This is a genomic window from Enterobacter cloacae complex sp. IR53030 (assembly GCF_049238365.1).
In the GTDB taxonomy this organism is placed as follows: Bacteria; Pseudomonadota; Gammaproteobacteria; order Enterobacterales; family Enterobacteriaceae; genus Enterobacter; species Enterobacter kobei.
In genome coordinates, this window is the sequence record NZ_JBMKHA010000026.1 from 1 (window position 1) to 57,671 (window position 57,671).

Sequence of the window (57,671 nt, forward strand, 5' to 3'; positions counted from 1 at the left end):
TTGGGGTGAAAAAAAAGCAGATCCATCTGCTTTAGTACACTTTATACACGTTTAAGTTAACTGTATATAAATACTTGCTGGCCTTTTTTTTGTTATAATAAACTCAGGCTTCAGCTGAATCTGTAAAATTACTGTTAATGAAACGGTATTTTAGGTTAATTTGGATGCTGTTACAGGAAGTGCGGATTTTTCCTAAATTTGTAAAAAACCTAAGAATTATCTTAATAAATCTGGTACTTAATTATTATTTTACGTAAAAAGTCTTTGTGGTTTAATGGTTATGTAAGGATTTTTTGATACCCTTATACCCGATGGACCTAAGGTCACTGACAACGATGTTCATGTAGAATCTTCGTTTCTGTAATCCCTTTTGTCCTTGTCCCAAATGATTGATTATTATAATAAAGGCTGATCGAATGCTATCTCGCAACTCACTAATACATGGTTTACGCCGAGACCAGTTAATCGGAGTTCTGACTATTTCAGAGTTTCCGGTAGTTATGGTAGAAAGCCACTTCATTCAGTCTGAGGTTATGGGAATAAAACCCGTAATTTTTAATATTGATGAGCTTCTTGTTTCTATATCCCCAATTTCCTCTCTTAAGTTCGATTGGGAGTGGGCCCCAGTTGATACAATACTCATTGAAGTTATCATTCCACCTGTAGAGTCAGACCTTGTAAGTGCAGAAAATGACTTCCTCCGTGATTCTGGTATTGGCCATATCCAGTGCGAGCCTGGCGGAGCATCAATACGACGTACAGTTACCTTCGTTGGTGGAATAACCGCTGATAACTTACTGTATCAGTTGAGGCTTATGTGCGTAAGCGCGTTAAAACTTTTAGGAGAGGAACTGGGGGATGAAGTCTAAGATTAGATATGTTTTATCTGGTTTTGTTGTGTTATGTGCATTTGCTGGAGTTTATAAAATCCTAAACAATGTTCCGGTTAAACCTGACCTTTTGGACTTCACTGGAAACACATTTAAAAAGACATCACTCTTCCTGCCATGTGATAAAAGCTCGCCTTCTTTAAACATTAAAATTGCTGATAACGAGAAAATCGTGATCAACGGCATCGCTTCAAAAGTAACTTTTGTTGAAAAGGCTGACCCCGTCAAAAGCCCTGGTTTTTGTGATGATCTTGATCTAAACAATTCTCGCCTTGTACATACGGCATCTTACAGCCTGGTGATTTCTGAAACCAAAACAGGATTTACACTATCAAATTTCAAGCATCTTGCCGATGATGAATCATTAGGCGGTATGTGGTTTTATCAAAAGTGACTTTTTATATGGCAACTTCAGACTTCGCTCTTAAAAACCATAATGTTAAAGCATTTGGTCAGGATGCAGCCCTTGTCATTGAGATGAACAATGAAGATGTTAGCTCATCAAAACCTTCACCTTTTTCAAATGAGATTGATAATTATTATCTTACATTGCACGTCGCTCCAAGGAACGCAAAAAAAGATTATGACTGGGGCTCAAACCGTTCTGTACTTCTAAAATTGTCGACGAATGAAGTTATGCAGATGGCATCTGTATTTCTTAGAATCATGCATACTTTAAAGATTGATAAGAGGAAAACCTCACATCATGGCCACGTCGTATACAAAAATATAAGCGTTACCCCAAACGAGAGGGGCGGTTTGTTGTTATCCGCAGGGATAGTTCCAGTCGATAAAGATGGCTTAAAACCCTTCATGCACATGGTCCCCGTCTCACAAATGGATTGCGTTAAAATTGGCCTCTACATACTTGGATATCTTGCTCAAAAAACGCCCTGGGTAAGCTCCGAGTCTATAATTACCGCGCTTCGCTTATCTGAAGCCAAGAATTCAAAATAGCGCATTAACATACGGAATATACGGAAAAATACAGGTTTTTTTAAATGTTATACGAACGGATATTTCTGTTTTTCATCGTAAAGTGAGTTTAATTTTGCTCAGAAAAACAGGTATTCGTCATGAGAAAATCAGGTTTAGGTTTAGCCCTGTTGTTTTCTTTAATTGCTCCGATTAAAGCGGTCTATGCTGAAGCGATTATGATTTCAGGAAAGCTACAGGCTGATTTGCCAGCCGTATCCTTTGACCCGGGGCCGGGCGACTTTGTTGCATACGTTAATTCTAACACTATCACTGCCTCAGGTGCAGGCACAGCCTGTAATGTAACGGTTGATGATCGAGCGACTTCCTCTGTTGATAACCTCGTTTGTTTTTTTGAGTGGTTACCCAATACCTTGGGATTAACTTCTAACGGCTTCACTCTTTCAGGCGTTCCCAACACCACCGGTGATTTAAAACTACCTTACAAGATTTCTTACTTCTCTGGTTCTGAACGGAAAAAAGTTGAAATAGTAAAAGGTGAATATTCAATCAAAAGTGTGGCACCGGTAAAACCAACTATCACCGGTCTTAAATCATCCCTGAACGGATTAGTCTATGACGGCTTTTCTTTCAAATCGTATTTAAAGGATGAAGCGATCAAAGATATCGCTGTTTCTGTTGAACCCCGCAATTATATTCAATACATCTCAATAGGTTCAGGCTCCGCCTGTGAAGTACCTATTGGCGGAACTTCCTGTACCATTGAAGTTGGAAGCATTAAGGCCAGTGATACAGATGAACTTTTGGGTTCACGTGATATCACAATTACAGCAAACTCTAAGAATAATTATTTCGCACCTCCTGAATCCAAAAAGCTTGTTGTTAACTGGGATTATCGGCCTCCTGTAGTAGACCATACACTTTGGAATTTTACCGATGAGGCTAAAACAATCAAAGTAGGTGGCCAGGACATCTATACCGGAGCCAAAACCGTTGCTGTGGCCGTTAAGGTACCCCAGCAAGAAACAGAAGGTGAATGGTGGCTCCCAACAGCTATGTCGCTCACTATGACTCCGGATGGCGTGTTTAAGCCGACGACTAAAGTGACTTTAGATGATGGCACTGAGATTGATTTCAAACAGTCCTGGGCAACCCCTTTACGTAGAACTTTACAGCCGGTAAGTGGACCTCAAAAAGTCGGTGATGAGTACCTCTATATCTTTGACTTAACGGATCTTATAAACGGGTCCTACGCAGCGACTTTTACAGTAGAAAATACGAGCAAAAACTCTTCTACGTACACTGAGCCTGAAAGCAAACTGATGCTGTCTGATAACCCAACGCTTATGGTTCTCAAAGATGGGCAGGTATTAACTAAACGAGCACCCGTATACTTCCTGAACGAGATTATCGTTGCAGCTTTCCAGGGGCAGGCTGGGGTTGCTGACATAAAATCAGTAACAATAGACAACAAAGTAGTTTCGTTAACACCTACAAATTATAAAGGTATTTACTACCTGCCGGTTGGAGACGATTTAGCAGTTAATTCGGATCACGAGATTACTGTGGTGGCTGAAAACCTTTATGGAAAAAACGTAAATTTCAGTACCGTGTTCACTTATCAACCTACTGGATTCACTCTTAAGAATCTGGAAAAAAACGTAACTCTTTACTCGCGCGTACGTCAGTATACGGACCTGCTTAGTCAAACAGCTGGTGATAAATGCACTCTGTTTACCACAGAGGAAAATGCGAATGCTTACCTCGCCTGGTATGGGGAAAAATCAGATGTTACAGCATGCTACCCTCAGTGGAACAATGTCCCTGATGGGTTGGAGTTCTATTTTAAAGGACGTACCCCGGGTCTAACTGGATTCTTTAATAAAACAGGTGAGAATCTGCTCGACTATCAAGTCTATATGATTAACGGGAAGGGCTCTAAAGCGGTTTCCGCAAGGAATCGCCGTACTCTGACCACACAATTACCATACAACCCGATCATCTCTTACAAAAAGAATAAAGTCATAGCAGGCATCAATCCGAACACTGCTCTGGCTTATACGACCGGGGGGGAGGCCGCTCGAATATTAGCGAAGGTGGTACCAGCTGACGTTACGATGATCGTCTCTCAAAACGGCTCTGAGGCTGTCAAAACGTCATTTAAAAATCGTTCCTCAAACAACGATGCAACGACCTTTGTACAAAGGGTCAAGGTTGCTGCTGCACCATTGTGGACAAAGAACGTCTTTGACATAGCTGTAGAATACTCAAAGGATCCAGAATTAAGAACTACAGACACCCTCAACGTATATACGGTGCCTGATTTCAATATTCGAGCATCGATGGAAGTGGATGACAAAAAAACAGCCACATCTCTTGAAGTGCCCTTAAAGGTAACAGTGGGGCGTTATAACAACTCCACACGTAAAAGTGCATTTGACCGTAAAACAATGGGAGAATGGGACGTCACGATATACTCTCAAAAAAGTGTATACGGCAAAGATCCAGAAACAGGCCGTTATAAAACTACATACGAAAGAACTGCGCTGACTGAAGCATTGCCGGTCAATGATGCGGGCATTGTCGAAACCAAGATTAAAATTGAAAATATGGATCTGGGTAATATGCGTCTGGTTGGTGTGGCTAAGGTCAGATCGCCATTCTCTGATTTTGAAATGAAACGTGAGACCAGTGCTGTAGGCATTCGAATCTATAAAGGTGAGGAACTGGAGGGTAACCTGTCGAAAAGCCTTATTATCGGAAGGATCCCACTTAGTACTCTGGTAAGCTTCAAATCTGCCAGTACGGCTAACTCTGATGCACTCGCCCCCACCGAATGGCAGCAGTCCTCTGATAATGGTCAAACCTGGACCATGCTTTCCGACATGACCGGAAAGAGAAGTGTAAGTATCAAAAAGACAGAAGTAGGAAAGTGGCTTTATAGGGCAAAAATGACTAATAAATTCACATCCAAGATTTCCTACACAGATGCCTTAACGGTAGTTACCTACAAGCAGCCTAAGCTCAGTATAGATGTTACAGACATTCTTCAGGGCTCAGATATACCTGTAACCCTGCTTGATAACGATGAACCTATACCAGCAGGCACCGCTGAGGTTCTCTGGTCAGAGGATAAAGTCAACTGGGTGCAGGGAGATACAACTTACACTGTGGCTTCAGCTGATACCCTACCGTCTACGATTTATGCCCGGATGCGTTACCTTGATTCCGATGAACTGGCAGAGGAGTCTTCATGGAAGGAAACGTCTGCTCGGTTGGCAGCCGCAAAACCCAAGCGCCTTTCTGTCTCGGTAACGGGGGTTTCAAAGGTAGAGGTTGGTCAAAAAGTTACTTTGGAAGGTAAGTTCACGAACCCTAACAGTAAGTACCAGAATGGTAATAACGTAGTTGAAGAATGGAAAACACCGGATGGCCAGACATTTAAGGGCTCTTCACTGTCTGTTACCCTTACTGAGCAAATGTTGGATAAACAGGGATATGCTGCTTTTGAATACAGTGCATGGTTAGCGGACAATAAGGAGAATACGGTTTCTACCCGTAGAGTTTCTGTCAAATCGTGGGTTTATAAATTTCCCGAGATGAAAATAAGCTCCAAACTTAAATACGACATGGCACCGACCACCCTACGCGTTGCGTTGAGCGGTATTAAGGATGGAGACTATCCTGGTGTTACTTATTCCCGTGAATGGATCTACGACAAAGAGAATCTGGTAATCACTAAAGATGAAGGTGACACCAAAGAATTTACAATTGAAAATCCTGGCAAATATACATTGATGGTTGTTTTCAAAGATAACCGAAACAATGAACAGCGTATCGAAAATACCTTTGTTGTCGATGAACAAACGCCAATGAACGTTGAGATGACACCCAAGTTCTCTAACAAATATATGAGAGCTCCACTCGATGTAACCTTAAGGTCAAACATCAAGCTATCTCATTCGGCGGACTCGATAGATACGGTCACATACAAGGTGAACGGTGAAGTAATACCCAGCGGCAAAAATTATTGGGCTCAACTGATCTCGGGTTTAAAAGAAAAGAAATACGAGATTACAATTGATGTTGTTAGTAAACTTGGACAGAGAGGTTCAGCATCTGTTGAGTTTGATGTCGTTAAAAACGCAGTGCCTAATTGTACATTGAGCTACACGGAAACCAACCTAAGCTGGAGCTTTACCAATAAATGTGATGATACTGATGGAAAAATGGTTAGATATGAATGGTTCATCAACGGCGAATTAAGGAACGTTTTCGGTAGTACGGCTACACTTTCTAAAAACCTTAACCGTGGTAAGCAGGACATAAAAGTAATTGCTTATGATGATAGTGGAGACTTTGCAACACAGCACGTGACAGTTTTCGGACCGGCTGAAGAGGCAAGTAAGTCTGAAAACACTGTATCAATACCAAGCAGTGAGTAGTTAATTTTTAAATATAAAGCCGGGACATTATGTCCCGGCTTTTTTATACCCAATAATTGGACCTTTGAAAAATTAATGTCGGAAAGTAACTTTGCTCCAAAGGCATCTTTCATGGCCGCTAACAAAGCTGCGTATACATGCTGAGGAATTAACATTCTTATAGGTGAATATTAGGTTAGTTTGCAGACTTCCGAGCGTTGAAAAACATGGATAATAGTTACTTGGATAGAGGTGCATCTGCCTAGTAAAAATATTCTTCAGTGCCAGTGAGAAAAATATGAGCGACTACATACCTAAAAAGAGAGGGCTGCTTATACTGGATTGGTATGTCCCCCTTAATATTTTATTGCTGATTCTCGTTATGTGTGTCTTTTTCACCCGTTATACATTTGGATACGGTTTATTGAATGGGTGCCTGCCTGCTGATTTTTATATGATTGATCATTCGGATAAAAGTATTAAAACTGGTGAACTCATAGCATTTAACATGCCGAAATCGGTACGTTTTATCCCAGAAAATGAACGAGTCATAAAAATTGTTGCCGGTGTGGGCGGTGACAAACTTAAAGTAACAATGGATGGGGTTTATAACGGGGACAAATTTTTTGAAGCTAATGCACGTCGTATTTCGAAGAAATACAATATTCCGTCCATTTTGATTGAAAAAGAATTGATAATTCCTGAAGGCGAAGTTTTCCTAATTGGGCAAACCGATCACTCATGGGATTCCCGTTTTTGGGGAACAGTAAAGCTGAATTCAGTAATTGGGAAAACATATGCGATCTTTTAATGTAAATAAAAAATATTTACCAATACTTCCTGGACTTGCGTTATGTGCAGTTTTAAGTAATACAAATGCAAGCACTGAGTATCAACATGATGCTGACCTAATCGCTCAGCAAGCAAAAGGGCTTGGGGCACAGGCTAAAGGTGCACAGCAGCCAGATGGGGCTCTTAGCCTTGATGCTACGCTAAAATCACCAGATGTGCAGAAGTACATAGCGCAAGCTGAAGCACTCCAAAAAAACCAGGACCTGAGCAAGCAAATAAACCGTGGTTACGTCCCCGGTATGAATGCGGATAGTGTTCAAGCAGTTATAGACCATACCCAGGCTATCAGGGCCCAAAGTAATAACTCTGAAGCTGTCAACGATATAATTAGAAGACGTGATGAAATTCAAGAAAACGCCAGCCTTAATGAAGCGGCTCTGAAAGCTGCGGAAAATAAGCCGGAAGTCATGCGAGGACAATCTAAAAATATCGAAAAATTGTTTGGTTCCTCGGGCATCACAGCTGCTGACTTCGAAAGAAAAATGGATAGCACACGTGAAGAAGCACTATCAACTGAAAATGGAATAACGATCTTTGCTTCATTTAGCTTGCCGGATTATGTACTGGAAGACCTTCTACGTACGGCCTCAGAGCATAAAGCTCGTGTAGTTTTCAATGGTCTAAAGAAAGGAACTACTCGGCTACCAGAGACACAGGCAGCAATAAACCAAATGATTGTCAAAGGAAAATTTGAATCTCCTTTGATTACAATTGATCCTGATAGCTTCAGTCAGTATCAAGTAACTCAAGTACCGACAATTATTTCTAGGGAGCAAGCTCGTTTTGCAAAAATGGTAGGCTCCTTCAACGTTGAGTTTTTTCAGCGAGAACTTGCTAAAAAACCCGATCAGGATATTTTCCCGGTTGCTGGTACCACTTATCCCGTTGAAGAAAAGAGCATCATTAAAGAACTGGAAGAACGTGCACAAAAATATGACTGGGAAGGTGCAAAAAAAAGGGCCGTTTCTGACACATGGAAAAATCAATGGATGGTCGACCTCCCTCCTGCCCAGGAACACAAAGAATTTTTAATTGACCCTACAGTGAGGGTCACTCAGGACGTAAAAGATAAGCAGGGCCGTGTAATAGCTTCCGCCGGTGAGTTGATTAATCCACTTTCGAGATTTCCTCAAAACCTGACGATGATAATTTTCGATCCACTCAATCCGGGCCAGCTGGTATGGGCTGAGCAGCAGTATCGACAACGTCTGGGTAGTGGAAAAGTAATGCCAATGTTTACCCGTATCCAAAAAGATAATGGATGGGATCACCTAAATGATTTACGTGAAAAATTTAACGGTAAGGTGTTTAAAGTTAACGAACAGATCATCTCACGCTTTCAGATTAAAAACACACCTGCGCTTATAACTACTGACCAAGATAAATTCCGGATCACCCTGTTTAGCGAGGCAGAAGTCCGTGGTATCGGAGCCCCAAATCTTTCAGAGGAAAAATAAGATGAAACTCGGATTTATTATAGGCGCTCTCTTTGCAACATGGCTGACGCTAAATTATCCGGACCAGATGAGAAGTTATTTTACCAAAGCCGTCGACTATATCGAAAGTGTTGCAACATTTATTACATCCAAGTGAGCATGATGGTGAAAAAATTCAAAAAGTTACTTTTAGAGTTCATTGTAGCAGTTATGCTTTCGCTTTCTATACCGGGTATGGCTATGGCAGCAGATGCTGGAGTCCCTGGGGCTATGTGTCAGTCAGCTGGAGTGTGGCAGGGCTTGATTAAGAATATCTGTTGGAGCTGCATTTTTCCCATGAGGATAATGGGCATAGGGGCAGCTCCAGAAGGTGCTGCTCCTTCACGTCCGGGTTGCTACTGCACAGATCAGAACGGCGTACCGGAAATAGGTTGGCAATTGAGCTTCTTTCAGCCGGTGAAGATTGTTGAAGTTGTAAAGAGCCCCTGGTGCAGCCCCTTTCTTGAAGGCACGATGCTTCAAAAATCGCAGTTTGATATTGGTAAAAGCAACACAAATCAGCCAATGACAGCAACTGAAGCCGGATTTTACGATGTTCATCTTTGGGAGTTCCCAATCATGACAATGCTCAAATTACTGATTATTGGCGAGTGCACTGCTGAACCCTATATAGATGCCAGCCTGACCTATATAAGCGAAGTGGACCCTATGTGGGAAAGTGATCTGCTTACACTCGTCCTGAATCCAGAGGCAGTAGTTTTTGCAAACCCAATTGCCTCAATGGTGTGCGCTGCTGACTGTGTAGCAGTAACAGCAGGAAAGGATAATCTCGCTGCATACTTTTGTGCCGGATGCGATGGCAACCTTTATCCATTAACCGGCCACATTTACGCAAATGATGACGCTGTAAGGACGAGTTCACTGATAACCCAGCGTCTTCTGACTAAACTACATCGCCAGGGAATGCTGATGCGAACGATGGGAGCAGACGCAATGTGTGAGAAAACGTGGGAATACTTTACACCTCGTTCCCAGTATCGGCTTTCAATGCTTTTCCCAACTCCTGAGGCGAAAGGGCCGGATTGCTGTCATCGTCTTGGTGATTCGGTACATGACTGGTCAACCCTTAAAGGTGGGCGCAAAAAAATAGGCAATGATAATTATGTCTATATGTTGTGGCGTTACAATGACTGTTGCGTCAGATATATACCAGGCGCTTGATTTCTAAGGGTAAAAATAATGAAACTTAGAAAAACGATAGCTTCAACTATTATTGCATCAATGATTGCCAATACTATGAGTTGGGCTTTTTATATCTCTCTCATAAATATGGTAATGACTCCTCGTATTTATGCGGCAGACGCTATATTTGACCAGCTCGAAAGTAACTTTAATCTTGCTAATCCTAACGCAAATCGCAATGCGACAACCAGTGCTCAGGACATTGTTGAGAAGTACAAGAATGCGGATTCAGGCGAGAATGTCAGTGGGAAGATCACCGAGAAATACGTGGGTAAAGCCGAATCCGCTAATCTTAATCTCGGAAAGTATGGGGCAGGGAACTCAAATGAAAGTGTCATGAAAAATGCCGCATCCGATGGAAAGTCCATTGGTAGCGCCGTACAACTGCCGAGTATGTCTGGAGGGACAATCAATTCAAACTATACCAAGGAAGGGGCAAAGCTGCTCTCTCGGGATGCTAATGGCAACATTGGTATAAGCAGTAATCCCAATACTACTCCTGGAACCAAAACAAATACCGGAGAGATTTTCAGCTCAGAGCAAAAGCACAGCGATATTAAGTTCAATGCCGCAGATCGTTATGGGGATGAGGATGGCTTTGTAAACGATATAAAGAATCGGAAAAGCCAGTTATTTGATGCTCAAAGTTATGATGGCGTTGCCTACCGCACCCTCGTAAATGCTAACAAGGACAACCCGGCATCATCTATAAAGCCTAACGATCCCATGTTTACTGCGGGGAGAAATGAGATAACAAATGCTGTTGCTGGTACTGGAAACTGGCTTCAGAACTGTAATGTTGAGACCTCTAAAAAAACAGTAACCACACACTATCCTGATTACAAAGAGTTCTACTGTAACTCGCCTAAGCAAGATAACTTCAGCAGCTGCACGATAACCCGTGATTTTTCAGTCCCTGTTTACATTTCAGGCGGAAACGGAGACATGTCGATGTGCGGCGATAATTGTGTGCGTATATGGTTTGGTCGCCGTGATGACAACTACTGGAGTGACGGGGTATATGATAACGAACTGACATTAAAATTCCATCCGGATGCAAAATTGGCCTCAGCAAAGATTGTTAACGCGGAGTGGGATGACCACATGCGGGTAACACTTGATGGCACGCAGATTTTTGCTCACATAGATGGTGCATATCGAGAAAGTGACTATCCGGCTCCTAAGGGATCTTGGGAGTTAAAAAAATCGTGGAAACTCGACAAGGTTTACGATGTGACTGATAAGGTCAGAAAATCGGTGTATGAGGAGCCTGATCGAGAAGTGACAATGGCATCCAGAGTATGGGTTGGTGGGAAGGGTGAAGGGTATTTTGAGGTTGAGCTGACTTTTGAAAATATGAAGCTCGAAGATAAGCACGTCCAGGAACCAGCTGGTTGTTACGATGCTGTACAAGCTCCGAATACATTCTGCCGTTTCGATCGGTTTAAAGATATGGATGTTGGCACAAAACGGCTTCCGGAAAGCGTGCTTTCATTGGCAAAGCCTCTGTATGAAGGTGATAAAGGATTTCTTACCTGGAAGACAAACCTTGAAGGCTACTTTTGTGATCCATTGGCCAAAGACAAAATTTGCTCTTATGACGCTAGTGGAAAAATTATGAAAGACGCTAATGGAAAGGACCTCTGTTACAACTATGAAGAAATAAAGAGTATGCCTGATGCATGTAGTGCTTATAAAAATGATGCAGCATGTGTACTCGATAAACAAACATGTGCAGAGGGTTGGTTCGATGAGGGCACTAACAGTTGCTACATGTATGAACAGAAATACACCTGTGACAGAGGGAAGGATGTAGTTCGGGAGGTTGAATCTTCTACAAATGCCTGTGTTGGCATGATCCCATGTTCAGGTGGAACATGCGAAACTGGGCCAAAGGAAGAGAACAACGATTTTGGAAAAGTTGCGGCTTATTCAAACATGGTTCAGTACATGCAGGGCGAAGCCAAATGCGAAGACCCTAACGATGCCAATTCATGTTCCGTCTTTGAAGGAAAACCTGAATGGTGTGGTCGTTCAGTAGGCTTTGTAAATGGCCTGGCAAAGACGGACTGCTGCGAAGCACCACAGGGAACCGCAGGAGCACTTGAAGGTATCATGCTTGCCGGATCTATGATCAGAAACACAAACTGGACCAGAGTTAATGCTCAGCTAATAAAATGGACCGGCGGTGATACAGGTACATGGGCTTCTATGTCTAATGCGGTCGGAGAGTGGACTGCATCAGCTGGTAAAACAGTAGGGCAAATGTGGAACAACGTCACGAGCTCCTTAACGAGCGTATATGAAAACGTCGCTGGTAATCTAAGCAGGGCAGTTGGGTCTTCCGCAACTTCTGGAGGGGCAGGAGGTGCTGGCCAGTTGGCACAGGAAACAATGTCCAGCTTCGGTATAGGTCAGCTTAAGCAGATGGCAATGAAGAAAGCCTACGAATTGCTACCAGATACAGTTCGTGACTTTGTCTTTAAGAACGTTGCTACTACCGGAGGAGAGGTTGTCTTCTCGGCTGCGGTTCAAAACTTTATGCTTGCATTAAACGTGATCGGTTGGATTTATACAGCCTATCAGGTCACTAAAATGCTTTTAGAAATGTTGGTAGCATGCGACCAGAAAGAGATGGAAGCTTCTATTCATAAGAATCAAAAATCCTGTTTTACATTAGATACGGAACGATGCGTCAAATATCTGAATGTTGGTTTCACAAAGAAATGCGTTAAAAAAGCAACAGACATGTGCTGTTATAATTCCATGTTGTCACGCGTTATTATGCAACAAGCTTATCCGCAATTAGGAATAGACCCTGTCGCCTCTAATTGCGTGGGGCTATCAATAAAGCAAATACAGCAACTGGATTTCGATAAAATTGATCTGACGGAGTGGATTAATGATGCAGTTCAGGTAGGAGAAGTTCCTGATCAATATTCAAAATTCTCCGAAGAATCAATTGTGGAAAACTTACCATTCCAGAATGAGAACTATCAACTTCCATCAGAACGTACCAAGGAAGCAATGGGCGGTGAAGAAAATATGATAAAGGCCAGACAAGAAAATGCTCAGGCTATAAAAGAGGAAAATGTAGATTGTAGCTATTTACCTCGACCGGCCATATGTGAGGTAGGTTCAACTACGCTGGATCCGGTTACGGGCAAGCAGTTGCCGAAATATTGAAGAAGGGGCCGTTAGGCCCCTTTTTTAATTACTTGGCTTTCAATGTTTTTTCTGGGAAGCCTTTTTTACCGTATTCACCGGTAAAGAGGTAATAATCTTTTCCGTTGATGGAGGCTGCAACACCCCCTGGAGTTGTTGTATTTGGGCTATCAGAACGGAAAATGATACCCGAAAAATCAGCGCTTGTTTCGTTTCCTTTAAATGGGATGAACACATAACGAATTACAGCGTAATCACCAGCGGGAAGGTTTAGCTCAGGAATTTCGGTTCCTGTTGCGGGGCGAATCGCCTGAAAGCTGTACATTGAATCTGTAGGGAAAACATCAGCATCAGGCTTAGAGGGCAGATCACAGGTACTCCATTTATTGACGACTGCCATATCAATTTTACATGTGGCCAGAGCTGCTTTCTGTTTTTCAGGGTTGTATCCAAATGAGGCCTGAGTTGCTTTTGTATGCTCAAAAACATACTTAGCTCCCTCACGTACCAAACTTTCATCATTGTAAGGCAATTTTTTTGGATTGGGGACGAACACTAGGTATTGATTGACCTGGATGTATTCGGCGTCAGAAGAACTGTACAAAGAGCTGAGGCTCATGATCCCAAAACCTTTTAGACCGCCTGTTACGTAGCCCATCGAACTATTGATGAGATACTTAGAAAGAAAGTTGTCGGCATCCCCTCCAGGAGTAACCTCTTGCTCCTTAAAATTAACGTCGAAACCAGCAAACGAATAGGCATTCTTGGCGACAGAATCATTTGCATTAGCATGCCAGTACTGGCCGTGACTGTACGCATTCAGAGCGGTGCCTGGCGTAGTGCCGGTGTCACCGGCACAACCCGATAGGGAAAAACCAATGACGACAGAAGAGACCAGAGATACTAAACGTAAAAGTTTCATTTAAAGCCCTTTTTGTAATGTCTTTTGGAGATGGAACCATTATTCCATAGTCACGCGTTTCACAAACAACCTGATTGCATAAAAAAGGAAAAAAAGTGATTTCCAGTAGAACCAGCAGTACACAAGAAAAGCGCTTTTATAAAAATGTATAATTATTAAAACGAAGTAATGAGGTTGAAATGGGTAAGCCAACAGAAGAGCAAAGACCTGTTATCGAGAATGCTAGCGCAAACAATATGGTGATAGCAGCGCCTGGATCAGGCAAATCGTTCACCATGATAGAAGCGGTTATATCGATTCTCAAAAAGTATCCATATGCAAGAATCGGGATGGTGACCTTTACTCGCGCTGCAACAAACGCACTTGCAGCAAAGTTACAAAAGCGATTGAGCAAGAAGGATCTTGACCGGGTGCTGGTGGATACTTTTCACGGACTCGTTAAGAAGCAACTGGACATGATTCGCTGGCCGGGAAAGATGTTGATAGGGCCAGCACAGAGATCTGTCATTCACCGGGCTTTGAAAGAATCCGGTGTAACGATGAAGTTTGCTGAAGCTGAATTCGTTATTGATGCTATCGGCAGAGAAATGGATACGGATGTGATTTCAGTTCGGCATAACAGACAACAGATCCATTTGTTTAATACCTATCAGGCGTTATGCCAGAAAGACCATGTGGCGGACCTCAATGCTCTTTCAAAATTTGTTGTCGGTCAAATGCATTCGGGAAAAATGCGCACGTTAGATTTGACACATTTGATAGTAGACGAAGTTCAGGATACTGACTCTATACAATTCTCATGGATAGCATTGCATACAAGAGCTGGAGTCTATACGAGTATAGTTGGAGACGATGATCAGGCCATCTACTCCTTCAGATCCTCAGGAGGAGTCAAAATATTTCAACAGTTTGAAAAACACTTCAGACCTAACATATTTTACTTAAACACATGCTTTAGGTGTGAACCTGAAATTTTAGAGGTGGCCGGAGCACTGATAGGAAAGAATGTTTACCGTTATGCCAAAGAGTTACGCTCGGCAAAAAAGGGAGGGGGAAAGGTCACTTTTCGTTCATATGTAGATATGGAGGAACAGATACAGGGTATTTTAAGCCTTATAAATCAGGATCCACATGGATGGGCAATTCTAAGCCGCAATAATGCTCACTTGGATGAGCTAGAAAGTTTGATCGAACAGCCAGTAATTCGTTACGGAGGTAAATCATTCTGGGATGAAAAAGAAACAAGCGATGTGTTAAGCCTTATGGCCTTTTTCCGACAATCAAATGATCCTCGCTTAATGAAGAGAGTATTGGCATTGTTTGGAGAACAGGAATCAGTTTTGGATGAAGTGGCATTGAGTATGAGAGGAAGAAAAGTTACTTTTGGCGACCTTGCCATCCCGGAGGACAGTTCTCTCGAAACAAAAACATTACATTCAAACTTCGTGCGCTTTACCCAGGAAAGTTCTGATAAAGTTGAGATAGCAAAACGTTTCGCCAACCTTACGAAATGGATGGAATCGTCGTCAATCAAGATGAGGAGTAATAAAGGTACAGCAACCTTAACAAAAATTGCTTTAGACACTTGTAAACAGTGGGCAGAAAAGACTGGTTGGATGAATATGATAAATCGTGCTGCTGCAATGTCATTAGGCCCTAGGAAGAAGGACGAGGAATACAGCCCAGAGAAAGTAGTCCTATCAACCTTGCATGGTTCAAAGGGTCTTGAGTGGAATAAAGTAATAATAATGAGTTGTAATGCGGATCAGATACCAAGTAAAAGATCAGTTGGGGAGGAGGCAATAGAAGAAGAAAGACGTTTGCTTTATGTTGGATTTACGCGTGCAGAAAAGCAACTTTTTGTAATGTGGTATGGTGATCCTTCTTTCTTTTTAAGAGAATGCAGTGAAGAAAAGATAAAAGAAGCAGCTAATATTCGAATTTCTCCACTTTATACAGAATAATTCGATATGGGCATTTACTTATGCTTAAAGCTATAGTATAAAAACAATGAGCTTAAATATCAGCTCCCAAATTTGAGTAACTTTGCTTAAAGTTACTTTCGCGTTAAGCGTTGATTTAGCCGTGAAAAGCGGCCAGCTTAAACAAGCTGTAAGACACCACCGGCAAAATGTCACCTTTGTCGCTGGTGCACTTCCCATGCCTGCAAAAGGCAATCTGAATTTACCAAACCGTAACTAATTTAGCTCCTCCTGGGGCTATTTTTGTTGCGTACTTCTAATGCCAGATAGTATAAATCAGGCGGTTCATAGCTTACGGGAGATGAATGACAGGCTTTGCCTTCGTGTTGAAACAAAAATTTGTTTCTTCCTTCTTACTATATATAGGTGACCCCAAATGTCTAAAAATAAAGCTCGCAGTAAAGCCCTTCATCAAACCTTTAGTGAAATTATTCCAGAGATGGATAAGGCGCTAAACAAACAGCTCTTAGAAGTTCTGATGAAATATACAGAACGTGATAATGAACTGATTGTTATTTTGAATGAGGACGGCCCAAATATCATTGAACTTAAGTCTCTTAAGCCTGTGTCTTTGTTGGCCGAAAAGCTTTCTGCTTATTCAAGCTATTATCATGTGGATGTTGTGGAGCTCGTGGTCAAGAAAATTGATTTCGAAGGAGCTTATAAGCTTCTTAAAGCTTCCCCAGATGTACCACTTTTTAAAAGCTTAACTGAACTGGATAAATATCTTGTTGAGGAGTTTGAAAAATACGGATTAAATTCATTTCTTGACGTGGATAATCTGGATTACTCACTTGAAAAAGCCAGTGAACTCAAAAATGAGCAGTTAATAAATTGGGTTTCGGACATCATTTGCAAACGTGAAAAATTAACTTTACGTAAGCGTTTTGATGTCGCAGTAAAGGCCCACTACGAAAATGTAGAAAAAATGTATGATACCATTCGTCCGTTAATGAAAAAACTGGGTTTCCCAGAAGATCTCATGACGCACACCTTTAGTGAGTTAAGCGTTTTTGAAACTAAAGGATGGGACCATGCAATAAAATCGAAAATTGAGACTCTCGCTAAGCGTGAAACTCAATATTTAGATGATGCGGCTAAAGCAGAGAATCGACGTCTTGTAACAGAGAAGTTGGAGAACTCTTTAGCGATTGCACCAACTAAACCAACAAGAAATTGGTTACATATTGCCGGAATTGCCTGTTTGGTAGTCTGCACGTTCATGTATGTAACTAATAAATTTATTTAATCCTGTTAAGGGGGAACCCTAACGGGGCTTCTCTTTGAACAAATCGAGGAGCGGAAAATGTCATATCTTGAATATATCAATGAAGTAAAAGTGTCCGGGATAGTTATCAGTGCTGTGGAGAAAAAAATGACTGACCAGAGTATAGGTTTGTTAATAAAGCTCAAAAATAGGATGAAGACAGAAGTTGATGGTGAAATCACTGAGAGAGAATTTTCAGTTCAAATCAAGGTGTCGCCTGAAATGTATTCAACCTGTTTCACTGGTATAAATCAGGGTGATGAGTTGATGGTCTCCGGTTATATTGTTGTCGATACTATTATGATTGAAGGGAGAGAACATCCTCTTGACTACATGAGAGTGGTAGCAACAAGTAAGTTGGCTCACATACCTAAACCTCTAAAAGGTTTTGGACAAAGTAGCTTTAATCAGATCTGACATTAAACCCACCCTAAAGGGGAGAAATCCCTTCATGGGATTTCTCCTTTTGGAGTCCCCATGAAACAAAAATTTAGGGCTACTGCAATAAGTAGTAATCAACTTAGTTTTTTTTCTATATTCGATATAGATGAAGATGAAATAACGCAAATAGTTGATTCACCCAAAGAGCATTTAAATGATGCATACACGTCCGGATTAAACTTTAAATCAGATGAAAGTAACATTTCTGAGATAAATTATGATTCTGAAAGGCGTGAAAATCACCTTTATGAAAAATCCAAATTACTTAAAAATCAGATTTTGCATACAATTAATTTTGCAGCAGAAACAGATTATCTATATTCGGTTGAAGAATATAACCCAGATTTGGGTGGTCTGGTAATAGAATGGACCCCTGAGGATGTGTATGTTGTTTTTCTATCCGCTATGGAAGAGTCTTTGGAAATCATTAAAGAACTAGTGTTGAGGAGAAAGTTATTCTTCAAAGATGACAATGGTAATATCACAGTGAATCCACTTTTAGAAGCTGAAACACGGTGGTATATGTCAAAATCATTTGAATACACTTGTTTATCTCATGGACTTGATGCATGTGAATTTAGAGCGGAATTAAAATCATGGCTCTATTATCATTCGCATCGTTCGATTAGTGAAAACACGAAATTAGCTGAATGCAGGAATGATGATGAAATCATTTTGCATGATTGCAATGACGATATGGGCTGGGACATCTTCTTTGATCAGGATTATTTAATGTCAGAAAAAAAACTGGCTGTTAAATGGACTGACAGGGAAATTATGGATGTTTACATAAAAGCTTTTAAATCCACATTAGAGTTGTTTGACGAGCTTGTTTCATGTGATCTGTTAACTAAACGAAACGCTTTTGGCAAGTTAGAAATAAATCCAATATTCGAAAATCATTTTGAATGGATCATGTCTGAAGCTTTTGAAATAGTGGGAAATCATCTTGGTTATAATGTGCCTCAAATCAGGAAACTGATGGCAACTATTTGCCAAATGAATCTCAAATAAAATGCCACTGGCAAACATCTGCCAGAGGGCGGTGTTTGCATTTTACCGGAGTTAAAAATGTCTAATGCCGCTATGAAGTTAAATGAAACATCTTCTGATGCTTATGAAAAATTAGAAGCTCTTCTTTCCCCGGATGTTATAAAGTTAAAACATTATGTGGATAAAGGTGAGTATCTTTTAGTTCTAGCAAAGGACCTTTTTGGTATTCCAGAAATGGATCCAAAGATGGCTGTGCCTGTTTTCAAAACTAAAACCTCGTATCGAGCTCCGCTGAACAAAGACTACATACCAAATCCCCGAATACTTGAACAAGTGGTTAAACTGCTTATCAGTCCGGATATAGATTTAAGTGTGTGTCTTAAAGGTGAGTCCGGTTCTGGCAAGACTGAAATGGTAATGTACATTAGCCACATGATGAATTGGCCGCTGACAATTAAGCAGATCAACAGCAATATTCGAGTTGATGAGCTTGAAGGTGAGCGCAGTCTTAATGGTGGTAATACAGGTTTTGTACACAGCGATTTGGTAACGGGATTTCGTAATGGTCACCTCATTCTTCTGGATGAAGTGGACAAAATCGATCCTGATACGGCAGCAAAACTTCACATGCCCATTGAACGTAAGCCCTGGTCACTCAGTGCTAATGGTGGTGAGGTTATAACTGCTAATGGCTACACGCGATTTATTGGTACTGCAAACACAAACATGAGTGGAGGCGCTCGCCGGTTCGTTTCTTCTCAACGTCAAGATGCAGCTTTTATAAAGCGGTTCTTGATAGTTGAAATGGAGAAGCCCGACAAAGTTGCTTTAACCAATGTGCTTACTAAACGATATAGCTCTTTGCCTTTTCAGGTCATTGAGAAGTTCGTAAGAGTAGCGATTGCAGTAAATGACTCTGGTACAGAAGACAGTGTGATGGATATTCGTCAATTAGTAGCTTGGGTTGGCACGTCGATGACGTTAAAAACCTTTAGTCTTCTTGACACTTTCAAAATAGCTTTTGCTTCTGCTTTACCTTTACATGTGGTCGATCTTGTTCTTCAAGCTATAGATCTTTCTCTTGGCGAAGACAAGGATAAATCGCTGGAGTATTTCACAGCAAAAAAGTCGAGTTAGATGGGATTTGTTATGAAACCTCTGATATTTGTATCTCAGAGTTATCCCATCTTGAATTTAGTGCGTTTTTAAGTACGGATGGTGCTGCTACCATTGCTATAGCAAAAAACGGAACTAATTTTACTGGACTTATGCAACTGAATAACGACTATTCTTTATTGTTTTATCATGATGGTAAAATAAATATGGAAGGTCTAATTAAAGAAATGGAATTAAAAGGTTATATGTATCAGGGAGCAATGGGCAATGATGATGTTGCCGCTGAGTTTCCCGGTATTCTTTTAATTGCACCAGAGAAGCTTTAATATCAACCCTATCGGGAAATCTTTCCCGTTGGGGAGGGTTTCCCCTTTTTTTTGGAGAAACCCATGACTTTAAATACTTCAATGCTTAACAAAGTATCTGCAAAACAAATCTCTGAGAATTTTGCAAAATCATATCCAGATTTACTGGAAGGTGCAGTTATAACAAAAATTGAAATAAGTGGCTGTCAAGGATCGCGTCGAACCGATAAAATCGATTTGTCTTATGATGGAGATGATATTACGGATCAAAAAAGCGTATCTAAAAGCGAAGTACGTTGGATTGACATAAAAGCCCTTAGCTTCAAAAGTACGATTACCAGCAGAATATCAACCCTTTGCTCACGCTTGTGCATCCGCTATAGCAATATGTGGATTTTACCAGTTTCCAGTATGGAAGAGTTTCTGGAAGGGGCCCAAGAGATTGAACGAGAGTTTCAGGCAGGTATTCAAAACGTTGTAGACAATTATGAGATGCATATTGAGGCTGAAAAAAATAGAAGCCCAAGAATGTCTTCTTTGATTGATCAGTTGAAATTAACTAAAGATGATTTCATAAAATCCTTTAGATTTAATATTGCTCACTTTATTCCTTTTACGCCTATTAGCGTTGAAGGTGATGAAACCCAGGACTACTATCAGGAACAATTGATAACAGATCTGGCAGAAGAAGCAATGAGGGTTTATGAAAAAATTAGTAAAAATAATAATTTGCGCTCAAGTACTATTGACCGACTGAAGCAAATGCAAAATAAGATCATTAGCTTCATGTTTATACATAAAGAGGCGGCAGTACTTGCAGAAGCTATAAAACACATAATGAATAATTTACCTAAAGGTGCCATTTCTGAACCTCGCGACGTTGCGGTGTTACAGCAGTGGTTTTATTTCATGAGTGATGCTTCAATGTTAAAGCGTATTATTTCAGGAGAGCAAAAGGTTACTGACTGGTTGGAATCTATTACCAGATCATTTAATCAAAGCTCACAAACAGAACCGAACGCGCTACAGAACACAGGTATTGAAGCTATTTTAGATTCAACAAATGTGTTTCAGGTTGAACCTGTCGTAGAGAACGATATAAAAAACAGCACGTTTTCAAACACTGATTCTGTAGCTGAACCTGAGAAATCAGTTTCGCAACAGGAAGACAATGCTGAAAATGGTTTTGATATCGAGCTCAAAGGCTGGTAACTGTTTGCTTTATTAAAAACCCCAGATGGGTACTTCACCATCTGGGTGAGTACCCCTTTTTTATAAAGAGGTATTCTATGAAATTAGATCTTAAATCATCGCCGCGCCATATTAAGCGTTTACAGAATATAGCAAAAGTCATTAGCGGCTTAGGCGATGTAAGAGTTGTAATAGACGACAATACCAAAGGACCGTATTTTGATCCTGTCAATAAAGTTTGTGTTTTACCAAACGGCGATTATAGCGATGATGACTTTGTCAGTCTGATTGAAGGTTTTACCTGTCATGAAGCTGGTCATGGTCGCTATACCGTCAGTGAGGTTTACAGTGACGCCTTTAATAGTGTTCTCATGTCATCTGAAGGGTTTACACGCTTCGATGACGGAATGAATGCAGAGTTTGAGAGCCTCGCTGAGAAACGTAAAGCTTATAGCAGGGCAAAACGTCTTACCGGGCTTATAAATCTGTTCGATGATGTACAGATGGAAGAGAAGGTTGGTAACGATTATCCGGATGCAAAGCGGCGGCTTGCAGCCACTTACGCACTGATGGTTAAAGCCGGAAGGATGACTCCTGATATATCTTCTCGTCCGGAAAATCCTGTCCTATTTATTGAGTGGTATCTGCTTAACTCATTGCGAGTAAAAGTCCTTCAGCAGGTAGGTCACAAAGAAACCCTCGATCCGTTTTTTGACTATGCCCAAAAGATACTTTCTCCAGTAATTTCTGATGTTGAGGAAATTTTTCATGATGCTCTTGGTTGTGAAAATACTCAGGGCTGTGAATCCCTTGCTCGTAAGACCCTGGCTCTTTTAGAGAGACTGCGGGATGAGGCAAAGGAACAACAGCAGCAGACAGAGCAGGAGGAGCAGGAGGCATATGATGAATCCGAGACCGATACCGATACCGAATCAGAAGATAAATCGCTTACGTCGACTGATAGTCGTGAGGATGATTCTGAGGACGATAGTGAAGGTCAGGCAGATACTTCCGATAACGCTGATCTTGCTCAAGAGGGATGTTCTGAGCCTTCAGAACTTGCTGAAGATAACGAGGGAAATAATGAACCCACCGGTGGCAATCCCACGGGTGATAACATTATTGAAGACGATACTGATGCGATTAACCCTTCCGAGAGTGAATCAGATGAAGCCAGTTCGACTAACGTTGAAGATGAAAGTAACTTTTCATCGGCTCAATGGGAGATACTGGCAGATTTGTTGGATGCCTTTCTTAGCAGTGATGAGGATAGCGAAGATTATCACGATGCTTTGGCTAAAGAGATTGAAGGTATTGCATCAAAAGTATCCGATGACGTGAAAGCCGAATTCGGTGCTTCTGAATGGGATATCCCTGATCTCCTTATCGATTTGAATGTTTACAATGAGGCTTTGTCTCTGAGTCATTCAATCGGTAGCGACTTGTCTGTTTTACAGCAGGTTAAAATGCGTGGCCGAAACAAAACTCATGAGCGTGGAATTACCTTCGATGGAAATCGATTAATTCTGTCACAAATGGGAGTTCGTGATGTCTTCAGAGCTCAAAGCGAATCTAAAAATAGAGGGCATGTTGGCCTCGTATTAGTTCGTGATATTTCAGCGTCAATGGCTAATGATGAAAGATATATTCATGCCATTAAGTCAGATCTTGCTTTATCGATGGCCGCTGAAAGTTTGTCAAAAATGCATGTCTCCAATATAGTTTTTCCCTTCAAGGAAAGTGAATTTGAGATTATCAAAACGTTTGATCAAAGCGTTGAGGAATCTCTATCGAAATTCACTCTTGGATGTAAGGGTTATTATACCCCTACGGGATCTGCTTTAATGGCAGCTGTTGATCTGTTACTTGACAGCCAATTCGATAGGAAAATAATTTTTCTTATAACTGATGGTTATCCGAATAAATCGGAATTTACTATCGTCGAAGTTATGGAAAAGGCTAAATGTAATGGAATAGAAATCGTTGGTGTTGGTATTAAGACTGATGAAATAATTGGTTTTGAAACGGACACTTTCGTAACAGTTGATGATACTTCTTTATTGTCTATTGAAGTCAGTAAGCTAGTTCATCAAATACTTTCTTAATAAACTCTACCCAATCGGGGCAAAAAGGCCCCGGTGGGTCTTTTTGCTCCATGAAGGAATAAGGAGCAAAATATGACTCAGATAAAAACTTACCGTGTAGAACATGAAAAAGTCGGTGCGATGCATAAAGTCCGTATTTTCGGACGTGTTGGTGAAGTTATAAGCAATGATAGCCCTCAGGAAAGAATCTTCCGCGAAGTCACTATAGCGGAGGGTAATAGCCAGCAGGCTGCGTTACTTGTAGATAACTACATACAGCGTCTTGAGAATAATGGCTTCACGACTGAAGCATAAATGTTGAGGGCCCCCGGGCCCTCTTTCTTAAATTCTGCGTTGTGGGTTTCTCCCTGTCTTCTGCACCGCAGAAGGCATTGAGAAACTCACAATGCCAGATAAGAGAGATCATCATGACTTATGCATCCCCGGCTCTTCGTCGTAAACCACAGGAAGTATCTGAACACTTTATTAAACTCGTTCATGCTCGAATTGCTGAAGTGTCTGGCTGGAAGTATATATTCGAAAGAATACCTGCTTTCAAAGACGCTTGTGCAAAAGCCCCGAGCCAGGTTCCTTGCCCGTTTACTGGCGCAGGGAAATCGAAGTTTCGTTTCCGGCAAAAAGACCTTTATACCGGATGTGCGATCCATAATGACTTTCCGGTAAATGAGTTTTGCGACGGAATTGATGTTCTGGCGAAATATTATGAATTAAGTAAAACGCAGACTTGCAAAAAGATTCTCTCAGATTTTTTCGGGATGGATCTGCATGCTCCGTTAACTGACGCCGACATTGAAAATGAACGACGCTATAAATCAGCAGTTCGTGCCACAGAAACTCTTGACCGAGAGGAAGTGGCAAAGCGAATGCGAAAACTTGATGTGATGTATCACTATACCGGTGAAATAAAGCCTAATACTCCTGTTGCTTTGTACCTCCGTAATCGTGGGATCTCCCGCTTACTGAGTCACTTACCAAAGGATTTAGGCTTTAATAACCGGATCTACTATTGGGATAAAGATAAGCAGAAATCGATTATCTATCCGGGAATGATTGCAATCTATCGTGACACCCGAGGTCGGCCTCTGACTATCCATAGAACATACGTAGACAAAAACGGTGATAAGGCACCTGTAGAAAATCCAAAGCTGATGATGAAGCCTCCTGCCGATATGACAGGTGGCTCAATTCAGTTGTTTGACCCTCACTATGATTCAGGTAGTTCGACCTGGACACTGGGAGTGGCTGAAGGGATCGAGAATGCGCTTTCTGTTGTAGAAGCGACTTCAACACCATGCTGGGCAGCCAGCTCCGCATGGTGCCTTGAAAACGTTACTGTTCCTGATTTTTTACTGCCTCCGCCGGATGTAAAATATATAAACTTTTATATCTGGGCGGATAAGGATATTGCTAACTCACAAGGCACTCGTGCCGGTATCGAAGCTGCTCAGCGACTTCAAAGCCGCATGGTTGAGTTTTTGGCTAAACGATATCCCGCATCAAAGCTGACAATTGAAGTCTTCGAACCAGCACAAGATATTCCTGATGGGAAAAAGGGTATCGACTGGAACGATGTTCTCCAGTTAACAGGGCAGGATGGATTCCCGATTCACTGGGCTCCTGAATGTCTTAATCAGCTGTAACAACGATAACTCCCCCGCATTTTGCGGGGGGGGTTATCTTATCAATATTATTTTTTAAATTGTATTGATAAGATAACCGCTTTCCTTCGTGATAATTACCTGCCTTTAAGGTCTTTTCACGGCTGAGATGCTTGCTCAGTTAAATAAATGTGCGGTACTACTGGCTATGGTCGGTTGTATGACATGGTTATTCCATAAACTATTAAAACCCATAACGGGAGTATTACCGTTATGGTGATGCTCGTCGTTTTACATCGGAGAGCATTTTAATGAATTTTCAAACTAACGAAGTTTTTAATAAATTTGCTGCTGTTATAAAATCGCGCATCGTCAATGAACCATCGTCATGCTATTTGCTGCATGATAATGAGATAGATATAACGATTTTGAAACATGGCATATTAGAAAATGACAGAAACCTGTTGTACGTAGTTCGTCCTTCAGGAACGTGTTTGTTGCGTTGTGACAAATATTTCTATCCGAAATATTATCTTCGTTGCCGTGGAGATTATAAGTCATTCATATATGTCCATCTTGATCTACATAGTGGTGAAGCTAAAGAAATCACATGGGAGCAAGCAGACGATATGCTGTCTAGTCCAGGAAAACCCCCATTAAAAGGAAATCTTGGACGATTTGAGTATATAAAAGTTGTGGTTGAGGACCTTCGTATTCGAGGTTACGCTGATTATCTTCCTGCGTATAATCTTGATGACCTTCGCCGTTTTGCCTTACAGGACGACCGCCCATCCCTTGTCAGATACATTGACAATGTAATGGCAACGGTCTGATTGGTTGCTAATTGATTTACATATTTTCCCTGATGGCCAACCTGCATCAGGGAGGCCTCAATAACGACTGGAGGCTGTATGAAGTTAGCTACGGACCTGGTAAAAGCTATTTTGATTAGAAATGGTGTTGAACCAGTAAATATAAGCGAATCATCTAAATTATCTTTGAAACAACCACTGACAGAACTTAAATTCAGTTTATATTTGCGAACTGAGCATTTATCTCACTTCCTACCCGGTTATGTTTATTCTATAAAAGAATGTCCACTGTCATATGACATCGGGATCGAAATTCAGAAAATCTTCGAAAGTTTACATTTGTTAAACGAAGAATTTGAATCCCTCGGTTTTGTTTCTGTATGGATAGAAATGCATCAAAGCATTTTTGAACAAAGTCGGTTTAAGAAAAGTAACTTTACTTTTCGGGAGGAAGAGGTCGAGCTTGCTAAAGGGCTTGTTTGTTCTCACAATTCACAAATAAGTAATGCGGCTTATTTCTGGCTTCAGCACTTTGAGGAGTTTATGATTTATGTTCGTAATAAGCTTATCGACCTCTTTCGAGAGGCCTATGACCTGATCCTTGGAATGCAGCAAGTATTTTTCATTCGGGAAAAGGAAGAGCTGTTGAAAACTATAAGTTATGGGGATGACCTGTATGAGGTGAAATTAATGGCGGCTGAGCTTTACTCTATCGAACAGAACTTAAAGTGTTCTGAATCGATAAGTACAAAATCTCAAGCTTCGGCATATATTAACCGCATCCGTGAGTTTGTGCGTTCGGGGTGGAGGCAGGGCTATATAGTCTGCCATCATAAGCGAAGTAATCAAATCTCATCATTGTCATTACCGATGTACTTGAAAGATACGTCAGGCCGAAGTGCTCGAAAGCGAGTAAAACGTCTTATATCTTCTACAGTTTGTGGTAGAAATAAAGATTTAGGTCTTACAGATTTTTAATTAAATTATACCCATGTGGGGATCACACCCCATATGGGAGTGATCCCTTTTTTATTGAGAGAGGATCACATGAAAATTATCGAAAAAATCATTAATGCCTTTTTGGTTGTTCAACATAAAAAAATACAGGTTAAAAACATTACATTTTTAGACAATGGGCAGGGCATGTTCTCTGGTATGTCTTTTGATGCTGATGTTTCACTGGAGTTTATGTATGAATCAGCAAAAGCATATAGTTCTTGTTTCTGTGATATTCCCTTTCCAGGTTTTGAAGATGCAAATCTGGAGGAAATTACGAAATTTCAATTAGATGCTTTGAAGCAAAGAAAGAATCATTCTTTCATTGTTAACCATTTGAGGTTTCCTATAGTTTTAAGGGAAGGGTGCAAAATCGAAAGAGGAGAAGTCTATTCAATTTCGAATTGCACTTATAATAAAGAAAGATTGCAGTATCTTTTTTCTCAGGATATTTACGGTAAGTTGTATAATTCCTTAGAGAAAGAATTAAGCTCGTTTTTCTCATTTATCAATGTTGAGGTGCACGAGTTGTTAAAAGATGCTGTATGCTTTGCATTAAAAATCCTGAATAAGATATCTTTGGATACACCTGAAAGACTTATTAAAGCTTTTAATTATCGTGACTGGTATTGTAGTTACGATGTTGAGCTTTTTAGGAAAGGCTTACCTGGTCATATTCTGGAAGAGCTCATTGCTCCAGATATCTTACTTTCAGACCTTAACGGTTGTAGAAAAATACTTAGAAATGCAAAACGATTTCTAAATGGACATACAAAAACCAATTGTGTTTATATTAAATATGAATGGTGGTTGGGGCCTGTGGATACCTCACACTCAGCTAAGTTGATGTCTGACAAAGAAATTAACAACCGAAGTGACTTGAAGAATTTTTCAAAGGTCTTTTTCAAAGAGTGTTTAAGTTCTGGTAAGTCGGAATATGAAAACCATCTTAGTGAAAAAGAACATGCGCTTCGCTACAATTATTAATTAAAATTATTTTCTCCCATAGGGATTTCTCCCTTTGGGAGAAATCCCTCTATTAAGAGGGTATTTAAATGAATGCGATACAAAAGTTAGTTGAATCTATTCTTGTTAAAATGGGTTTTGTTGGCGCTGTAGTGGAAAATATATATTTGGATTCAAAACCATTTCGGCATATTCGATTTGTGGCTGATATTCCAGTAATATCTTTTCTACCTCATTTGGTGAAATATCTTAAGGGCGCAGACCATCTTTACTGTGGTAACGATGATTTGCATCCTCTTTTCATTTATTTTTCCGAAGCGGCTACATTAAAAGCAGGCCCTGTAAATCTCGCGAACTTTCGTTTTGAAGTTTCTATAGCTTCAACTCATTTACGACTGGTCTCAGAGCAGCCTGATTTGCTTATCAAAGGATTTAACCGGGATAATCTAGAATACGTTTATTACCGCTCAGATTTGGCCTCTAAGGATCTTATACTAGGCCTTGTTGAACACGGTTCTCCTTTCATAAAACATCTACATGGACTTATACAAAAGCGAATTTTAAACGAGTTCTCTCTGATTTTTTCTGTTCTTGAAAAGATTTTAGAAAGCGCGAAGCCACAAATTCTTGCTTGCTTCCATAGTGTTGATTATGAAATGAACGTAAAAATAATAGCCGAAGCTATACCTGAAACTGTATCTAATCAGATAGTCACATCTGATTATATAGTTAATTCTATATCAGATGCGGACAAGTTTATAAATCATGTTCGTCGCTATTTAGCAGGCAGGGTAATGAAGAGGCGGATATACGCTGAATTAGATGTTTGTGAAGAAACATCAAATATTTCACTAGTGAACTTAGGATGCTTTACGTCTCCTCTGCTCGTTACGGAATATCAAATGTTTAAGCCACACTCTTCAGGGTTATATCGAAAAGCTATAAACAACTCCTTAAAACAGTTCAAACCAGAAATGCATGTACCTTCTGAAGAACTCTTTTATAATTAATCTAACCCATCCGGGAACTTGCTTCCCGGTGGGAAGCACTTCCTTTTTAGTCATGAGGTAGTGTAAATGTTTAAAGAATCTGACCACGTGGAATTTGTTAGTGCCTTTCTTTATCAAAATTTAGGCCTTAATGTTCCCGCTGACGATATAACCGTTCAATTATCTGATACTTCGTTCGACAAAGTAACCTTTGATTACGATGTAGATATCGATAATTTAAATTGTATGTTGAATCTCTACATATCTGAACTAATAAAGCACAACGCATCTTACTCCGATTCTATTCTTTTGAAACAAAAAATAATTTATTTTCTTGGAGTATTTAAGAATTTCGGATTTTTTACGTTTGATATTCGCGGATATAGTAATACTTTAAGCCCAGTTAAAGTTATTGATATTGTTTCAATGATTATTAATGACTGTGAAGAGTTATCTAAAGCTAATTCTTCTACTGATGCTATAAGAAATCTTTATCTCGATAAAATGAAGGTGGATGGGAAAGTGTTAGTTGCGAAATTTGCACTTAAACAGTTTTTTCATTCCGACTTTGGTGACTTTATCTCATTTGTCGAGAAAAGAATTACAGATTGTCTTAATGAAACTTTAAGGATTATCAAAGCTGTTGAACATGGCTTTGTACGTGTTGGGCAGCATAAGATTAATCGCCGTATTAATGATGACTTAAAGTTATGCATTGATTTCAATACTGATGATTATCCGGCAAATATGCCAGATATATATATTAAGTTTAACGATACATTTGATGGGAACGGGGCGTTATATTGTGACAATGATGCCCTCATATCCCTCTATACCGATGTTGCTTCAATTATCAATGTGCCGGTGATGATGGAAGTAAGATTGATCAATAAAAGAGGGCGTGTTGTCTGTGATTCTTCGCATTCAACTTACGTATCTCTCGAAAGTAATGACCGATACAGAGTAACTGATCGCACATTACTAATAACTGAAGCTTTTGACGATTTTCGTAACGCGTCTCAATGATCCTTTTGCTTCAGTCCAAAAAAGTAACTTTGGTTGGCTGAAGACACTTGTCTATGACAATGTAAAATCTGTCGCTGGCATCTTCTTTTAGCTTAACCAAACTTTTATCTAACCCAGTGGGGAAGTCGCTTCCCTTCTGGGGCACTTCCTCTCAAATTTGAGGTAGTGTATATGACACATTCATCTGATGATAAAAACTATGTCCGAGCAGTTCTGAGCTATCTTGGCATAGATTTTGATGAGGCGGATATAGTATTAAGTGTTTGCCATTGTCAAAGTGACGAGCTTTCTTTTACCTGTAATATCAAAGCTATTGAACTCAAGAATGCTGTTGATTTATATGTCGATAGTATCTCTGAGAATGAAATAGAAGCTTTAAACAGAGAATCTTTAAAATCTCGACTCTGTTACTTTCTTGAGGTGTTTGACGCAGTCTCTGGTCAGTACCTTGAGATTTCAGGAAAACACTTTGCAACTAGCCGTTTTGAATATGATGATGTTTGTAGTGAAGTTCTTAGCATGTCTAATGATGTTTCTCAGTCGAAAGGTTATGACCGGGATGAATATAACAGACTGATGCAGGTTGATGGTCAGGTTATGATTGCCCGTTTTGCTTTGCAACAGTTCTGGGATACTCATTTTATTGGACTAATAACATTTGTATCTGAGTCTATAACATCGAGCCTCTATAAAGCTTATGAAACTTTTAGTGATATAAGTTTGGCTTGCTATAAACTGAGTGAATATTCTTATTCACGCTCTATCAACAGTGAATTGACCCTTAATATTTCACTTAAAGAAAATGACTTCTGTGAGGACCTATCTGATTGCTATATGGAAGATGAGGCTTTACCTTCTGGTAGGGTAATTTCTCGACGCAACAATGACTCCATAATAAGTATTTATGAGAGCTATGCTGCGGCTTCTTATATTCCGATGATTGCATCTTTGGAAGTCGTTGATGAATACGGCGAAGTGGTTACTGACCTCTGCCATACCGTTTATGTTTCAGAGTTAACCGGTGGGCGGATTAAAATCCACGACCGTAATGACTTAGTATCTGAAGTTTTCGATAACCTAAGAAATTTAAATCTTGCAGTTGGAGATTCAGTTTCACAAGCTGCTTGATTCTTTCCCTGATTTTGATTTTTTCTCACATACTCTTATGGCACGGTTTCCGTGCCTTTTTTTTGCCTCGCTTACAAGCGTCTACTCCTCTTCTACCTATCCCACCTTACATCACCACTTAAAATCTATCTTTCTAATTCCATTATCCTTTTCGTAGCCTCTAATGCTCTGGTATGAACATACTCTTTAAACTCAAAAAAGTGCTATTAACGAAAAAAAATCCCTAAAGAGATTTGTATACTGTTCTCAACCAAGGAGAGCTCATGAATGAACTAAAATCCAAAAACGAGAACAGTACCAAAAGCAACTTTCCCCCGGTTGATAATCAGTTTTGCTTTTACCATGTTGATTTCAGCATAGAACGACTACTTTCAACGGCCGAGGATCTCCAGCTTGAGTACATCTTCCAGAAACCTGGAAGTGAAGTAAGAAAGGATTTGGTTGAGCGATTCGAACGTGGAGAGCGCTTTGTTACAGCTTCACACTGTGACAATTTCTGTGAAATCCTTGGTTGTCAAGGCCATCAGGAAAATGCATAAACCCATAAACCTACATTTCCACTTTTAAGGATGTTCACTAAAGAATGATTGGAGAAAGTATTTTTGACTGGGTAATTTACGGAATATCCATTTTGATATTTGCCTCAGCACTAATTGAAGGAAAGACAACTCGCTACCCAGCACTTTTTTTCTATGGGAGTTTAATTTTAATGTTAATCCTGATAGTTGCTGGAGGCCTTAACTGGTGGTTCTACAGGTCAAAATATGGCGCAGTAATCGTTATCTTCACAGTGGTCTCTTTACTGATGACTCGATTCCGCCTGGTCATATATAAATTAAGATTAAGAAAGTTAGTTTCAGAAATCAGATTTCGTATAAAAACGGGTTTTCGTATAATTCTTGTTTTGTCGGATAATGAGGATGAGCGTAATGTTCTGCTGTCTATGCTTAGCAACGTATTGCCAGAGCAAACGCTTATTCACACGCGTGATGCTCTCGGACCTCATTCAGAGCCTATCCTAAAAGCTCTTGAGCTACATCATCAACAGGGAACAGGTTACATACTCGTCTGTGAACAACAAATCTCAGCGCGTACGTGGTTGAGTATCGTAGAAAATGGGAAACCTGATACATCTATAGCTGTTAATTTTCATTCGATCCCAGAAATGGAGTGATTTTTCAATGAGTAGAACCGTTTCACAAAGTGTCACAGAAGATTGTCTTTTTGATACCCGCACACAAGTCAGATTACAACTAAGTCGAAGCGTTCATAAAACGCTGGCATCTGCTAAAGAAATTTTACAGGGAAGGGGGGTTGATTCGGTCTCTATTGAAGATCTTGTGCGAGCCTGTCTTGAAGAGAACCAGCCAATTGATCTAGCCTCACTTTACCTTGAAAATCTCTTAAAACAGAAAGGTACCAGCATTTGCGATTTTTAGTGTTTTCAAACCTATTAGATAAAATGCCGGTTGTGTTTATATAACATCAATAATTTCATGCAACAGGTAAAACATGAGTACTCAAAAGCAACTTTCCAGAACTACCGGCACTGAACGTATGTTTAAGGAAGAGCTGGCGTTATCCTTAATTTGTTGGGTTTTCACCAGTCCTTTTACCAACTGGACCGATAAAGTCTTCAGTGGTATTGAAGTTCCGTCTGAAGGACCGTCATCATTACGGGGTGAGACAGAAAAATTCTTTCGTTTTGTCGTTAATGAAGAAGGCTACGACGCAGGAAGGGCTGCTATTGGTCTTGACCTATGTTGTTTTTCACTTCCGTTGTGTTTGTTCCCGGACGCTGCCCTGTCTGAGGAAGAGGTTATGAGTAAGTTAACCGGAGAAGTTATCCATGGAATTCTTCTTTCCTTACCTGAGTTTATTGATATGCCAGAAGTGCTCGCTTACCAGGTCAGGGATGAAATTCTTGCTTTTAACACTCGCTGTGGAGACGGGATCTTTCATGGTTGGAACACGGCTTCAGAATTGTGGAAGTTTGAAATCTTTCCCCGCACCACCATCATGATGCAGCATACTTCGGCAATACATTAAAATTAGGCGGGGCAGAATGCATAAAAAACTTTTTCTTCTCGAATGGAAACCCTGTCAGAGCCGCGTATGGGCCGGTTGGATGGCCCTGTGGTTGACTATCAGTTTTCTGATGTTATCTGCCTTGCTTATGACAGATCATCTCCTGAACAAAGTCATCCTGTCGCCAACATGGTTGTTGATCTGGTTTTCGCCAATGCTGGGGTTTTTGATAAAAGTTCGCGTCGTCGAAACTCAACATTTCCTGGAGCATGACCTCTGTGTTGCAGGTTTCTCTTTTTACCGCTGGAAGAGGTTAGTTTCTCCCGGGCTTTGGTCAGTTGACTGTATAAATGGTCGTTTTCGCCTCAATCGGATCACCCAGGTGGGTAAGACTATCCACTATCCATGGCGTCTCCATTATCATCCTTTGTTCATGAGCCCTATCGAACATAAATCGCATGCTGTGAAAGCTGTTTCAAAATGACTTCTTTAGAGGTTTACATGACATTTATGTTCTGCAAGGTCAGCCTGGGCAGCAAAATTGATTGGAAATAACATGAGCCTGGAGAAACGTATGAGTTATGACGATTTGCCCTATTTTCGTGACCAGATTCTGGAACGCATCGACTCGCTCAAGTGTTTTCTTTCGAACACCCCCCCGATGATGGCAAACCTGATGACTGTCTCCACCGTATCTAGAACAGAAGAGCGCTTGAAGCAGGTTAAACCCATCAGGGTTAGTATTAAAGACGATGCTTCGGTTGAGGAAATTATTCAGGCACTTACTGACATCTGTGTGGATGACATAGAGTCATTAAGTCATGATTCCACCAAAGTAACCACTAAATACCCGGGTCTAATCATTGTCCCCGAAAGAGCAGATCTTCTCGAAAGCTTGATCACTTCTATAAACGAAGCAAAAAATGATTTTGCTGCGGCAATGAGGCGTATCGATAATAAAAAGAATGTCCGTTTTGATAAAGTGCACAAGAAGCTCCCGGGCCTTGTCGCTATGCACTCAACAAGAAATATCCTTTTCATCAAGTCCCAGCTTAAAAAAGTTACTTTTTCATGGCGGCTAAACCGAAACCAGGAAGTTAAAACAGCAGAGCAACTTGTGAGTTTGTTGGAGCGCAGGAGAGCCTCAGAAGTAAAAAATGTAGCAACTACCAATTTGAATGTCGTGTCTAATATCGATAAGGCTTTACACCGTCTTGAATTTCACCCACTGAAGCAGGGCGAATCTTATCGCCTTTGTCGAACTAACTCTTTCCCTGTTCCGATTGCTCACATTTTTGCATTTAGGCCTGAAGGGCAGGAACGAAACGGGAATAAATATGCTGAGACTGATTATTCAGTAGTAAAAGCATCCTTGCCCATTTTCGCAGCAGGCAACATACCTCAATTAAAAACGCTCTCTGACTGGGCTCCTGAAAACAGCCAGGGTCCGTCCAACCAACGGAAGCTGAGCCTGAAATATACAGAACTCGTGCCGGGGGCTGAGCTGGGCATTTTCATTGTCAGCCCCGAAAATTAAGGAACAACAATGCAATGGATTTCCACAGCCAGCCAGAAAATCGATGAGCGTCTCTATCGTGTCTGCGTCTGGGTAAAAAAATATCACGCTGATGCGATTAACCGCGTTGTGCTAACCGTTGATCTAAGTAAAGCCCGACATGACCCTGACGAGGACCAGGTAAGAGCAGAGCTGCTGTGCGGCCATTATTTTTTGCTTCGTAAGGAAAACGCTTCGAACTCTGCGCCTGACGATCAAAAGTTTGCTTTCCTGCCTGACGGGCGCAATCTGTGTTGGCAGACCGCAACCCCGGTGCTTCAGCATCTCCTACTCAATAAAAACGTTCCTGAGTCGCTGAGGTTGCTTACGGACTACATACATATGCGTCTGGCCAGGCTGACAATGGTACCTATGTCCGGAACCATCATGAACGAGGCTCTGCTGGACAGCATCAGCTGGGTTAAGGTGGATTTGACCTACTTCTGGCAGTACGAACAGCTCAGCTCTCATCTGGGACCCATCCAGATAACCCACAAGGCACTTGTACGCTTCGGGCACCTGGCAAAGAATGATGAAAACTCCAGTGCCATAAGAATTCTGCGTCAGCGTCTGTCTTCAGAATTCTTACAAGAATTTCAGATGGCTGAGGATGAGCTAAAGCGCAAACAGTCGTTGATGGGCACCATGGACGTGAAAATGCTGTTTCATGCTCATTACCCCAGCCAGAAGATGCTGGTGGCTCGATATAAAAATGGTTGGGTAATGGTGGATTGTTTTCTGTTTCACCATACCAAACCTAAGAAAAAAGCAAAAAACAAAACTACTGTGGCTAAGCCTCAACTTAAACAGACTAAAAGAGAAGGGAGTGAAAATGGAACTGGGCATTATGGTGTGCATCGTGTTGTTACTCTCAGTGGCGGCGGCGTGGATCAGTAATAAGACAGTTGATTTGCTCGAAAGATTCTATTTCAAGCGTCCGCTGAGCATGGAGTACGCGGCATGGCTACGTGTAATGTGTGCAGGCTTGTTATTAGTTTTTATTCAGGTTGCTCCCCAATTTACACTCCTGTATACCCTTAAACTTGTCACGCTTATTAATCTTGGAATCCAGACAATGAAATTAAATGGCGTGTACAAATATAAAAGGACGGGAATTTTGCCTCCGGGAGGGGCACTCTCTAATCTCACCAGACTTAACCCGTTCAAGAAAAAATAAAGTTATGCGCCCGTGAGGGCGCTATTCATCAAAGGCATTTCGCATAAGCTTGATCATGGCTTTTTTACCAGCTTCAATATTGCGAATGTAGCGCATAACCATTTCTTCATTCGACCAGTTCCCCATTTCCATAATCTGTGGTAGCGAGTAACCTTCAATATCCAGCTGTATCGCACCGCCTACACGAACGCTGTGCCCTGTCCAGTAACGGGTTTTAGTCTCATTTGGATAAAGCTCATTCCACATTTCTTTAAATGCCCGTAAAAGGGAATTTTTGCTGAGCATACCGGCATCGTCCACAGTGTCTTCCTCATCTTCATCGTTCAGAAGACTTTGTTTAGCACGGTAGGGCAGGTTATGCCGTTTAAGAAGCTCAGATAGCTCATTCCCTTTACTCCGAAGCTTCCAGCCGGGTGGCATATAGCCTGTATCATGGAAATTTACGGCCTGGAAAAGGTATTCATCCGGATGACTGTGCTGATCCATTTTCACAAGGTTCATCAATCTCAAGAGGCAGTTAGTTAACTGACGTGTCAGCCGGTAGGTAAGAAGTGTACTGATGTTCGTTTTTGTACGGTATACCGTCAGGTTAAATTCACCGGTCATACTATCCAGAGACAGATCTTTCAGACGTATACGGCGAATTTCGGATGAACGGAGCAGTGTTTCAAAGCCTGTCCAGATCAGGCACAGGTCACGAAGCTTACGAACTGAGTTTGTAGTACTGCGTAACTTTATCAGAGCCTTGAGATCGCCAATAAGAAAGGGAGTTGCCTGTTTAGTCGTCTTTCGCTTCCGGGCTTCCGATTGTTTTAAGGCTTCCAGCATGTACCATGCTTCAGACGTAATAATCCCGGGCAGGTTAAGCCCTTTTTTATGGATACTGTTTAAGGCCTGAAGACAGCTGTTTATGCTGCTTCGTGACAATTTGCCTTCAAGATGCCCCATAAACGCCAGCAGAGCTTCCTCAGACACGGGGAGCGAACTTACTGGCCAGTCTGTATGCAACCGGGCATTCGCCTGATACCATTCGTTCCATACTCGTAGCCAGTGCAGATAGGTTTTAGCTGTGTTGTATCTCAGATGGGAAAAGTAACGGATCAAGCGTGAAAGCTGTTTATCATGGTTGCCGAACGTTTCCAGCTGCTGATGCAATTCGCTTTCCGAAAACTGTCTGATCACTGATTGATTCTTCATCCTGCTCACCGGGATACACTGGTTTTATTTACAGTCATTTTAGCACTCATGTACCTGGTTATGAACAGGGTGGAAACAACGAAAAAGGTTGTGAAATCGTTAGGCTTAAGTGAAAAATGATATTAAGATTATCCCTGGCCAGTTGAGGCCTGTCTAAAGAAGGTTGATTATGTCTGACACAAAGCAGTCTTATTTAATGAAATTCCGTAAGTGTAGTTCGTTCGAAACGCTCGAAAAAGTATTTGAAAGGTTATGTGAAAAAAACTCGGGTGTCGCCTCTCTTGAAATTTCTGGTGCTTATGATCATCGTAAAGCTGAACTGACAATGAAAAAGTTATATGACAAAGTTCCTGCGAGTGTGTGGACCTTTGTTCGCGAGTAATTATTGATATTGGCACAACAAAAAGACTGTGTCTGGATTTGAAAATAGTTTATGCCCCTTTCGGGGCTAAAGGCACTGTAATAGCCTGTCTTTTTAACTTTCTTATTAAGTTCGGAGAAAGACTTTAATCATAAGCCAAGCCCACTGCTAAATACATCCGATATTCTCCTTAATTTTAGAAGTTGTGATAAAAGTTACTTTACCTAAACTTCTCTCTCCATATTTGTAAGGCTCTCATTTGATTCTTGTCAAACATTAATCTGGAAAACTAAAAAATCATTTCTTTTAATTCGTTTTACAGAAATCCTCCTCCGTTATTTCGGATATAGTTTGAATAATTATCAAAAACGGGGTGCAGCCATGCGTAAGAGTTACACATTTGGTATTCCATTTGGACTCCAGAGAGAATCAGGACTCTTTTTAGATATTACAGAGGTCAGCCGGGGTATCGACTGTAACTGCATCTGCCCCGCTTGCAAAACTGATCTGTTAGCAAAGCAGGGGGAGGTCAAGCTTTGGCATTTCTCACACAGTACTGCTGTAGCCGGTGACTGTGATGGTCTGATGGAAGCCATCCGGGGAAAAATTATTGAAGTCATCAACGAGCACCAGGTTCTTGGTTTCCCAAATCTTCTCGCTGGCGACGATGGTGGGCCGGTTTCACTGAATGAGGTTATTGGAAGCGGCAGTATGTTCGGAGGCACAGCTGATCTGTTCGTAAAGGTTAATGATTTATGTGTGGCCGTCTTTCTGGACAGGGATCGTAGCATTTCTGCGAAGTTAACCTTTGACCACCTTCATCCTTCCGAAAGAGTTGCCGCATTGCGTATCGATCTTCCAGATATTGAATATGAAATCAGTCAGGTGCAGCTCGGGCGACGTAAAACAACATACAGTGAGTGCATTGAAAGCCTGATCATTGATGAGACCAGTTCCCGGGAATGGCTATATCATCCATTAATGCATGAACTTGAATCTGAACCTCTTCAGGAGTATCGGGGACGGGAGCCTTCAGAGGAAGGGCCTCTTCTTCAGCGCCTTGCTGACTGTAAGATGAAATTGCCTGATATCCTTCCGGGCAGTCATAACGCGTTAGTCAGGTTACAGCAGGATACGATTGTATGTCTGTGTCGGTTAACGGTTCGGGCTTATGACATCGCTCAGACCGATGAATTTCCTTTGTTCCTTCGCTATTTCAGGTTGCACTGCCTGGAAAACAGCGAACATGTCAGTTACGAAAGACTGATCTGCTGGCAGGAAATGATTTCAAAAACCCAGGAAGGCCAGTCCTTGACACAAAACGAACTTGAATATCTTCATGAGATTGTCCGCATCGCCTTATACAATCACCGGCTTAACAATGTCAGTATTTCAGATGTTAAAAACCATGACACAGGAAAGGAGAGCGGCAGGGTAGAGCCACAAAACTATTCACTCTTATAAATAAATTGGGCTTTGCGCATTAAACCCTTGCCGCAGGAGGTGTACCGCATATCCGGCACAGACAGTCAGTTTTTCTGGCAGCTTAAATTTGACACAGCTTAATATAGTGATTCATTAAACAGGTTCAGTATGCTGCCAGAACGTTTTAGTCGTTATGGGCGTCCGTTAGTTTTCTACTAACTGAACGACGACCAGCCTGCCGCCTTCCTCCTTTGACAGAACAAACTGAGCGTTATTCGTCAGTTCAATTTTTTCCCCAATGGCAATCTGTCGTTTATCCGGTAATGACATAAGCCCATTTATGCCTTCATTTACTAACCACCACTGATCGTTATGGAAAACAAAATACCCAACTCGTTTCCTTTGCAAATCGGTTGTACGCTCATTTGGCGCAATGAGGCGATTCACATGCCACGCATAGATTGACTGCCCGCTCCACACCATCAACCGGTGGTCGTCAGGACGATAACTGCCTTCCTTTCGGGAAGAATATAAATTTAGAACCGGTAATTTACCCTTGTATGGCGTACCGCAGTAGGGACAAACCGGCTTTGTCTTACCCGAGAAAACGTACCATTTCTGTTCACACGCCTTGTTCTGGCAGGGCTGTATCAGATCGACTGTTTTAACCAGGGCGCTTTCCCACTCATCGGCGGTCGGGCGTTTAGTGGCATCGTGTAAGCCATCTATAAAGGCGCGCTCAAACAAAGGTGTCAGATAAGGGCCCATGATGGTGTAAGGAATTTTCTCCGGGTCAGCCCAGGGCAGTGAAAAGGACGATAGCTGACTGACTTTGACTGCATTGCTTTTGTCTGTCGGATGTTCAATGAAGAGTGCCTTCTCACCCATAGATAAGGTCTCATCACGTACTTCATCCGACATGTCATGTATTTTTCCGCCACGTAGCGGATGACGGAAGAACAGATACATGTAGATAAGCACCGACAGCGCATGACGGTCAGTAGTAATGCTTGGCAATACGCGGTTCGGATCCTCTTTGGAAAGATGACTGGTTTTCACCACTTCCGGAGCGATAAAATCCGGGGTGCCCACCACGTCGGGAGGATACTTTCCAGGGACAACCAGGCCGTCTACGTCAATGATGCAGGCATGTCCCATTTCTGGATCGATAAGCACGTTTTTATAGCTTAGATCGCTGTGACAGAGACCTGCCGCATGCATCCTTCTGACGGCTCTTGTCAGCAGCAGACAGACCTTGAGATAGGTAAGCGTATTGCCTCGTTCACGTGGGTCGAGAAATTTGTTCTGGTTGCTGGCGCTGGCAAACCATTTGCCTTCCTTTTCACGACCTTTTATGCCAAGAAAATCATCGTTTTTAGAGCCGTATTTAAAGAAAAAGTAGCTTTTGTAGGTTGGAACCACGATGCCGATTTTATGCCCATGCTCAACAACATGGGTCGGCCAGCAAAACAGGTCCTTCCAGTATTCACCTCCGGACTGGCCAAAAATGTTTTGCCTGTAGCGTCCGGTGATCATATCAATCCGATCCCGGGCCTGCTCGTTCTGCGGTTTATGATAAAAAGCGACGACGTATGATTTATCAGGCGAAAAGTAAACATCCTTCATCGAGCCCGAACCAATTACCTCGTCAACATACTGGACTGTTTCGCCGTCCTTTGTTTTGCACGTAACGATATTTGCCATATTGATCACCGAAAAAGCGTATCCCTTACCACAACACCGCAATAGTGCGGTCATCATGGTTCCCTGTGGAGAAAAAGTTAAGCCAGTCGCCTAACCTCTCAGGCGCAATACTGGCGTCTGTAAGGACAGGGTTGAGCTCATCAACGAGACGGGTCCATTTTTCGTCACTGCGAAGCCCATTATCCGTCTCAAACAGAGGGTCTGAGACGCCGTCTGTCATGAGGATCAAGTGAGATACATCATTCCATTTACCCACGCTGATGCGGCCGCTAAACGAGGGGTCTGCGATAATGCTCTGGTCAAGGAAACGGGTTTGTCCTGCGTATTCTCCGCTATCGGGATTTCCCAGTATCCTGACTTTACCGGAAGGGCTGTATGCACCTATCGCACCATCACCAAGCCAGAATGCAGTCGCAAACAGCTCGTTATCAGTTCGTAGCGCTACAGTTGCCAGAAGGGTTGTTGAATAGGATTTCACAGGTTGTTCTGCACAAATGGCTTCGTTCTGGATACTGTTGACCGCGAGCGTAGCTGCCTGTTTAAAATGATGAAGCATGGCGTTTATTGTTGCCTGCTGATCGCTCCCTTCCCACGCCGTGATGTGCTGCTTTAAATGGACGCCTTTCACACCACTGAGCTGATTTAAAAGGTAATCGCCAGCCGTTTTGACTGCAATCCGGGAGCCTTCCCGGGAATTTACCGCACTACCGGCTCCGTCTGCGACCAGCATGACAGACCATCCTGTTTCCTGGCAGTGGTTGATGTAGAAGTCGTCATCTCTGAAGCTTCCGGCATGCTCATGAGAGCGTCCCCGGCGACTGGCGGCAGCAATACGTATATCACCCCTGACCAGGCCAGCAGCGTCCAGATGGGACTTAGGGTAGGGAGCGTCTGCTGGTGGCTCTACCACCTTCCACAGGCTTCTCGGATCGGGATTGATTATAAATAGCTGTTTTGTTTCACATTCGTCGTGCGACGTGCATGACCAGATTACTGAAAGCTCTATATCGCCGCTTTCGGTGGGAGTACCTGTCAGCAACTCCTGTTCTTTGTCAAAAGACAGGCCAATGTTCCGGGGAAAGACAACGTCCCTGACAGTAGCCTGCTGGCCCTCACCCAGAACGATAGCAACCGGCGAAGAGAAACGTTCGCCTGCGCGGGCGTTGGGGATCGTTATTTTAGCTCTCGGGGGAACGGCAGGTGGCACAGCTAAGCTGGCCCGCTGCTGGCCTGTCGGTATCTGCCCGGGTTTTAATACCAGGGAAGACAGGTTTTCGTCTTCCCTCTGTGCTGGTTTATCAAATTCGTAATAAGGCATCAGCTTCCAGAACGGAGGATGAGGCTCATTTTCTGGCAGGGGTTGCAGTGCTGATGTATCGGTAGCGTCAATGCCCGGGTTATCAGCAACACTTACGACCGTTTGTTGCTGATCGGAAAGACTGGATGCTGACGAGGCGGCAATCTCTGCGTCGTTATCACCTTCGCTAACCCGCGCAGATAAACCCTGTGCAAGGCTCTCAATCCGCTCTTTAAGCCGCATAATTTCTTCGGTAAGGGATGGGTCCTGCGATAGAAGTAAAAGCCGCTCACCTTCAACAGGGTGGCCCAGCTCAGACAGAACTAAGCGGATAATCTTCTCTTCAAGTAAAGCATTTTGCGACATCAACCTCTCCCTCTGTTTACGTCGAAGTTAGTGTTTCCGCCATCATTGCTGAATGACAGGCCTGTTTCACACCACGGGCAGATCACGTCATCCGGGCCGTCAATACACAGCAACTTTCCGCATGAGCACAGGGCAAACGCACTGGCATTACCGCAGTGGGGGCAACCCGGTACGCCATGCAGTTCGCTGGTATTTACCTGCAAACCGGTAGCGGTGGCATCTGACCACGCAAAATAGTCCTCATCGATGGGATAGCATCCGGCAATATTAAAGCTGTTCAGGTTCAGACTGAAATCGAGCCCGGAAACCCTTGCTGGTGGCCGTTCATACTTCATCAGGTACGGACGACGGGTCTTGCTGCAACGGCCGGTAAGCGTAACGCAGTTTTCGTCGTACGCTTTTACTGGCTCGTCCTTGGCCAGCCGGACTATGTATTCAGTCTGGCTGAGCTCAGGTTGTTTGTCGTCCCCGACGCTGCGGCTGTGCGCCGTAACCGAGGCCGTGATCCATTTGATGAAGCGGGTAAAGTCCCCTTCCTGAGATTCGGTGAACAGCATGACATTCTCTGTCAGTTGCCGCAGGATATTCAGGTCCGCTGACGGCCCCAGGCCAACGGCAATGAGATTCACTTTACTCGCGTAGTGATCCTTCCAGCGCTTCACTTCTGCGGTTGTGTCGTCAGTCGGACGTCCGTCGGTAAGGAGATACACGACGGGTTTCCAGTCGCCTTTAGCCTCATGAGTGGTTTTTCTGACCTGGGTATCAATTTGCACGGTCAGCTCACGCAATGCAGCTCCAAGGCTCGTACCGCCGCCAACGGGAAGGCGGGGAGGGTAGAACGAGGCAATTTCGTGAAGAGGTACAATCGTACGGGCTACACCGGCAAATGCGATTACCGAGACCCAGGCTGTTTCAAGTGCGTGTGGATCCTTTCTTAAATCTCCGACGATCATTTGCAGACCATCAGTCATTTTTTTCAGGTTTTCACCAATCATGGACTCTGAACAGTCCAGGACAAAAAACACGGGAAGGCGTCTCATAATTTTCCTCGTACGGCTGGTACGGCCAGCAGAAAACGTTGCTGTACAGAAAGGTGCTGCCCGGAAACAGCACCTTTCTGTCTGTCAGAGCACCAGCTGGATTTCTGGTGGAGGAGGGGGAAGGGTATCAGTTCCGTTATTAATCCCCGCGCTTGTGCTGCCGGAAGACACGCTGGCCGATACCCATTTAAAGAAACCTGCAAACGCGGTTGAATCTAGCGTCTCCAGAGACACAACCTTATCGGTGAGCTGTTTTAAGTGCTCATGGCCTGCTTTAGGACCAACGGCGCAGGCAATGATGGATCCGAATCCCCGGCCGCGAATCGCTTTTACCGCTTCACCGTACGCCAGGGCATCAGAAGGGGTTCCATCAGTCATCAGGAATACCAGAGGACGCCAGTCTCCTTTGGTATCACCATCTGAGCGACGTACATCCCGTTCAACACACTGCATCAGACATTCAAGGGCAGCACCGGTGAACGTCCCGCCTGCGCTTGGCACAACGATGTCAGAAAACTGGAAGTCTTCCAGCGGCGTGAGAGGAATGAACTCACGCGCCTCATTGTCATAGGTGATAATGGAGATATGAACGCTTTCGAGGGCGTAGGGATCCTGGCGAAGAGCGCTAAGCATCGCCTGAATTCCAACGTTAACGGAATGGATTGACTCACCGCGCATCGAGCCGGATGTGTCGATAACAAGGTAAACAGGCAGGCGGCGCATCACATGTAATTCCTCAGGTGCGAGACAAACGAATCTGATTCTGAAGGCTCACCAATTGCCCTGAGTTTCCAGCCTGTAGCCTCGCGTATCAGCTCGGCAAAGACCATGGAGCGCTGGCTGGCGAAGGCGGGTCCGCCAGAAAGATCGAATCGTGCCATTTCAATATTACGGGCATCTACTGCCCGGATGAAGGCATTCTGAACTTTACCAAAGTGCTGCTGGAGCTTTTCACCATTGTAGATCTGAACGATGAACACAATTTTCTCGTACTGAGCGTCAAGGGAATTCAGGCGCACAATAATTTGCTCATCGTCACCGTCACCGGCTCCGGTTCGGTTATCGCCCGTCAGCCAGATATTGCCTGACTTATGGCGAAGGCTGTTGAAAAAGATGATATCGCCATTCACAAGCGTTGGTTTACCATTTTCCACATTGCCGAGATCGGTCACCTTTCCGGCTGAATTACACAGGAAAGCGATCACATCAAGGTCGTATTCTTCTTCTTTTTTACCAAAGATCCCGCCGAGAAAACCTTTCTTTTCCTCATTAATATCCCAACCGAGGCCGATAGTAACGGACGAGAGATCGTATTCATTTTTTTTCAGGCTTACGCCCTGGCCTTTGCTCAGACTGACAGACATGATATCCCCTTAATCAATAAAATTATAAGACCACATTTACTTCTGGCGGCGGCGGTGGCAGGTCTTCAAGACCGATCACTTCTTTTTTGCTGGACTCCACTTTCTGACTGCCTACCGAAATGCTCGCACTGACCCATTTAAAGAAAGCTTTAATCGTCGAACTGTCAGCTGTATCGAGCTGAACCACGATTTCAGTGATTTCTTTGAGGACGCTGGTATCGGCATCATGCCCGGCTGCACATGCCACAACAACGCCGGTTCTGGCCGCTTTAAAGTCATTCAGGCCTTTACGCCAGTCATCATTCGGACTTCCATCCGTCATCAGGAATACAAGGGGACGCCAGTCACCTTTAGTGTCAGCCGTCGTTTTCTGTACTTCTTTGGCAATGGAGCTGGCCGTGAGGGAAAGCGCTTCGCCAAGAGACGTGGTGCCGCTGGCTGTTAGTGCTGGCATCTGGAAACTCAGGAGGTCTGTCAGGGGGACTGCCTGTCGGGCTGAAGAATCAAAGGTGATCACTGACACGTGAGCCGTTTCGAGTGCATACGGATCCTGTTTCAGCGTGGTAAGCAGCGTCTGAACGCCATTTTTAACCGCTTCGATAGGCTCTCCGTGCATAGAGCCGGACGTGTCGAGTAGCAGATATACGGGTAAGCGTCTCAAATGTAATTCCTTCTTAAGAGATCGGAAGAGGAGAGTAGTTTCAGGAAGAGGCCAGGGTTTGTTGATTTGATAAAACGGCACGACATCTGTCGGGTGGAGATTAAATACTCAGAAGCGGCATTAAAGAAATAAGTTAACCACCATAGAATTACCGACATGTGAATGGCCTCTTATCAACAGAAAAATAATTCAGACCGGACTGGAATATAAGATTTCTGAAAAAACTCGGACAAATAAACTGTCTTATGTATGAAATTCATCATACATCACAGATCTGCATGAATGGAGTGTAAAACGCCCAAAGATTGATGTGTAGCACAAGAGGATGTCAAGACACCAGGTTTTGTAGTCAGTAAGGCGCTGCTGGCATTGCGGGAGGAGAATAGATCAAAACTACGTCACGCCAATACAGAGGTAAAATATGACAAAACCGGGGTTTTCACCCCGGTCTGAGATTTAGCGTCAGGACTTTTTAGCGCTGTATTCTTTTATCAGTTCGTCAACGGAGTGCAGAGCCAGCTTCTCTACCGCTTCACTTCGGGTCGAGCCACTCAGCGCAGCCAGACGGTCAATTTTTCTTAAGATCCGCATGCGTAGCGATAAGGACACGGCTGTTTTTTTATCCTTATCGAGTACGACCTTCCCTGTAGACTCACCGGTTTTCAGTTCAGCATTCTGTGCGAGCGCTTCATTCATCCGGCGAAGGGTCTTTTTATCCAGCTGGCCCGGATTAACGAGATGGTAGGAATGACCTGCCTTGCTGTATTTGATCTCCGCAGAATATGACTCGCGTAGCTCTTTGAGGGCCCGGGTTAATGTCGGCTCTGAGCATTCCAGACTGGTTATAATGTCGGCAGCGGAAACGGGCTTGCCGGTGCCCAGTAAGTTGGCAAGCTTAAAAATCCGGGCCTGTCTGGTATTTAATTGCATCGTAAGATTTAGCCTGCTTAAAGGGTTAGTGGTTCAATAGGCTGAAAAATGAAGGTACTGCTCATCTTTCGAATAACCGGGTGATCGCCTAACGCTTCAACCGGATCAATGTGTTCTATGCCTGCAAAATTTACTGACGACATCTGGCTGCGAGTGCATTTGCAGGACAGGATATACTCATCCTCCAGATAGCCGGTCCGCTTACTGACCCGTTGCGTAAAGCCTGACACAATCACGTTGTCGAAAGGTAGCGTATGTAAAACGATACCGACCAGGCGGAACAAGCAGCCATGGACGTGGCGGGCATAGTTTTCGCGTACGGCTTTTTGCGTCATGGCTTTTTCCGTCAGCTCCGTGCCCCGGGCATTAACGCCGTAAATCTTATCAGGGAAATCTTCAATCTCAGCTAAATCAACGTCCAGCAGGACTGCTGATAGCTCCGGCTTTACTTCAAATGCAACAATCGTTTCACGCGGCCATTCAGTTTCTGCCAGCACACCCGCCAGGTATGATTCGAAAAACGCGGCGTCTGTCCGGAACTGCTGCCGGGCATCTGCCTGAGCCGTGGCGAGCCGTTTTTCATGTTCTTCTGCTTCAAACTTCCAGTTTGCATACTGTTCGGCCCAGGCCGTCCGTTGTTGCTGGTACCGGTGCTGTCGAAGGGTATTCTCACGCTCCACATCAATCAGCTCCTGCTGCCACCGGCGAAGATTTTCGGCGTGGCGCTCAGCTTTAGCTGATTCCGATTCAAACCATTTACCCAGAAAACTAATGCCTTCGCTCTCGGCAGGCTTTTCCGGCAATGCAAGGTAGTCTGGCTTTTCTGGACGCACCGGTGCCGGAACCTGAAAAGGCGACGTTCTGTTATGCAGGTATACTGCTTCCAGCTCTGCCCAGCTGATGCCTGTTTTTGGATCCGGCGTCAGCTCGTGAATATTACGGATTGCGGTTACCGCTGACATGAGTTCAGCGGCTTCCTGCTCAAGCGCCTGTCTGAGCCCCGGGTCGGTTGCCGTCCGGTTTCCACCTCCGGAACGCGCGGCCCGGTCAAGCCGGGTACGGTAACTCAGCCCGGTACCGGGCAAGCCCAGATTGGCATAGGTCCCCCGGCTACCAAAAGAAACGGAAGCACCTCTCGGCCCGACACTCAGGCTCGGTGCACCGTTACTCAGGTTGAGGCGAACGCCAGGAATAATGTTGATCGACTTTCTGAACCTGAACCCCATTATGATTTCCTTAATGATGCTGGGTCACGGTAAGTAATCTGATTCCATCAGCGCTTTGCTCGTTCTGTAACCCATAAAAACGAGCTCTGTCCAGAATGCCAGCCGCCCAGCGGCGATGTGTGGCGGGTTCACACATTGCTCCCTGCGACTTAAACACGGCCTGGGTAGAGTTCAGGATCCGCAGAGCGTCAGAATACTCACCCTGAGTGACCATCAGCGCGTTTTGAATGACCTCTATCTGACCCGGGTGAATGGCCGTTTTCCCAACAAGCCCATGTGCCATATCAAGAGCCAGCTCTCTGGCCATAACGGCATGATCGTCAATATGCTCACATACGGGCGCGGTCAGGGCAAAATCACGCGGGCCGAAGACTGAAACGAGCATTTTGATGACGTAGCCCATCGGGCTGTCATACAGCGTCAGGTCCCGGGGGCGGCGAAGCGACACAACGTTCATAAGATCGTTGCCGCCGATTCGAAGCGCAATAATGCGGTCGTGGCAGGGATGTTCCACCAGGCGAGTGGCCAGCTCGCGCATCTGAACCACGTCAAAGACGTCTTCTGTTTCCAGCGTTGGCATCATGCACAGGTGAGTCCCGCCCATGATATCCCACCATTCAGCTAACGAACTGAGGGTAAATTTCGGCAACACAAACCCATCGACAGCGGAAAGATCATAATGCGCTTTTAACCATCTGCCCATTTCGGCATGCCGAGGGCGAATGAACACCAGAGGCCAGTCATTTTTACCCAGGCTACGCATGCTGTTACTGAGCTCGTGCAGCAGGTGCTCCAGATTTTTGAGGGCGATGGGGATGTCTGCTTCACTGACAGCATCCTCCAGGCAAATCACCAGAGAGCGCAAACCCGGGATTTTCCCGTGCAGGACGGCATCAGCAATATCTTCCCGTGTTGCAGGCATGTATAGCGTGGCTCCCAGATTCCAGGGAGAAAGACGATTTTTCATCAGAGTACCTTCTTGATAATGGTTACAGCCCGATACTGGCCGAGGGTTCCCCCCATTTCTGTAACAACTATTCCCTTTTCACGAGCAAGCCCTACAAGCAAGGCAACGTCCGGGTCGTCAATAGAACGCACAAATACATGGTCCGGTACCCGACGTAATACAGCCCGGGTTGCTTCAGCAATACCGGGTTTAATACGATTGACGCTGTCCACTTTAAATTCATCGGCCAGGAACGCGATAACGTCGCGACTTGTCTGCCATAAGACCCGGGCTGACTCCATATTCCAGCTCAGGGTAGCGAGGGATGACGGGGTTAACTTCTTACGGAAATGGGCGACGGTATCGACAAGCATCCGGCTGCATTCGAATTCACTGAGATGCTCGCAAACCATGCACCCATGTAATCCTTCAGAGGACCATACTGACCGGGAGATCAGGCCTGATACCGGCGCACCCATGATGCCAAAAGGAATGAGCCAGTCATCATCACTGGCTGCAAGCCAGGAGCAGCCACAGGGATCGGCCAGGACAACCAGTCGCGGCTGCTCAGGATAGCCCGGGCGATCTTTCAGTGCGCGTACAAGCTCTCCGGTAATTGCGCCTTTACCTGTCCATCCGTCAACAAAGACAATACCGCTGGTACCATGGCGCTCTTCAATGACGTCGAGGGCTGCACCGTCAATTCCACGATCCCGGATAATGCTGATACCGTAATGCCATGAGGTTTTCCCCATGTCACGCAGGGCCTGGTGCAGCATAACGCCGAGCGGCACGCCAGCTCTGACGAGACTGGCCAGTACAATGGGCTCATCACCGAAGCGTTCGGCCAGAGCAATAGCGAGCTGTGTGACTTCTTTTGCAAGTCTCTCTGCGCCCCGATCCAGCGCCCGGTGAAACAAATCAAGATGCCATTGTGTTGGCGCTGGCTCCTGACTGAGCATGTCCGAATAATGTTTCTTCCCTGACTGAATCAGCTCTTCTTTTTGCTCAACCGGCGTCATCTCAATGACTACCGGCTTTAGCAGAAATTCCACGTCACCGGGCTGGTATGAGCCGGTAAATGTGTCATGTGGCTGCATTTTAATTTTCTCCAAAAATTCGCTGTGAAATGGCATCTGCAAACTGACTCTGACGCGGGATGCCAAACCAGCTGCACAGTTTCATAAAACGATGATCGCTCAGGCTGTCGCCCAGACCAATTACGGGGAAGACTCCGCGTTCAGCCCGAAGTTTTTCAAGAAGCCATCTGACTGCCAGCCCTTTCTCAACCGCGGTGGGAAGCCAGGCCACGTTATTACTGTTGCGGTGGATGTAGAAGCCCTCGGTCGGAAACACCGTTTCTATCTCATCTGCAATGGCATTGAGCTCGTCAAGGCGGGTGCTGTCGCGGTGCTTCATCACCATATAAACCGCCGTTTCACCGTATTCGAAGTTCAGCCTTGCCCAGGCATTGATCCCTTTTGCGTCCATCATTTCAGTGATCAGACGCTGCATCGATGTCAGCTTTTCCTGATAGGGAGCCAGCTGGCCGAGCATATGGGCCTTCCACTCCTCGTCGGGTTTGCCTTCTGGCGTGAGAATGACGGCCCCGTGAGTGGTGATTGCCCAGGAGTGGAAAGGGATCCGTACGCGGCTGATTTCTTCAGTTCCCCGTGCGGTAACGGGTATGAGTTCAGCCTGCTCCAGGAGCCAGTCCACCAACATGGACTGTTCTTCCGTCATAAAGCTTCGTGGATTCAGGGTGCGATCAACGGCACCGGTACGGAATGGCTCCAGGGCCAGCTCGTCCACCATTTTACGACGGGTCTGAAAGAGCGTGTCGTCAAGGTCGCTCAGAACAACGGGTTTATTCATAGGTAACAATCTCCACGACGGCCGCAACCTCAGCCAGCGCTTTAAGAAGCTGCGTGTCAATACTTTCTGCGGGTGTCTCAGTACACACAAGAATGCGGTCAAACTGCTGGTGGGCGACGTTATAGACAAAATTGGGGATGCCCAGCCCGTAGTTATCCGTAAAGGAAATGGCGGACTCAATGGCATAACCAACGGCGATAGGGGAGCGGGTGGTCGATCCATAAAATGCCTGTGCTCCGGCAGCTTCGAGCCGTTCAGCAAGCAGGAACGGCTCCCAGACGAATTCCCCGGTCCCGAGAACCAGAATACGTTCCCCCTTGTGGACGGAGACCTCATGGCCGAGATCGGCCGCAGGTGCGAGCATCCCCAGTCGGCCCCAGGACTGTTTTCCCTGGATGTCCCATTCTCCTCGTGAAGTTACGTTGACTTTCGGCATGTCCGGGACAGGTGCATCAGGTAATGGGGTCCATCCCCACTTACCGCTTACAAGAGAAACCGAAGTGACTGGTAAGGTGCTGCGCTCGGACAAGGCTTTGCCACTCCAGTCGGTAAGCGTAACGGCTATAACCTGTTCAATATGTTGAAGCTTGCCGGTATTACGCAGGGCTGAAAGCAGGTTAATAAAGGTATTACCGGTGGTTGCCTCGTCATCAATCAAAACCAGCGTTCGTGCGTTGGTAACACGACGTCTTTTCTCTTCATCATCTGGCAGATAGATCAGATGATCGGTGGCGTGGCTGTGTTCTTCCTTGAACTCGCAAAGCAACGTGCCATCAACCGGGTGACGGGTAGAGGTCAGATAGACAGATTCAGGATGCTGGTGGCGCACTTCATCAAATACACCGGCCCCAAGCCCAACGGCGGTTTCAGCCATACCGATAAACAGTACGGGTCCTGTCAGTGTCGAGGGGAACTGGCTGGCAAGCTGTCTGTAGGCCTGCCGCATGACTGAGGGTGGCACGGGAATGTGCCTGCCGAGTACTTTGCTGACAAACAGAAAGGCGCGTTTCGGGTTACGTCTTTCAGCGATGTCAAACAGGTCATCGAGCGAAACTTCACCCTGGTCGCGGGTTACCTGAATCGTACCGCATGAGAGGGTACGGCGATAAATCATATCTTCGAGGATATCAGACATAAATACGCCTTAATTCAGAAGGTTAGAGAGTGATTCCGGGTATGCAATTACATCCGTAATGGATCTCACCGCAACCGGAGAAAAGGTGTTTTTAGCGCTCTGGCGCACCATATCTTCAGACATCAGACCGAGCTTAAAGGCAGCAAATAACCCAGGAAGGTTCACCCCGCTGTGAAGGGTATAACCCACCCCCCCTGACGGACGCATGTTGGTTTCAAGCAGCACCGGGTTGCCATTCACATCGTTTCGCGTCTGAACATTCACCAGCCCGTCGGCCTTCATAACCCTGGCGCAGTCACACGCCAGTTCCCAGGCGCTTCCTTCGTTTACCAGATACTGGATAACCCCTTCCTTACGGCGTCCCACGGCTGCGAGTATTTCGCCCTTATCCGCGAGGATATCGACGGAAAATTCCGGGCCTGGCAGGTACGGCATCAAAACAAGGGGTTTAAACGACTCAGCAGCTGATGCTGCTGCAATATACTGTTGCGGACTGACCAGACGATGTTCGGGATGATTAAAGACGGCCATAGGCGAAGCACTGTCATCAAAGCGCCAGAATCCCATGCCATAGATACCCGTCACCGGCTTCACGCATACCGGGCTGTCAGTGAACGGCGGGGCCGCGAGGTGTGTTTTTAATTCTGCCAGCGTATTCACCCGCCAGGATGGTACGACCGGGAGACCCTTTTGCTCCATAAACTGAGCAAAAGTAACTTTTTCGTCAGCCAGAGTTAACCAGTCGACGCCCGTTGCACCGGTAGTAAGGGTGGCACCGGTCGATTCAATGGCTGAACGGTGTTCTTCAAACCACTGGCTGTTACGGCCAGTATGAATATGGTGGATGCCGTAGGACTGAATGGTTTCCTGGATAAACTGAAGACGTTTTTGAGGATCTTCAGGTTCAGTCAAAGAATAGTCGGCAACGGAAAGGATTTCATTTCTTTCGTTACGGTGGGAGGCAAAAACGGTAATGGCAAAATTATTTTTTTTTGCAAATGATTTTACCCCCTGAATAATATCTCGCTGGGAGGATAAACCTTCCATAAACCAAATTTTCTTGTTCATTTTTTTTAATTATCCGGAACGCCATGCAAATTTATGATTGAGAAGTGAGTCTATGAGTGTCTAAGCTACATGTCAATCATAATATGATTTATAACTCCTGTGGTTATGGAGTGCGTCAGGTTTTTTGGATTCCTGATAACACATTGATATTTAAATTAAACTTAGAAAATTAACACCCTGAAAAGGATTTCTTTTTGTGTTTTTACAGAAAACTACCAAAATTTCCCTTGTCAGAGAACTTCATCATGATATGATTTTCTTCGTCAGTTACTAAATATACCTTTGATTGTCTCGGTCATTACCATTTTAAGGAATAAAACATGGTTTCATTAGTTAAGAACCAGACGGTATCACTCAGCAAAGAATCATCTGCATTAAGCCAGCTTCATTTCGGTCTCGGTTGGGATCCGGTTAAGAAAAAAGGTCTTCTTGGAGGATTGTTTGGAGGCAACGACTCAATCGATCTCGATGCTGGCTGCGTATTAATGGACAGCACCGGTAAAACAATTGACACCATCTGGTTCCGCAAACTGGAATCCACCTGCGGCGCTGTTGTGCACAGTGGCGATAACCTGACCGGTGAAGGTGACGGTGACGATGAGGTGATTAATGTCAACCTCTCCCGACTGCCTGCAAACGTTGAATACCTGGCGTTTACGGTAAACAGCTTCCGTGGTCAGTCGTTCAATGACGTCGAAAACGCGTTCTGCCGCGTTGTCGATCAAACCGGCAAAGAGCTGGCTCGCTACAAGCTGACTGAGCAGGGCTCACATACCGGGATCGTTATTTCTTCGCTGCGCCGTAATAACGGCAACTGGGACTTTACCGCCCTTGGCCATGCCTGTCGCGGCCGCACAATTGACGATATGCACTCCGATATCGTTTCAGCGGTTATTCGCTAATGAACCTGACGCCGGGGGGCAATGCCCCCGTTCCAGCCCAGGAGTTGCGGGTCCGGATCACCTCGGGCGGCCAGGTGGATGCTTCGGCGTTTCGCCTGTATGCCGACGGGAAGGTGCAGGGTGATGCGGACATGGTGTTTTATGGTCAGCCACGTAACGATGATGGTACCGTCAGCCTGGTCAGTGAAGGCCAGTACTCAACCTTTACTGTCGCGCTCAACCGGCTGAAACCTGATGTCCAGAAAATTGCGTTCACCGTGACCTGTGACGGTGGGCAGACGGTGTCCGGTCTTCGTAATCTTTCCATCGACGTGGAGCAAGGGGCTACCGGCCTGGTTAGCGGCAGTGTCGAACTGAGCGGCCGTCAGGAAGCAGCCTTAATTCTGGGTGAATTTTACCGTCGTAATAATGACTGGAAATTCCGCTTCGTTGCGCAGGGGTTCAACGGTGGACTTAAACCGCTGGCAGAGCATTTCGGCGTAAATATTGCCGACGAACCGGCTCCCGCAGCCCCGACTCCTCCGGTTGTAACCCCTCCGCCAGTTGAGACAAAAATCAGCCTGAGCAAGGTATCGCTGACAAAAGAGAAGCCTGCAATCAGCCTGACCAAACGGGATAACTTCGGTGAAATCCGGATCAACCTGAACTGGCACCGGGGCAGCGGCAAATCAGGCTTTGCAGGCATGTTCGGCTCCAAAGGAATCGACCTGGATCTGGGGGCCTTTGTTGAGCTTCAGGACGGGTATAAATCGGTCATTCAGGCGCTCGGTAATGCATTCGGTGATTATCGCGATGAACCGTATGTTCAGCTCAAGGGCGATGACCGGACGGGTGATGTATCAGACGGCGAGTGGCTGCATATCAATGGACGTGAATGGAAGCATATCCGCGAAGTGCTGATTTACGCCTTTATTTATGAAGGTGTTCCCAGCTGGGACAAGACTGATGGTGTGGTCACCATTCATGTGCCGGATCAACCGCCCATTGAGACCCGCCTGACCGAAGGTGAAAACCGTCGCACATTGTGCGCCATTGCCAGACTCGTAAACGAAAACGGCGCAATTAAAGTCGAGCGAATTAACCAGTACTTCAAAGGCCAGGACGAAATGGACCGGGCATTTGGCTGGGGATTTCGCTGGAGCGCCGGTTCTAAATAACACAGCAACAAAGGAAACAGGTATGAGCTTTTTCGACAAAGTTAAAGGTGCCATTAACTCAGGCCGTGACGAACTGACCCGCCAGGTTGGCCGTTTCAAAAACAAAAAATTCATGCAGGGCACCGTTGCTGTATGTGCCCGTATTGCCGTATCGAGTGACGGCGTAAGTTCGGAAGAAAAGCAGAAAATGATGGGCTTTCTGCGCTCTTCAGAAGAGCTGAAGGTCTTCGATACCAATGAGGTGATTGAGTTCTTCAATAAACTGGTTTCAAGCTTCGATTTCGATGTTGAAATCGGCAAGGGCGAAACCATGAAATACATCCTGGCGCTGAAAGATCAGCCTGAGGCCGCTCAGCTGGCCTTACGTGTTGGTATTGCCGTTGCGAAAAGTGACGGTAACTTCGATCAGGACGAGAAACTGGCCTCCCGCGAGATCGCTATCGCGTTGGGCTTCGACCCGGCTGAATTTGGCCTCTGATCCACATCCCTAAGGGTAAAATATGGTTTCCACACACATCGGCTTCCCGACTGAAACGGTCATTGTTTTTATTGCGCTTTCAGTCGGTGCCATCTTTATTGACCTGTTTATGCACCGTGATGACAAGCCTATTTCGCTGAAGAGTGCGGCGCTCTGGTCCGTATTCTGGGTTGTGGTTGCGATGGCATTTGCCGGTTTCCTCTATATCCACCACGGTGCTGAGGTTGCCAGTCTGTTTGTCACGGGTTATGCGCTGGAGAAAGTGCTGTCGGTCGATAACCTGTTCGTCATGATGGCCATCTTCTCCTGGTTCGCCGTTCCGGATCGTTATCGCCACCGTGTTCTCTACTGGGGGATCATTGGTGCCATTGTCTTCAGGGGCATCTTTGTCGCCATCGGTACGAGCCTGCTGAGTCTGGGGCCGTATGTTGAAGTTGTCTTCGCTATTATCGTTGCCTGGACAGCGGTCATGATGCTTAAAAGCGGTGATGACGATGATGAAATTGAGGATTACTCCCAGCATCTGGCTTACCGCATGGTTAAACGCTTCTTCCCTATCTGGCCGAAGCTCAGAGGGCATGCCTTCCTGCTTAACCAGAAGGAAGTGGATGCTGAACTGGCGAAACCAGAAAACAGCGATGTCACCATTGGCCGTGGTAAAAAAGCGGCGCTGTATGCGACCCCGCTGTTCCTGTGTGTGGCTGTGGTTGAACTCTCGGACGTAATGTTCGCGTTTGACTCGGTACCGGCAATCATTGCCGTCAGTCGTGAACCGCTTATCGTCTATAGTGCCATGATGTTTGCTATCCTGGGCCTGCGTACTCTGTACTTTGTCCTTGAGGCACTGAAACAGTACCTGGTTCATCTGGAGAAGGCCGTTATCGTGCTGCTGTTCTTCATCGCGGCAAAACTCGGCCTGAATGCGACCGATCACATCTGGCATCATGGTTACAGCATCGCGGCAACAACCAGCCTGTATGTTGTACTGGGTGTACTGGCGCTGGGCATTCTCGCAAGCGTCATGTTCCCGGGCAAACCTGAATCTGAGGAAAAGGGGAGTTAATCCCCTTAAGTGTTAACCTGAACAATTACTAATCGAAGAGGTTATTTTATGAGTGTTTCTCTTTCCAAAGGCGGGAACGTCTCCCTAAGTAAAGCAGCTCCGTCAATGAAAAACGTCCTGGTGGGCCTTGGCTGGGATGCGCGTTCAACAGACGGTCAGGACTTTGACCTGGATGCTTCAGCATTCCTGCTGGCCTCAAACGGCAAAGTGCGCGGCGATTCAGATTTCATCTTCTATAACAACCTGACGTCATCCGACGGTTCCGTAACGCACACCGGCGATAACCGCACCGGTGAGGGCGATGGTGATGATGAATCGCTGAAAATTAAACTGGACGCCGTCCCGTCTGAAGTTGACAAGATCATCTTCGTTGTGACCATCCACGATGCTCAGGCTCGTCGCCAGAGCTTTGGTCAGGTATCCGGTGCGTTTATTCGTCTGGTTAATGACGATAACCAGACTGAAGTTGCTCGCTACGATCTGACCGAAGATGCGTCCACTGAGACTGCCATGCTGTTCGGCGAGCTGTATCGCCACAATGGTGAGTGGAAATTCCGCGCAGTAGGTCAGGGTTATGCTGGTGGTCTGGCATCTGTATGTGCTCAGTACGGCATTAACGCGTCCTGATCAAAAAGTAACTTTTCTACCCGGGGCTGTTAATGCAGCCCTCATTCAACTGTTTGCAGGAGCTAAAAATGGCAGTTTCTCTCGTAAAAGGCGGCAATGTATCTCTGACCAAAGAAGCACCAACCATGAATGTTGCTATGGTTGGCCTAGGCTGGGATGCCCGTGTAACCGATGGTCAGGGTTTTGACCTGGACGCTTCCGTGTTCGCAGTAGGCGAAGACGGTAAAGTGTTGTCAGATGCGCATTTCATTTTCTTCAATAACAAAACCAGCCCTGATGGCGCGGTAGAGCACCAGGGCGACAACCGTACCGGTGAAGGCGACGGCGACGATGAGCAGGTCAAAATCGATCTGACCAAAGTCTCAGCAGATATCAAAAAACTGGTGTTTGCCGTTACCATCTATGATGCAGAAGCGCGTAAACAAAACTTCGGCATGGTGAGCAACAGCTTCATGCGCGTTTACAACAACGACAACGGCACGGAAATTGCCCGTTTCGATCTGTCTGAAGATGCCTCAACCGAAACCGCTATGGTCTTCGGTGAACTGTATCGTCATGGCGCTGAGTGGAAGTTTAAAGCTGTCGGTCAGGGCTTTGCCGGTGGCCTGGCGGCTCTTGCCTCCCAGCACGGCGTTAACATCTAAAATAACGCTGAATCATACCCCGGCAATGCCGGGGTTTTTTTTGGTTGCGATCCGCTATCAGGAGGGGGGGGGCAGAAAGGGTTCGGGAATCTCAGAAAGCAGAGAGATGTTAATTCTGACGTGAGCCTTTTAAAGGCAGGAAACGGATTTTTCTCTGGTTGCTGGTTAAAGCCTGTATTCCGTGCCTTATATCAACAGCATGCCCCTCTGATATATGTTACGTTTGCGACTTATGAAGGCACGGGTTCTGGAAGATAAAATACCCGACCAATGGAAATTCCAATTCAACAGGTATAGAAACTTCAACGTGATGAAATATGGTGTCACACCATATATACGCCTCACCAGAAATCCAGCGTCCTGAACTAAGCCAGGGGAACCTATATAAACGCTGCGCTTTAAAATAATCAAAAATCAGGAGAGTTAATGTGAATCTACAATCCGGACAAAACATACCACTTCAGCAATCTGCGATCAGGCTGAATCTTCAGTACCCTACCAAATCCGGCTTTAAAGGCGAACCCGATACCTGCCTGTTCCTGCTTAATGCTCAGGGAAAGGTCAGCGGCGATTCTGACTTTATCTTTTACAATAATCTGTCTTCTCCTGAAGGGGCAGTAAAGCTCGTTACCGGTTCTCAGCAGTCCAGCATTGAGATAGCAC

54 protein-coding genes (1 of these 54 running past the window's edge) are annotated in these 57,671 nt (G+C 44.4%); 39 read left to right on the forward strand and 15 right to left on the reverse strand.

The window, feature by feature from the left end; translation table 11 throughout:
- Window positions 1-416 precede the first annotated feature (416 nt).
- The 8 genes from hdtA to trhN all read left to right on the forward strand — a co-directional run bounded on the left by hdtA (window position 417) and on the right by trhN (window position 12,966).
- Window positions 417-869, forward strand: a complete 453-nt coding sequence (gene hdtA / locus ACOTXR_RS21180) for a H transfer determinant A (RefSeq protein WP_000952689.1) — start codon at window positions 417-419, stop codon at window positions 867-869.
- Window positions 859-1,284 (forward strand): hypothetical protein, encoded by a 426-nt coding sequence (locus tag ACOTXR_RS21185; RefSeq protein WP_000836981.1) that lies wholly within the window; start codon window positions 859-861, stop codon window positions 1,282-1,284. Before hdtA ends, ACOTXR_RS21185 begins: the two co-directional genes overlap by 11 nt.
- A gap of 8 nt (window positions 1,285-1,292) precedes the next feature.
- Window positions 1,293-1,847: a plasmid transfer protein gene (locus tag ACOTXR_RS21190; protein WP_000235773.1), complete on the forward strand. Its 555-nt coding sequence runs from the start codon at window positions 1,293-1,295 to the stop codon at window positions 1,845-1,847.
- Between the two features lie 119 nt (window positions 1,848-1,966).
- Window positions 1,967-6,271 (forward strand): IncHI-type conjugal transfer protein RSP, encoded by a 4,305-nt coding sequence (rsp, locus tag ACOTXR_RS21195; protein ID WP_001232109.1) that lies wholly within the window; start codon window positions 1,967-1,969, stop codon window positions 6,269-6,271.
- 277 nt (window positions 6,272-6,548) lie between these two features.
- Window positions 6,549-7,061, forward strand: coding sequence for an IncHI-type conjugal transfer protein TrhF (gene trhF / locus ACOTXR_RS21200; RefSeq protein WP_001286760.1), 513 nt, complete (start codon window positions 6,549-6,551; stop codon window positions 7,059-7,061).
- Window positions 7,048-8,559, forward strand: a complete 1,512-nt coding sequence (locus ACOTXR_RS21205) for a TrbC family F-type conjugative pilus assembly protein (RefSeq protein WP_058685157.1) — start codon at window positions 7,048-7,050, stop codon at window positions 8,557-8,559. Before trhF ends, ACOTXR_RS21205 begins: the two co-directional genes overlap by 14 nt.
- A 144-nt stretch (window positions 8,560-8,703) precedes the next feature.
- Window positions 8,704-9,759 (forward strand): IncHI-type conjugal transfer protein TrhU, encoded by a 1,056-nt coding sequence (gene trhU / locus ACOTXR_RS21210; protein ID WP_181231580.1) that lies wholly within the window; start codon window positions 8,704-8,706, stop codon window positions 9,757-9,759.
- 18 nt (window positions 9,760-9,777) lie between these two features.
- Complete coding sequence (gene trhN, locus ACOTXR_RS21215; protein WP_000776701.1) at window positions 9,778-12,966, forward strand: IncHI-type conjugal transfer protein TrhN; 3,189 nt, start codon at window positions 9,778-9,780, stop codon at window positions 12,964-12,966.
- A gap of 28 nt (window positions 12,967-12,994) precedes the next feature.
- Here the strand turns inward: trhN and ACOTXR_RS21220 are convergent, their stop codons facing one another.
- Entirely contained in the window at window positions 12,995-13,867 is an 873-nt protein-coding gene (locus ACOTXR_RS21220) for a hypothetical protein (RefSeq protein WP_000771834.1), read from the reverse strand.
- Window positions 13,868-14,046: 179 nt separating this feature from the next.
- Here ACOTXR_RS21220 and trhI point away from each other — a divergent pair, with 179 nt between their 5' ends.
- The 22 genes from trhI (at window position 14,047) to ACOTXR_RS21330 (ending at window position 35,262) form a co-directional block, all read left to right on the forward strand.
- Window positions 14,047-15,831: an IncHI-type conjugal transfer helicase TrhI gene (gene trhI / locus ACOTXR_RS21225; RefSeq protein WP_000517885.1), complete on the forward strand. Its 1,785-nt coding sequence runs from the start codon at window positions 14,047-14,049 to the stop codon at window positions 15,829-15,831.
- 394 nt (window positions 15,832-16,225) lie between these two features.
- Window positions 16,226-17,098, forward strand: a complete 873-nt coding sequence (locus tag ACOTXR_RS21230) for a hypothetical protein (RefSeq protein WP_000041927.1) — start codon at window positions 16,226-16,228, stop codon at window positions 17,096-17,098.
- A 57-nt stretch (window positions 17,099-17,155) separates the two neighbouring features.
- Window positions 17,156-17,533 carry a hypothetical protein gene (locus tag ACOTXR_RS21235; protein WP_000120822.1) on the forward strand — a complete coding sequence of 126 codons (378 nt, stop codon included), beginning with the start codon at window positions 17,156-17,158 and terminating at the stop codon, window positions 17,531-17,533.
- Between the two features lie 60 nt (window positions 17,534-17,593).
- Window positions 17,594-18,571 carry a hypothetical protein gene (locus ACOTXR_RS21240; protein WP_000810361.1) on the forward strand — a complete coding sequence of 326 codons (978 nt, stop codon included), beginning with the start codon at window positions 17,594-17,596 and terminating at the stop codon, window positions 18,569-18,571.
- A gap of 57 nt (window positions 18,572-18,628) precedes the next feature.
- Entirely contained in the window at window positions 18,629-19,687 is a 1,059-nt protein-coding gene (locus ACOTXR_RS21245; protein WP_000063335.1) for an ATP-binding protein, read from the forward strand.
- Between the two features lie 131 nt (window positions 19,688-19,818).
- Complete coding sequence (locus tag ACOTXR_RS21250; RefSeq protein WP_001176645.1) at window positions 19,819-19,992, forward strand: hypothetical protein; 174 nt, start codon at window positions 19,819-19,821, stop codon at window positions 19,990-19,992.
- Between the two features lie 63 nt (window positions 19,993-20,055).
- On the forward strand, window positions 20,056-21,183 hold the full coding sequence (locus ACOTXR_RS21255; protein ID WP_000174396.1) for a DUF3150 domain-containing protein: 1,128 nt from the start codon (window positions 20,056-20,058) through the stop codon (window positions 21,181-21,183).
- A gap of 77 nt (window positions 21,184-21,260) precedes the next feature.
- Window positions 21,261-23,267, forward strand: a complete 2,007-nt coding sequence (locus tag ACOTXR_RS21260) for a VWA domain-containing protein (protein ID WP_000762700.1) — start codon at window positions 21,261-21,263, stop codon at window positions 23,265-23,267.
- Between the two features lie 72 nt (window positions 23,268-23,339).
- Window positions 23,340-23,561 (forward strand): hypothetical protein, encoded by a 222-nt coding sequence (locus ACOTXR_RS21265; RefSeq protein ID WP_000192120.1) that lies wholly within the window; start codon window positions 23,340-23,342, stop codon window positions 23,559-23,561.
- A 113-nt stretch (window positions 23,562-23,674) separates the two neighbouring features.
- The gene (locus ACOTXR_RS21270; protein ID WP_000220379.1) at window positions 23,675-24,907 is read left to right on the forward strand and encodes a DUF7146 domain-containing protein; all 1,233 of its coding nucleotides are present in this window, start codon (window positions 23,675-23,677) and stop codon (window positions 24,905-24,907) included.
- Between the two features lie 269 nt (window positions 24,908-25,176).
- Entirely contained in the window at window positions 25,177-25,698 is a 522-nt protein-coding gene (locus tag ACOTXR_RS21275) for a hypothetical protein (RefSeq protein WP_001011130.1), read from the forward strand.
- A gap of 78 nt (window positions 25,699-25,776) precedes the next feature.
- Window positions 25,777-26,655: a hypothetical protein gene (locus tag ACOTXR_RS21280; protein ID WP_000762003.1), complete on the forward strand. Its 879-nt coding sequence runs from the start codon at window positions 25,777-25,779 to the stop codon at window positions 26,653-26,655.
- A gap of 69 nt (window positions 26,656-26,724) precedes the next feature.
- Complete coding sequence (locus tag ACOTXR_RS21285) at window positions 26,725-27,660, forward strand: hypothetical protein (RefSeq protein WP_000691119.1); 936 nt, start codon at window positions 26,725-26,727, stop codon at window positions 27,658-27,660.
- 68 nt (window positions 27,661-27,728) lie between these two features.
- A complete protein-coding gene (locus tag ACOTXR_RS21290; RefSeq protein WP_000991697.1) occupies window positions 27,729-28,649 on the forward strand; it encodes a hypothetical protein in 921 nt (306 codons plus the stop codon).
- 66 nt (window positions 28,650-28,715) lie between these two features.
- Window positions 28,716-29,654, forward strand: coding sequence for a hypothetical protein (locus ACOTXR_RS21295; protein ID WP_421767100.1), 939 nt, complete (start codon window positions 28,716-28,718; stop codon window positions 29,652-29,654).
- Between the two features lie 171 nt (window positions 29,655-29,825).
- On the forward strand, window positions 29,826-30,782 hold the full coding sequence (locus ACOTXR_RS21300; protein ID WP_000149830.1) for a hypothetical protein: 957 nt from the start codon (window positions 29,826-29,828) through the stop codon (window positions 30,780-30,782).
- 263 nt (window positions 30,783-31,045) lie between these two features.
- Window positions 31,046-31,321, forward strand: a complete 276-nt coding sequence (locus ACOTXR_RS21305) for a hypothetical protein (protein WP_001004201.1) — start codon at window positions 31,046-31,048, stop codon at window positions 31,319-31,321.
- 44 nt (window positions 31,322-31,365) lie between these two features.
- Window positions 31,366-31,956 carry a hypothetical protein gene (locus tag ACOTXR_RS21310; RefSeq protein WP_000578891.1) on the forward strand — a complete coding sequence of 197 codons (591 nt, stop codon included), beginning with the start codon at window positions 31,366-31,368 and terminating at the stop codon, window positions 31,954-31,956.
- Window positions 31,957-32,294: 338 nt separating this feature from the next.
- A complete protein-coding gene (locus ACOTXR_RS21315) occupies window positions 32,295-32,831 on the forward strand; it encodes a hypothetical protein (protein WP_000107167.1) in 537 nt (178 codons plus the stop codon).
- Window positions 32,832-32,847: 16 nt separating this feature from the next.
- Entirely contained in the window at window positions 32,848-33,294 is a 447-nt protein-coding gene (locus ACOTXR_RS21320) for a hypothetical protein (RefSeq protein ID WP_259408563.1), read from the forward strand.
- 90 nt (window positions 33,295-33,384) lie between these two features.
- Entirely contained in the window at window positions 33,385-34,347 is a 963-nt protein-coding gene (locus tag ACOTXR_RS21325; RefSeq protein WP_000119428.1) for a DNA replication terminus site-binding protein, read from the forward strand.
- 9 nt (window positions 34,348-34,356) lie between these two features.
- Window positions 34,357-35,262, forward strand: coding sequence for a hypothetical protein (locus ACOTXR_RS21330; RefSeq protein WP_001198595.1), 906 nt, complete (start codon window positions 34,357-34,359; stop codon window positions 35,260-35,262).
- Between the two features lie 301 nt (window positions 35,263-35,563).
- On the opposite strand, the gene ACOTXR_RS21335 is transcribed toward ACOTXR_RS21330, so the two are convergent.
- Window positions 35,564-36,739, reverse strand: coding sequence for a tyrosine-type recombinase/integrase (locus ACOTXR_RS21335; RefSeq protein ID WP_000795949.1), 1,176 nt, complete (start codon window positions 36,737-36,739; stop codon window positions 35,564-35,566).
- Between the two features lie 169 nt (window positions 36,740-36,908).
- On the opposite strand from ACOTXR_RS21335, the gene ACOTXR_RS21340 reads away from it, so the two are divergent.
- On the forward strand, window positions 36,909-37,121 hold the full coding sequence (locus ACOTXR_RS21340) for an Hha/YmoA family nucleoid-associated regulatory protein (RefSeq protein ID WP_001285422.1): 213 nt from the start codon (window positions 36,909-36,911) through the stop codon (window positions 37,119-37,121).
- A gap of 360 nt (window positions 37,122-37,481) precedes the next feature.
- On the forward strand, window positions 37,482-38,564 hold the full coding sequence (locus ACOTXR_RS21345) for a hypothetical protein (protein ID WP_001232447.1): 1,083 nt from the start codon (window positions 37,482-37,484) through the stop codon (window positions 38,562-38,564).
- Between the two features lie 165 nt (window positions 38,565-38,729).
- Here ACOTXR_RS21345 and ACOTXR_RS21350 read toward each other — a convergent pair whose 3' ends face one another.
- The 13 genes from ACOTXR_RS21350 to ACOTXR_RS21410 form a co-directional block, all read right to left on the reverse strand.
- Complete coding sequence (locus ACOTXR_RS21350) at window positions 38,730-40,229, reverse strand: helix-hairpin-helix domain-containing protein (protein WP_001284318.1); 1,500 nt, start codon at window positions 40,227-40,229, stop codon at window positions 38,730-38,732.
- A gap of 25 nt (window positions 40,230-40,254) precedes the next feature.
- Entirely contained in the window at window positions 40,255-41,892 is a 1,638-nt protein-coding gene (locus ACOTXR_RS21355) for a PP2C family serine/threonine-protein phosphatase (protein ID WP_000081060.1), read from the reverse strand.
- The gene (locus ACOTXR_RS21360; RefSeq protein ID WP_001253656.1) at window positions 41,892-42,932 is read right to left on the reverse strand and encodes a TerY-C metal binding domain-containing protein; all 1,041 of its coding nucleotides are present in this window, start codon (window positions 42,930-42,932) and stop codon (window positions 41,892-41,894) included. The genes ACOTXR_RS21355 and ACOTXR_RS21360 overlap by 1 nt, the downstream gene beginning before the upstream one ends.
- Window positions 42,933-43,016: 84 nt before the next feature.
- Entirely contained in the window at window positions 43,017-43,655 is a 639-nt protein-coding gene (locus tag ACOTXR_RS21365) for a vWA domain-containing protein (protein WP_001253658.1), read from the reverse strand.
- Window positions 43,655-44,296: a TerD family protein gene (locus ACOTXR_RS21370; RefSeq protein ID WP_000116681.1), complete on the reverse strand. Its 642-nt coding sequence runs from the start codon at window positions 44,294-44,296 to the stop codon at window positions 43,655-43,657. Before ACOTXR_RS21370 ends, ACOTXR_RS21365 begins: the two co-directional genes overlap by 1 nt.
- 22 nt (window positions 44,297-44,318) lie before the next feature.
- The gene (locus tag ACOTXR_RS21375) at window positions 44,319-44,957 is read right to left on the reverse strand and encodes a vWA domain-containing protein (protein ID WP_001253657.1); all 639 of its coding nucleotides are present in this window, start codon (window positions 44,955-44,957) and stop codon (window positions 44,319-44,321) included.
- A gap of 462 nt (window positions 44,958-45,419) precedes the next feature.
- Complete coding sequence (gene terW, locus ACOTXR_RS21380) at window positions 45,420-45,887, reverse strand: tellurium resistance protein TerW (protein ID WP_001176767.1); 468 nt, start codon at window positions 45,885-45,887, stop codon at window positions 45,420-45,422.
- 17 nt (window positions 45,888-45,904) lie between these two features.
- Complete coding sequence (locus ACOTXR_RS21385) at window positions 45,905-47,113, reverse strand: DUF4236 domain-containing protein (RefSeq protein WP_011152964.1); 1,209 nt, start codon at window positions 47,111-47,113, stop codon at window positions 45,905-45,907.
- A gap of 10 nt (window positions 47,114-47,123) precedes the next feature.
- Window positions 47,124-48,080 carry an HpcH/HpaI aldolase/citrate lyase family protein gene (locus ACOTXR_RS21390; RefSeq protein WP_011152965.1) on the reverse strand — a complete coding sequence of 319 codons (957 nt, stop codon included), beginning with the start codon at window positions 48,078-48,080 and terminating at the stop codon, window positions 47,124-47,126.
- Entirely contained in the window at window positions 48,080-49,159 is a 1,080-nt protein-coding gene (locus ACOTXR_RS21395) for a cysteine protease StiP family protein (protein WP_001585166.1), read from the reverse strand. Before ACOTXR_RS21395 ends, ACOTXR_RS21390 begins: the two co-directional genes overlap by 1 nt.
- A 1-nt stretch (window position 49,160) precedes the next feature.
- Entirely contained in the window at window positions 49,161-49,934 is a 774-nt protein-coding gene (locus ACOTXR_RS21400; protein ID WP_001040058.1) for a hypothetical protein, read from the reverse strand.
- Window positions 49,927-51,069, reverse strand: coding sequence for a phosphoribosyltransferase domain-containing protein (locus tag ACOTXR_RS21405; protein WP_001280115.1), 1,143 nt, complete (start codon window positions 51,067-51,069; stop codon window positions 49,927-49,929). The genes ACOTXR_RS21400 and ACOTXR_RS21405 overlap by 8 nt, the downstream gene beginning before the upstream one ends.
- Before the next feature lie 9 nt (window positions 51,070-51,078).
- Window positions 51,079-52,137: an ATP-grasp domain-containing protein gene (locus ACOTXR_RS21410; RefSeq protein WP_012695441.1), complete on the reverse strand. Its 1,059-nt coding sequence runs from the start codon at window positions 52,135-52,137 to the stop codon at window positions 51,079-51,081.
- 320 nt (window positions 52,138-52,457) lie between these two features.
- On the opposite strand from ACOTXR_RS21410, the gene ACOTXR_RS21415 reads away from it, so the two are divergent.
- The 7 genes from ACOTXR_RS21415 to ACOTXR_RS21445 form a co-directional block, all read left to right on the forward strand.
- Window positions 52,458-53,039: a tellurium resistance-associated protein TerZ gene (locus ACOTXR_RS21415; RefSeq protein ID WP_000254137.1), complete on the forward strand. Its 582-nt coding sequence runs from the start codon at window positions 52,458-52,460 to the stop codon at window positions 53,037-53,039.
- The gene (locus ACOTXR_RS21420; RefSeq protein WP_001054786.1) at window positions 53,039-54,196 is read left to right on the forward strand and encodes a TerD family protein; all 1,158 of its coding nucleotides are present in this window, start codon (window positions 53,039-53,041) and stop codon (window positions 54,194-54,196) included. Before ACOTXR_RS21415 ends, ACOTXR_RS21420 begins: the two co-directional genes overlap by 1 nt.
- Before the next feature lie 22 nt (window positions 54,197-54,218).
- Complete coding sequence (locus ACOTXR_RS21425; protein WP_000007449.1) at window positions 54,219-54,674, forward strand: tellurite resistance TerB family protein; 456 nt, start codon at window positions 54,219-54,221, stop codon at window positions 54,672-54,674.
- Window positions 54,675-54,696: 22 nt separating this feature from the next.
- The gene (gene terC, locus ACOTXR_RS21430; protein ID WP_000255079.1) at window positions 54,697-55,737 is read left to right on the forward strand and encodes a tellurium resistance membrane protein TerC; all 1,041 of its coding nucleotides are present in this window, start codon (window positions 54,697-54,699) and stop codon (window positions 55,735-55,737) included.
- Window positions 55,738-55,785: 48 nt separating this feature from the next.
- Complete coding sequence (gene terD, locus ACOTXR_RS21435) at window positions 55,786-56,364, forward strand: tellurium resistance membrane protein TerD (RefSeq protein WP_000116680.1); 579 nt, start codon at window positions 55,786-55,788, stop codon at window positions 56,362-56,364.
- Window positions 56,365-56,432: 68 nt separating this feature from the next.
- Entirely contained in the window at window positions 56,433-57,008 is a 576-nt protein-coding gene (locus tag ACOTXR_RS21440) for a TerD family protein (RefSeq protein WP_000301247.1), read from the forward strand.
- A 428-nt stretch (window positions 57,009-57,436) separates the two neighbouring features.
- Window positions 57,437-57,671, forward strand: partial view of a vWA domain-containing protein gene (locus tag ACOTXR_RS21445; protein ID WP_001053340.1) — the beginning only. The gene runs 1,007 nt beyond the window's last position; the window shows 235 of its 1,242 coding nt (coding positions 1-235); its start codon is at window positions 57,437-57,439; its stop codon lies beyond the right edge, outside the window.

Coding starts and splice junctions, on each gene's coding strand:
- hdtA (WP_000952689.1), top strand. CDS start 417: ATGCTATCTCGCAACTCACTAATACATGGTTTACGCCGAGACCAGTTA.
- ACOTXR_RS21185 (WP_000836981.1), top strand. CDS start 859: ATGAAGTCTAAGATTAGATATGTTTTATCTGGTTTTGTTGTGTTATGT.
- ACOTXR_RS21190 (WP_000235773.1), top strand. CDS start 1,293: ATGGCAACTTCAGACTTCGCTCTTAAAAACCATAATGTTAAAGCATTT.
- rsp (WP_001232109.1), top strand. CDS start 1,967: ATGAGAAAATCAGGTTTAGGTTTAGCCCTGTTGTTTTCTTTAATTGCT.
- trhF (WP_001286760.1), top strand. CDS start 6,549: ATGAGCGACTACATACCTAAAAAGAGAGGGCTGCTTATACTGGATTGG.
- ACOTXR_RS21205 (WP_058685157.1), top strand. CDS start 7,048: ATGCGATCTTTTAATGTAAATAAAAAATATTTACCAATACTTCCTGGA.
- trhN (WP_000776701.1), top strand. CDS start 9,778: ATGAAACTTAGAAAAACGATAGCTTCAACTATTATTGCATCAATGATT.
- ACOTXR_RS21220 (WP_000771834.1), bottom strand. CDS start 13,867: ATGAAACTTTTACGTTTAGTATCTCTGGTCTCTTCTGTCGTCATTGGT.
- trhI (WP_000517885.1), top strand. CDS start 14,047: ATGGGTAAGCCAACAGAAGAGCAAAGACCTGTTATCGAGAATGCTAGC.
- ACOTXR_RS21230 (WP_000041927.1), top strand. CDS start 16,226: ATGTCTAAAAATAAAGCTCGCAGTAAAGCCCTTCATCAAACCTTTAGT.
- ACOTXR_RS21235 (WP_000120822.1), top strand. CDS start 17,156: ATGTCATATCTTGAATATATCAATGAAGTAAAAGTGTCCGGGATAGTT.
- ACOTXR_RS21240 (WP_000810361.1), top strand. CDS start 17,594: ATGAAACAAAAATTTAGGGCTACTGCAATAAGTAGTAATCAACTTAGT.
- ACOTXR_RS21245 (WP_000063335.1), top strand. CDS start 18,629: ATGTCTAATGCCGCTATGAAGTTAAATGAAACATCTTCTGATGCTTAT.
- ACOTXR_RS21250 (WP_001176645.1), top strand. CDS start 19,819: ATGCAACTGAATAACGACTATTCTTTATTGTTTTATCATGATGGTAAA.
- ACOTXR_RS21255 (WP_000174396.1), top strand. CDS start 20,056: ATGACTTTAAATACTTCAATGCTTAACAAAGTATCTGCAAAACAAATC.
- ACOTXR_RS21260 (WP_000762700.1), top strand. CDS start 21,261: ATGAAATTAGATCTTAAATCATCGCCGCGCCATATTAAGCGTTTACAG.
- ACOTXR_RS21265 (WP_000192120.1), top strand. CDS start 23,340: ATGACTCAGATAAAAACTTACCGTGTAGAACATGAAAAAGTCGGTGCG.
- ACOTXR_RS21270 (WP_000220379.1), top strand. CDS start 23,675: ATGACTTATGCATCCCCGGCTCTTCGTCGTAAACCACAGGAAGTATCT.
- ACOTXR_RS21275 (WP_001011130.1), top strand. CDS start 25,177: ATGAATTTTCAAACTAACGAAGTTTTTAATAAATTTGCTGCTGTTATA.
- ACOTXR_RS21280 (WP_000762003.1), top strand. CDS start 25,777: ATGAAGTTAGCTACGGACCTGGTAAAAGCTATTTTGATTAGAAATGGT.
- ACOTXR_RS21285 (WP_000691119.1), top strand. CDS start 26,725: ATGAAAATTATCGAAAAAATCATTAATGCCTTTTTGGTTGTTCAACAT.
- ACOTXR_RS21290 (WP_000991697.1), top strand. CDS start 27,729: ATGAATGCGATACAAAAGTTAGTTGAATCTATTCTTGTTAAAATGGGT.
- ACOTXR_RS21295 (WP_421767100.1), top strand. CDS start 28,716: ATGTTTAAAGAATCTGACCACGTGGAATTTGTTAGTGCCTTTCTTTAT.
- ACOTXR_RS21300 (WP_000149830.1), top strand. CDS start 29,826: ATGACACATTCATCTGATGATAAAAACTATGTCCGAGCAGTTCTGAGC.
- ACOTXR_RS21305 (WP_001004201.1), top strand. CDS start 31,046: ATGAATGAACTAAAATCCAAAAACGAGAACAGTACCAAAAGCAACTTT.
- ACOTXR_RS21310 (WP_000578891.1), top strand. CDS start 31,366: ATGATTGGAGAAAGTATTTTTGACTGGGTAATTTACGGAATATCCATT.
- ACOTXR_RS21315 (WP_000107167.1), top strand. CDS start 32,295: ATGAGTACTCAAAAGCAACTTTCCAGAACTACCGGCACTGAACGTATG.
- ACOTXR_RS21320 (WP_259408563.1), top strand. CDS start 32,848: ATGCATAAAAAACTTTTTCTTCTCGAATGGAAACCCTGTCAGAGCCGC.
- ACOTXR_RS21325 (WP_000119428.1), top strand. CDS start 33,385: ATGAGTTATGACGATTTGCCCTATTTTCGTGACCAGATTCTGGAACGC.
- ACOTXR_RS21330 (WP_001198595.1), top strand. CDS start 34,357: ATGCAATGGATTTCCACAGCCAGCCAGAAAATCGATGAGCGTCTCTAT.
- ACOTXR_RS21335 (WP_000795949.1), bottom strand. CDS start 36,739: ATGAAGAATCAATCAGTGATCAGACAGTTTTCGGAAAGCGAATTGCAT.
- ACOTXR_RS21340 (WP_001285422.1), top strand. CDS start 36,909: ATGTCTGACACAAAGCAGTCTTATTTAATGAAATTCCGTAAGTGTAGT.
- ACOTXR_RS21345 (WP_001232447.1), top strand. CDS start 37,482: ATGCGTAAGAGTTACACATTTGGTATTCCATTTGGACTCCAGAGAGAA.
- ACOTXR_RS21350 (WP_001284318.1), bottom strand. CDS start 40,229: ATGGCAAATATCGTTACGTGCAAAACAAAGGACGGCGAAACAGTCCAG.
- ACOTXR_RS21355 (WP_000081060.1), bottom strand. CDS start 41,892: ATGTCGCAAAATGCTTTACTTGAAGAGAAGATTATCCGCTTAGTTCTG.
- ACOTXR_RS21360 (WP_001253656.1), bottom strand. CDS start 42,932: ATGAGACGCCTTCCCGTGTTTTTTGTCCTGGACTGTTCAGAGTCCATG.
- ACOTXR_RS21365 (WP_001253658.1), bottom strand. CDS start 43,655: ATGCGCCGCCTGCCTGTTTACCTTGTTATCGACACATCCGGCTCGATG.
- ACOTXR_RS21370 (WP_000116681.1), bottom strand. CDS start 44,296: ATGTCTGTCAGTCTGAGCAAAGGCCAGGGCGTAAGCCTGAAAAAAAAT.
- terW (WP_001176767.1), bottom strand. CDS start 45,887: ATGCAATTAAATACCAGACAGGCCCGGATTTTTAAGCTTGCCAACTTA.
- ACOTXR_RS21385 (WP_011152964.1), bottom strand. CDS start 47,113: ATGGGGTTCAGGTTCAGAAAGTCGATCAACATTATTCCTGGCGTTCGC.
- ACOTXR_RS21390 (WP_011152965.1), bottom strand. CDS start 48,080: ATGAAAAATCGTCTTTCTCCCTGGAATCTGGGAGCCACGCTATACATG.
- ACOTXR_RS21395 (WP_001585166.1), bottom strand. CDS start 49,159: ATGCAGCCACATGACACATTTACCGGCTCATACCAGCCCGGTGACGTG.
- ACOTXR_RS21400 (WP_001040058.1), bottom strand. CDS start 49,934: ATGAATAAACCCGTTGTTCTGAGCGACCTTGACGACACGCTCTTTCAG.
- ACOTXR_RS21405 (WP_001280115.1), bottom strand. CDS start 51,069: ATGTCTGATATCCTCGAAGATATGATTTATCGCCGTACCCTCTCATGC.
- ACOTXR_RS21410 (WP_012695441.1), bottom strand. CDS start 52,137: ATGAACAAGAAAATTTGGTTTATGGAAGGTTTATCCTCCCAGCGAGAT.
- ACOTXR_RS21415 (WP_000254137.1), top strand. CDS start 52,458: ATGGTTTCATTAGTTAAGAACCAGACGGTATCACTCAGCAAAGAATCA.
- ACOTXR_RS21420 (WP_001054786.1), top strand. CDS start 53,039: ATGAACCTGACGCCGGGGGGCAATGCCCCCGTTCCAGCCCAGGAGTTG.
- ACOTXR_RS21425 (WP_000007449.1), top strand. CDS start 54,219: ATGAGCTTTTTCGACAAAGTTAAAGGTGCCATTAACTCAGGCCGTGAC.
- terC (WP_000255079.1), top strand. CDS start 54,697: ATGGTTTCCACACACATCGGCTTCCCGACTGAAACGGTCATTGTTTTT.
- terD (WP_000116680.1), top strand. CDS start 55,786: ATGAGTGTTTCTCTTTCCAAAGGCGGGAACGTCTCCCTAAGTAAAGCA.
- ACOTXR_RS21440 (WP_000301247.1), top strand. CDS start 56,433: ATGGCAGTTTCTCTCGTAAAAGGCGGCAATGTATCTCTGACCAAAGAA.